The sequence below is a fragment of the Acinetobacter sp. SFB genome, from assembly GCF_001647545.1.
GTDB lineage: Bacteria > Pseudomonadota > Gammaproteobacteria > Pseudomonadales > Moraxellaceae > Acinetobacter.
The window spans coordinates 288,357-346,027 of record NZ_LSZH01000011.1; the positions used below are offsets into that span (position 1 = coordinate 288,357).

Annotated in this window: 45 protein-coding genes and 4 tRNA genes (2 of these 49 cut by a window edge); 21 read left to right on the plus strand and 28 right to left on the minus strand. The window is 42.3% G+C overall.

Annotated features, from left to right (window positions below; genetic code table 11):
* From tpiA to AY606_RS05925, 10 genes are all read left to right on the plus strand, one after another.
* Positions 1–107 carry the 3' portion of a triose-phosphate isomerase gene (gene tpiA / locus AY606_RS05880; RefSeq protein WP_067866611.1) on the plus strand. It extends 685 nt beyond the left edge of the window, so only the last 107 of its 792 coding nucleotides appear in the window; the start codon falls outside the window, past its left edge; its stop codon occupies positions 105–107.
* Between the two features lie 13 nt (positions 108–120).
* Positions 121–450 carry a preprotein translocase subunit SecG gene (gene secG / locus AY606_RS05885; RefSeq protein ID WP_067866121.1) on the plus strand — a complete coding sequence of 110 codons (330 nt, stop codon included), beginning with the start codon at positions 121–123 and terminating at the stop codon, positions 448–450.
* Positions 451–503: 53 nt separating this feature from the next.
* Positions 504–588 (plus strand) — tRNA-Leu (locus AY606_RS05890).
* Between the two features lie 46 nt (positions 589–634).
* A tRNA-Met gene (locus AY606_RS05895) sits at positions 635–711 on the plus strand.
* A gap of 71 nt (positions 712–782) precedes the next feature.
* Positions 783–859, plus strand: a tRNA-Met gene (locus AY606_RS05900).
* Between the two features lie 92 nt (positions 860–951).
* Positions 952–1,028, plus strand: a tRNA-Met gene (locus AY606_RS05905).
* Positions 1,029–1,239: 211 nt separating this feature from the next.
* Positions 1,240–1,764, plus strand: coding sequence for a ribosome maturation factor RimP (rimP, locus tag AY606_RS05910; RefSeq protein ID WP_067866123.1), 525 nt, complete (start codon positions 1,240–1,242; stop codon positions 1,762–1,764).
* 39 nt (positions 1,765–1,803) lie between these two features.
* Complete coding sequence (gene nusA, locus AY606_RS05915) at positions 1,804–3,288, plus strand: transcription termination factor NusA (protein ID WP_067866125.1); 1,485 nt, start codon at positions 1,804–1,806, stop codon at positions 3,286–3,288.
* Between the two features lie 10 nt (positions 3,289–3,298).
* A complete protein-coding gene (gene infB, locus AY606_RS05920) occupies positions 3,299–5,998 on the plus strand; it encodes a translation initiation factor IF-2 (RefSeq protein WP_067866126.1) in 2,700 nt (899 codons plus the stop codon).
* The gene (locus AY606_RS05925; RefSeq protein WP_067866128.1) at positions 5,998–6,402 is read left to right on the plus strand and encodes a ribosome-binding factor A; all 405 of its coding nucleotides are present in this window, start codon (positions 5,998–6,000) and stop codon (positions 6,400–6,402) included. The genes infB and AY606_RS05925 overlap by 1 nt, the downstream gene beginning before the upstream one ends.
* Before the next feature lie 141 nt (positions 6,403–6,543).
* Here the strand turns inward: AY606_RS05925 and AY606_RS05930 are convergent, their stop codons facing one another.
* The 16 genes from AY606_RS05930 to AY606_RS06005 all read right to left on the minus strand — a co-directional run bounded on the left by AY606_RS05930 (position 6,544) and on the right by AY606_RS06005 (position 25,841).
* A complete protein-coding gene (locus AY606_RS05930; protein WP_067866130.1) occupies positions 6,544–6,945 on the minus strand; it encodes a Na+/H+ antiporter subunit G in 402 nt (133 codons plus the stop codon).
* 11 nt (positions 6,946–6,956) lie between these two features.
* Entirely contained in the window at positions 6,957–7,232 is a 276-nt protein-coding gene (locus AY606_RS05935; RefSeq protein WP_067866133.1) for a monovalent cation/H+ antiporter subunit F, read from the minus strand.
* Positions 7,229–7,750, minus strand: coding sequence for a Na+/H+ antiporter subunit E (locus tag AY606_RS05940; RefSeq protein WP_067866135.1), 522 nt, complete (start codon positions 7,748–7,750; stop codon positions 7,229–7,231). The genes AY606_RS05935 and AY606_RS05940 overlap by 4 nt, the downstream gene beginning before the upstream one ends.
* A gap of 2 nt (positions 7,751–7,752) precedes the next feature.
* Positions 7,753–9,561, minus strand: a complete 1,809-nt coding sequence (locus tag AY606_RS05945; protein ID WP_067866136.1) for a monovalent cation/H+ antiporter subunit D — start codon at positions 9,559–9,561, stop codon at positions 7,753–7,755.
* Positions 9,561–9,926, minus strand: coding sequence for a Na+/H+ antiporter subunit C (locus tag AY606_RS05950; RefSeq protein ID WP_067866138.1), 366 nt, complete (start codon positions 9,924–9,926; stop codon positions 9,561–9,563). The genes AY606_RS05945 and AY606_RS05950 overlap by 1 nt, the downstream gene beginning before the upstream one ends.
* Entirely contained in the window at positions 9,919–12,768 is a 2,850-nt protein-coding gene (locus tag AY606_RS05955) for a monovalent cation/H+ antiporter subunit A (RefSeq protein WP_067866139.1), read from the minus strand. The genes AY606_RS05950 and AY606_RS05955 overlap by 8 nt, the downstream gene beginning before the upstream one ends.
* A gap of 370 nt (positions 12,769–13,138) precedes the next feature.
* A complete protein-coding gene (locus AY606_RS05960) occupies positions 13,139–14,506 on the minus strand; it encodes an ATP-binding protein (protein ID WP_067866141.1) in 1,368 nt (455 codons plus the stop codon).
* 30 nt (positions 14,507–14,536) lie between these two features.
* Positions 14,537–16,048 carry a UvrD-helicase domain-containing protein gene (locus tag AY606_RS05965; RefSeq protein WP_067866143.1) on the minus strand — a complete coding sequence of 504 codons (1,512 nt, stop codon included), beginning with the start codon at positions 16,046–16,048 and terminating at the stop codon, positions 14,537–14,539.
* Between the two features lie 4 nt (positions 16,049–16,052).
* Positions 16,053–16,844, minus strand: coding sequence for a bifunctional phosphoribosyl-AMP cyclohydrolase/phosphoribosyl-ATP diphosphatase HisIE (hisIE, locus tag AY606_RS05970; RefSeq protein ID WP_067866144.1), 792 nt, complete (start codon positions 16,842–16,844; stop codon positions 16,053–16,055).
* A gap of 256 nt (positions 16,845–17,100) precedes the next feature.
* Positions 17,101–18,180, minus strand: coding sequence for a patatin-like phospholipase family protein (locus tag AY606_RS05975; protein WP_067866146.1), 1,080 nt, complete (start codon positions 18,178–18,180; stop codon positions 17,101–17,103).
* A 137-nt stretch (positions 18,181–18,317) separates the two neighbouring features.
* Positions 18,318–19,418, minus strand: a complete 1,101-nt coding sequence (locus AY606_RS05980) for a hypothetical protein (protein WP_067866148.1) — start codon at positions 19,416–19,418, stop codon at positions 18,318–18,320.
* A 67-nt stretch (positions 19,419–19,485) separates the two neighbouring features.
* On the minus strand, positions 19,486–20,946 hold the full coding sequence (locus tag AY606_RS05985) for a hypothetical protein (RefSeq protein ID WP_067866150.1): 1,461 nt from the start codon (positions 20,944–20,946) through the stop codon (positions 19,486–19,488).
* Between the two features lie 774 nt (positions 20,947–21,720).
* Positions 21,721–23,340, minus strand: coding sequence for an ABC1 kinase family protein (locus tag AY606_RS05990; protein WP_067866152.1), 1,620 nt, complete (start codon positions 23,338–23,340; stop codon positions 21,721–21,723).
* A 12-nt stretch (positions 23,341–23,352) separates the two neighbouring features.
* Positions 23,353–24,015, minus strand: coding sequence for a ubiquinone biosynthesis accessory factor UbiJ (locus AY606_RS05995; protein WP_067866154.1), 663 nt, complete (start codon positions 24,013–24,015; stop codon positions 23,353–23,355).
* An 11-nt stretch (positions 24,016–24,026) separates the two neighbouring features.
* Complete coding sequence (gene ubiE, locus AY606_RS06000; protein WP_067866156.1) at positions 24,027–24,971, minus strand: bifunctional demethylmenaquinone methyltransferase/2-methoxy-6-polyprenyl-1,4-benzoquinol methylase UbiE; 945 nt, start codon at positions 24,969–24,971, stop codon at positions 24,027–24,029.
* Positions 24,972–25,136: 165 nt separating this feature from the next.
* A complete protein-coding gene (locus tag AY606_RS06005; RefSeq protein WP_067866158.1) occupies positions 25,137–25,841 on the minus strand; it encodes a DUF8198 family protein in 705 nt (234 codons plus the stop codon).
* Positions 25,842–26,048: 207 nt separating this feature from the next.
* Between AY606_RS06005 and pap the strand changes: the two genes are divergently transcribed.
* The gene (gene pap, locus AY606_RS06010; protein WP_067866160.1) at positions 26,049–27,467 is read left to right on the plus strand and encodes a polyphosphate:AMP phosphotransferase; all 1,419 of its coding nucleotides are present in this window, start codon (positions 26,049–26,051) and stop codon (positions 27,465–27,467) included.
* A 66-nt stretch (positions 27,468–27,533) separates the two neighbouring features.
* On the opposite strand, the gene AY606_RS06015 is transcribed toward pap, so the two are convergent.
* Complete coding sequence (locus tag AY606_RS06015) at positions 27,534–28,040, minus strand: hypothetical protein (protein WP_067866612.1); 507 nt, start codon at positions 28,038–28,040, stop codon at positions 27,534–27,536.
* Positions 28,041–28,224: 184 nt separating this feature from the next.
* Between AY606_RS06015 and AY606_RS06020 the strand changes: the two genes are divergently transcribed.
* The 6 genes from AY606_RS06020 to AY606_RS06045 all read left to right on the plus strand — a co-directional run bounded on the left by AY606_RS06020 (position 28,225) and on the right by AY606_RS06045 (position 42,565).
* Positions 28,225–31,917 (plus strand): exodeoxyribonuclease V subunit gamma, encoded by a 3,693-nt coding sequence (locus AY606_RS06020; RefSeq protein WP_067866162.1) that lies wholly within the window; start codon positions 28,225–28,227, stop codon positions 31,915–31,917.
* 6 nt (positions 31,918–31,923) lie between these two features.
* On the plus strand, positions 31,924–35,634 hold the full coding sequence (locus AY606_RS06025; protein WP_067866163.1) for a UvrD-helicase domain-containing protein: 3,711 nt from the start codon (positions 31,924–31,926) through the stop codon (positions 35,632–35,634).
* Positions 35,635–35,697: 63 nt separating this feature from the next.
* Complete coding sequence (gene recD, locus AY606_RS06030; protein WP_067866165.1) at positions 35,698–37,473, plus strand: exodeoxyribonuclease V subunit alpha; 1,776 nt, start codon at positions 35,698–35,700, stop codon at positions 37,471–37,473.
* 978 nt (positions 37,474–38,451) lie between these two features.
* The gene (rpsO, locus tag AY606_RS06035) at positions 38,452–38,721 is read left to right on the plus strand and encodes a 30S ribosomal protein S15 (RefSeq protein ID WP_067722305.1); all 270 of its coding nucleotides are present in this window, start codon (positions 38,452–38,454) and stop codon (positions 38,719–38,721) included.
* A 263-nt stretch (positions 38,722–38,984) separates the two neighbouring features.
* Entirely contained in the window at positions 38,985–41,072 is a 2,088-nt protein-coding gene (gene pnp / locus AY606_RS06040) for a polyribonucleotide nucleotidyltransferase (RefSeq protein WP_171255369.1), read from the plus strand.
* A gap of 257 nt (positions 41,073–41,329) precedes the next feature.
* A complete protein-coding gene (locus tag AY606_RS06045) occupies positions 41,330–42,565 on the plus strand; it encodes a magnesium transporter CorA family protein (RefSeq protein ID WP_067866168.1) in 1,236 nt (411 codons plus the stop codon).
* A 127-nt stretch (positions 42,566–42,692) separates the two neighbouring features.
* Here the strand turns inward: AY606_RS06045 and AY606_RS06050 are convergent, their stop codons facing one another.
* The 7 genes from AY606_RS06050 to AY606_RS06080 form a co-directional block, all read right to left on the minus strand.
* On the minus strand, positions 42,693–42,959 hold the full coding sequence (locus AY606_RS06050; protein ID WP_067866170.1) for an HP1242/YdcH family protein: 267 nt from the start codon (positions 42,957–42,959) through the stop codon (positions 42,693–42,695).
* A gap of 100 nt (positions 42,960–43,059) precedes the next feature.
* A complete protein-coding gene (locus AY606_RS06055; protein ID WP_067866172.1) occupies positions 43,060–43,398 on the minus strand; it encodes a chaperone modulator CbpM in 339 nt (112 codons plus the stop codon).
* Between the two features lie 10 nt (positions 43,399–43,408).
* Positions 43,409–44,377 (minus strand): DnaJ C-terminal domain-containing protein, encoded by a 969-nt coding sequence (locus AY606_RS06060; RefSeq protein ID WP_067866174.1) that lies wholly within the window; start codon positions 44,375–44,377, stop codon positions 43,409–43,411.
* A 143-nt stretch (positions 44,378–44,520) separates the two neighbouring features.
* Complete coding sequence (locus AY606_RS06065) at positions 44,521–44,988, minus strand: DUF2147 domain-containing protein (RefSeq protein WP_067866175.1); 468 nt, start codon at positions 44,986–44,988, stop codon at positions 44,521–44,523.
* A gap of 493 nt (positions 44,989–45,481) precedes the next feature.
* Positions 45,482–46,357: an Hsp33 family molecular chaperone HslO gene (gene hslO / locus AY606_RS06070; RefSeq protein WP_067866177.1), complete on the minus strand. Its 876-nt coding sequence runs from the start codon at positions 46,355–46,357 to the stop codon at positions 45,482–45,484.
* A gap of 50 nt (positions 46,358–46,407) precedes the next feature.
* Complete coding sequence (locus AY606_RS06075; protein WP_067866179.1) at positions 46,408–48,249, minus strand: monovalent cation:proton antiporter-2 (CPA2) family protein; 1,842 nt, start codon at positions 48,247–48,249, stop codon at positions 46,408–46,410.
* A gap of 59 nt (positions 48,250–48,308) precedes the next feature.
* Complete coding sequence (locus tag AY606_RS06080) at positions 48,309–50,531, minus strand: primosomal protein N' (RefSeq protein WP_067866181.1); 2,223 nt, start codon at positions 50,529–50,531, stop codon at positions 48,309–48,311.
* A gap of 152 nt (positions 50,532–50,683) precedes the next feature.
* Here AY606_RS06080 and gspF point away from each other — a divergent pair, with 152 nt between their 5' ends.
* From gspF to AY606_RS06095, 3 genes are all read left to right on the plus strand, one after another.
* A complete protein-coding gene (gene gspF / locus AY606_RS06085) occupies positions 50,684–51,889 on the plus strand; it encodes a type II secretion system inner membrane protein GspF (RefSeq protein WP_067866183.1) in 1,206 nt (401 codons plus the stop codon).
* Positions 51,890–51,927: 38 nt separating this feature from the next.
* Positions 51,928–52,365 (plus strand): type II secretion system major pseudopilin GspG, encoded by a 438-nt coding sequence (gene gspG / locus AY606_RS06090; protein ID WP_067866614.1) that lies wholly within the window; start codon positions 51,928–51,930, stop codon positions 52,363–52,365.
* 284 nt (positions 52,366–52,649) lie between these two features.
* Positions 52,650–52,985, plus strand: a complete 336-nt coding sequence (locus AY606_RS06095; protein WP_067866185.1) for a hypothetical protein — start codon at positions 52,650–52,652, stop codon at positions 52,983–52,985.
* A gap of 232 nt (positions 52,986–53,217) precedes the next feature.
* On the opposite strand, the gene lnt is transcribed toward AY606_RS06095, so the two are convergent.
* Together lnt and AY606_RS06105 are read right to left on the minus strand one after the other, a co-directional pair.
* Positions 53,218–54,777, minus strand: coding sequence for an apolipoprotein N-acyltransferase (lnt, locus tag AY606_RS06100; RefSeq protein ID WP_067866187.1), 1,560 nt, complete (start codon positions 54,775–54,777; stop codon positions 53,218–53,220).
* On the minus strand, positions 54,774–55,613 hold the full coding sequence (locus tag AY606_RS06105; protein WP_067866189.1) for a CorC family transporter: 840 nt from the start codon (positions 55,611–55,613) through the stop codon (positions 54,774–54,776). The genes lnt and AY606_RS06105 overlap by 4 nt, the downstream gene beginning before the upstream one ends.
* Before the next feature lie 202 nt (positions 55,614–55,815).
* Here AY606_RS06105 and tusA point away from each other — a divergent pair, with 202 nt between their 5' ends.
* On the plus strand, positions 55,816–56,073 hold the full coding sequence (gene tusA / locus AY606_RS06110) for a sulfurtransferase TusA (RefSeq protein ID WP_067866191.1): 258 nt from the start codon (positions 55,816–55,818) through the stop codon (positions 56,071–56,073).
* 55 nt (positions 56,074–56,128) lie between these two features.
* On the opposite strand, the gene AY606_RS16580 is transcribed toward tusA, so the two are convergent.
* Both AY606_RS16580 and AY606_RS16585 read right to left on the minus strand, forming a co-directional pair.
* Positions 56,129–57,199, minus strand: coding sequence for an AAA family ATPase (locus AY606_RS16580; protein ID WP_249409223.1), 1,071 nt, complete (start codon positions 57,197–57,199; stop codon positions 56,129–56,131).
* A 60-nt stretch (positions 57,200–57,259) separates the two neighbouring features.
* On the minus strand, positions 57,260–57,671 hold the 3' portion of the coding sequence (locus AY606_RS16585; RefSeq protein ID WP_249409224.1) for a hypothetical protein. The gene runs 317 nt beyond the window's last position; only the last 412 of its 729 coding nucleotides appear in the window; the start codon falls outside the window, past its right edge; it ends in the stop codon at positions 57,260–57,262.

A 57,671-nucleotide genomic window follows, 5' to 3' on the forward strand; every position in this document is an offset into this window, starting at 1 on the left:
TAGAGTTGGCCGCCTGTCCAGATATTAATGGTGCGCTGGTTGGCGGTGCATCTTTAAATGCAGAGTCTTTCTATAAAATAGCTCAGGCTTTTGCAAATACAAAATAATTAGGAGTTCAGCATGCAAACTTTTGTGCTGGTGGTACATATTATCTTAGCCATTTTAATGATTGTATTGATTCTGGTACAACATGGTAAAGGTGCAGATGCAGGCGCATCATTTGGTGGCGGCGGTGCTGCAACTGTATTTGGTGCTTCAGGTTCAGCGAATTTCATGACTCGCTTAACTGGCGTTTTGACGGCTTTATTCTTTGTGACCAGTTTAACTTTAGCGGTGTTTGCCAAAAAACAAACTACAGATGCTTATAGCTTGAAATCAGTACAAACCACGACGACTGCGCCGGCGAATTCGAATGAAACTTCGCCAGTCGCACCGAAAACTGGCCAATAACGCAATTTAGTCCTTTCTTTTTGGACCTGATGCTACTAGAATGCGACACAGCTGCGGTGGTGGTGGAATTGGTAGACACGCTACCTTGAGGTGGTAGTGCCTTCGGGCGTGGGGGTTCAAGTCCCCCCTTCCGCACCAACTTGTAATCCAGAACATAAGTTGGTGTGTGCAGCAAATCTGTTGATGCGGGATGGAGCAGTCTGGTAGCTCGTCGGGCTCATAACCCGAAGGTCGTTGGTTCAAATCCAGCTCCCGCTACCAATACTATTTAGAAGCAAACTAAATAGGCGATTTAAATAGTATTTAAATAGTGATTGATTTTTGCATGTTGTTGCGGGATGGAGCAGTCTGGTAGCTCGTCGGGCTCATAACCCGAAGGTCGTTGGTTCAAATCCAGCTCCCGCTACCACTTTTTGATTAGGGTGCAACCTAATCAAGCAACCATTGAACATTTTTTGATTGAAAATGCTCAGTGAATTGTATATAATTTTTGCACGTTGTTGCGGGATGGAGCAGTCTGGTAGCTCGTCGGGCTCATAACCCGAAGGTCGTTGGTTCAAATCCAGCTCCCGCTACCAAGTTTCTAAAAGGCTCACAAACATGGTGGGCCTTTTTGCACAGTGGACTTTGGTTTTTCTGTGTACACAGGGGCGATTACGCCCTTTTTTATTGGCTATCGTGTAGTGTCGACATCCATTGGTCAAATTGTCATGTTTCACTACTAATATAGTTGAGTTAGTCTGAACTGGTCATATTGACCATTGAATCGCACAACAATGACGAGAGTAAATGAAGCTATCAAATAAAACTCAAGCACTCCAAGACCTTATAACTCCTGCAGTGCAAGCTTGTAATGTAGATCTTTGGGGAATTGAATTTGTTCCTCAGGGTAAGCGTTCTTTATTGCGTATCTATATTGATAAAACCAACGAAAATAACACGCAACCTGTTATGAATGAAGATGGTGAGCCTGAACAAGGTCAGGGCATTGGCGTACAAGACTGTGTTCGCGTAACCCAGCAAGTAGGTGCAATGCTTGACGTGCATGATCCAATTTCTGGCGAATACTCACTTGAAGTGTCTTCTCCAGGTTGGGATCGTCCTTTCTTTCAACTTGCGCAAATGCCTGCCTATATTGGGCAGCAAATTGCTTTACGTCTGATCAGTGCTGTAGAGAACCGTCGTAAATTCCAAGCGAAACTGATTGCTGTTGATCTTGAGAATGAAATTATTCAAGTCGAAGTTGAAAATCAGCACGTACTTGAAATCGACAGTCACAATATCGACAAATCAAATTTGATCTTTCAAGATTAATTCATTCAATCAATAAGAATCTGAACGAATAGGTGACTTATGGCTCGTGAAATTCTTACCGTAGTAGAAACGGTTAGTAACGAAAAAGGTGTAAGTCGTGATGCAATTTTTGAAGCGCTTGAACAAGCTTTAGTTGCTGCGACTAAAAAGAAATTTTACGAAGGCACTCATGCAGAAGAAGCACGTTTACGTGTGGAAATCGATCGTAAGACCGGTGATTACCGTACTTTCCGTCAATGGGAAGTGGTAGCTGACGAAGATCATGAAATGCCTGCTTGTCAGGATGCGATTTCGGATCTTGACCCGGAACAATGGGCAATCGGTGATATTCGTGAGCTTGAAGTGGAGTCGATTGACTTCGGTCGAATTGCTGCACAAATTGCGAAACAAGTGATTGTGCAAAAAATTCGTGAAGCTGAGCGTGCTTTGGTTGCTGATGCATACGAATCTAAAGTGGGTGAACTCATCTACGGTGAAGTGAAAAAACAAACCAAAGATGGCTTTATTATCGACTTGGGTGACAATGCTGAAGCATATCTTGCTCGTGAAGAAATGATTCCTAAAGAAATTCTTCGCCCGAAACAACGTATGAACGCCATTTTATATAGCGTGAATCGTGAAGGTCGTGGTGCACAATTATTATTGTCACGTGCACGTCCTGAAATGCTGATTGCTTTGATGACGAAAGAGATTCCTGAAATTTCTGAAGAAATCATCGAAATTAAAGCAGCTGCACGCCAACCGGGTGTTCGTGCTAAAATTGCTGTGAAAACGAACGATCATCGTATTGATCCTGTAGGTGCTTGTATTGGTATGCGTGGTACACGTATCCAGGCAGTGCAATCAGAATTGAACGGTGAGCGTATTGATGTAGTGGTATGGTCTGATGATCCAGCACAATACATTGCAAGTGCTTTAGAGCCTGCAGATGTATCCAGTATTGTGATTGATGAAGATGCACATAGCGCAGATATCATTTTCGCTGCAACGGATCAGTTGGCACGTGCCATTGGTTCGCAAGGGCAAAATGTTCGTTTAGCATCTGAATTGACTGGCTACAAATTGGATATGATGCTCGAAGAAGAATTCTACGCGCGTCAACAAAATGAAGCTCAACAATACCTCGACCTGTTTGTAACACGTCTTGATATTGAAGAAGATTTGGCAATGGCTTTGGTTGAAATGGGCTTTACTTCTCTTGAAGAGATTGCTTATGTTCCAGCTGAAACATTCGATGAAATTGAACTTGATGCTGAAACTGTTGAATTATTGCAAAGCCGTGCGAAAGAAATTACATTGGCAGATGCATTAAAACAACAAGAAAACATCCAAGAACCAAGTGCAGAACTCGTTGCAATGGTTGGGATGACACAGGAAATCGCGTATGCACTTGCAGCTCGCGGTGTGGTAACAGTAGATGATTTGGCTGACCAAGCAACTGACGATATTGAAGATATTGAAGGTTTAGGTGCTGAAAAAGCAGGTCAACTTATTATGAAAGCGCGCGAATCATGGTTTAACTAGGAGGAAATATATGACGGACAAGTCGATTAAAGAGTTAGCTCTCAGCGTAGAACGTCCAGTTGAGAAGCTCCTAGAGCAGGTTCGTGACGCAGGTTTGCCGCAACGTAAAGCTGAAGATATTATTTCCACTGAACAACAAAATACCCTCGTTAGCCATTTAAAGAAAGTTCATGGTCAAGACGATGGGCATGCAGGAAAAATCACGTTGAAACGTAAAACAACCAGTACTGCTAAAGTAGCCAGTACATCAGGTAAGGCGAAAACAATTAATGTAGAAGTTCGTAAGAAGCATACATTTGTTAAGCCCGATCCTGAACAGATCAAAGCAGAAGCATTGGCTAAAGCCGAGCAAGCTAAAGCTGCACCTGAGCAAACTACAGTAGCGAAAACTGCTGATGCTCCAAAAATTGGTGTAAATAACGCTAGTAAAGCCTTAGAAGCTATGCGCGCCGCTGCGAAGCAAACCAGCGACAAGCAAGAAGTATCTAAAGCTGCTGTTGTCGTGACACGCAAGTCAAACAACAAGCCGATTGTAAAACAAACGGTTAAGCAAGTTGAAACAGCTGAACAGAAAAAAGTACGTGAAGCTCAATCAGCGCAATTAAAAGCAGTTGAAGAAGCAGCACGTCGTAAGTCAGCTGAAGAAGCGCAACAGCGTACGCTTGAACAAATGCGTCAAATGGCGACTAAGTACTCAGCAGAAGACACTACAGCAACCATCCGTGTTGTTGATGATGCGCCTTTGGCCGCTGGTCTTGTTGGTCAGGCTTATGAAGATTCATTTGCGAAAGAAGACCGCGAAATCAAACGTGGTACCAATACGCCAACTGCACGTGCACCGAAAAAAGGTGGACGTCGTGGTCAAGAAGAGCAAAGCTTCAGTAAACAGCCTAAACGTGGTTTGAAAACCAGCCAAGGCAACAAGCATGGCTTTGAAAAACCAGTTAAGAAACAAATTTATGATGTTGAAATTGGTGAAACCATTGTTGTCGCTGACTTAGCTGCAAAAATGGCGATCAAGGTTCGTGAAGTAATCAAATCACTCATGAAAATGGGTGAGCTTGTGACTCAGAACCAAGCGATTGAGCAAGAAGTTGCGGCACTTGTGGTTGAAGAAATGGGTCATAACCCTGTTCTAGTTTCTGATACTCAAGCTGAAGATAACTTACTTGAAGCAGCTGAAGAAGCGCGTGGCGTTCAAACCACTCGTGCACCAGTTGTAACCATCATGGGTCACGTTGACCATGGTAAAACATCGCTTCTTGACCGTATTCGTCGTACCAAAGTGGCTGCAGGCGAAGCGGGCGGTATCACACAGCATATCGGTGCATATCACGTTAAAACCGATAAAGGCATTATCACTTTCTTAGATACACCGGGACATGCAGCGTTTACTGCTATGCGTTCACGTGGTGCGAAAGCGACTGATATCGTGGTTCTGGTTGTTGCTGCTGATGATGGTGTAATGCCACAAACTGCAGAAGCAATTGATCATGCTCGTGCTGCAGGTACGCCAATCATTGTTGCAATCAACAAGATGGATAAAGAATCTGCCGATCCAGATCGCGTATTGAATGAATTGACTGCTAAACAGATCGTACCTGAACAATGGGGCGGTGACGTACCTGTAGCCATGGTTTCTGCACATTCTGGTCAAGGTATTGATGAACTGCTTGATCTTATTTCGATTCAATCAGAAATGCTTGAATTGAAAGCATCTGAAGAAGGTGCTGCACAAGGCGTGGTCATTGAAGCACGTGTAGATAAAGATCGTGGTGCGGTTGCTTCTATTCTTGTACAAAACGGTACATTGAATGTGGGCGATTTAGTCCTTGCTGGTTCATCTTATGGTCGTGTTCGTGCGATGGTGGATGAAAACGGTAAACGAATTAAATCAGCAGGACCTTCGATTCCAGTTGAAATCTTGGGTCTTCCTGAAGCGCCAATGGCGGGTGACGAAGTTCTTGTTGTAAACGACGAGAAGAAAGCACGCGAAGTGGCTGATGCACGTATGGCACGTGAACGTGAAAAACGTCTTGAGCGTCAAAGTGCAATGCGTCTTGAAAACATCATGGCATCTATGGGCAAAAAAGATGTGCCTTATGTGAACGTGGTGCTTAAGACTGATGTACGCGGTACTTTGGAAGCATTGACCGTAGCATTGCAAGCATTGGCAACAGATGAAGTACGCGTTCGTGTGATCGGTTCTGGCGTTGGTGCAATCACTGAATCAGACGTAACTCTTGCTGAATCTTCTGAAGCAGTTCTGCTTGGCTTTAACGTACGTGCTGATACGACTGCACGTCAAAAAGCGGATGCAGACGGCATTGATATTCGTTACTACAGCATCATTTATGAATTAATTGATGACGTGAAAGCAGCGATGAGCGGTAAGTTGGCTCCTGAGCATCGTGAAACGATTCTTGGTGTAGCTCAAGTACGTGAAGTATTCCACTCAAGCAAATTCGGTGCGGCTGCGGGCTGTATGGTTCTTGAAGGTATGCTGCACCGTAATAAACCAATCCGTGTCCTTCGTGATGACGTGGTGGTGTTCCAGGGTGAGCTTGAATCTCTTCGTCGCTATAAAGAAGTGGTTGAAGAAGTTCGTGCCGGTATGGAATGTGGTCTTGCGGTGAAAGGCTATAAAGACATCAAAGCACTCGATAAGATCGAAGTGTACGATGTTCAATTGATTAAACGGAGTCTTTAATGGCGGGTAGTCAACGTCTTAAGCGTATGGGGGATTCAGTTCAGCGCGAGTTGTCTGAACTGATTCGTCAAGAGCTTAAAGATCCACGCTTAGGTGGTCTGGTGACCATCTCTGCGGTGAAAGTTAGCGCAGACTTGGGATATGCCGAAGTTTATGTGACTGTAATGGGTCGTGAACTTGGTGATGAGCAAAGCGAAGCCGCAAATAAAGAAACTTTGGATGTACTCAACAAAGCATCTGGTTTCTTGCGTCACGAATTGAGTCGTAGTATCAAGACACGTATTACGCCACGTTTGCGTTTCCATTATGACAAAACCAATGCGTACGGCAATTATATGTTCGGTCTGATTGCAGAAGCAGTGAAGGATTTACCACCTGCTGAAGCAAAGCAAGATGATGAATAATTGATCTAATAAAAAAGCCACCTTCGGGTGGCTTTTTTATGTGCTGAAACATTGTTTAGAGCAAGCTTGATATTAGGACATTGCATTATGCTGAATTGAATATAGCTAAATAACTGAAACAATAAAGGAACTAACCTCCGTTTAGGTTGGATCATCATGTGAGTTATTTTTGTCTTGAGTTGGAGCACGACGACGGCTGCGTTGCCAAGGTAAAGGGCGCTCAATCGCTTCCGGGACTTCACCACCGGTTGAGCGTAAACGTAGATGCAGTGCGGCTTGCGCCATTAAATTTGCAGATACAGGTGCGGTAATGAACGCCAGTAAAGTCAATAAAATTTCGGCAAAACCAAAACGGCCCTGAAATGCTGAAAAAATCATGGCAGCGATTAAGAAGCTACCCAGTCCCAAAGTGCTGGATTTTGTCGGAGCATGCAGACGCATAAATAAATCGGGAAGGCGAACCATACCAATGCCCCCGACCAACATAAAGAATGAGCCAATCAATAAAAAAATTGAGACCAGGATTTCCATCGCAAGTTGCATAGCTGTTTCTCCTAATCGACCACATGGCCAGTAGTAAAGTAGCGGGCTAACGCTGCGGTAGATACGAAGCCCAGCATGGCAACCAGTAAAGCCTCTTCAAATACTGAGCTATTTGCCCAATAAATGCCAAGGAACACCATCAGGCAGGTGGCATTTAGAAATAGTGTATCCAAGGCTAGAAGACGATCCACAATGGATGGACCCATAACTAAACGAACCAGACAAAGAAACATCGAGATGGTAATGGCTACCATACCTATACCTAGTGCATAAGGCAAAATGCTCATGAATCTTCTCCTGAGTCCACTGCAAAAATAGCCATGAGTGCCTTTTCATAACGATTTTTAATTTCTAGAATGTCTGTTTCAGCATTATCAGTACTTAAGGCATGTACTAAAATATCACCGCGCTCATCATCAATTCCTGCGGTCACTGTACCCGGAGTAGTAGTGATAATCAGCGCCAGCAAGACATTGACTTGTTCATGCTGCGTTTCTAAGGGTACCCGGAACCATTTGGGATGCAAGTTACGTGTTGGTCCAAGAACCAGTTTAGCGACTTTAATATTACAAAGGATAATATCCCACAGCACCACAAAAAAGAGTTTTAAAGCTAGCCCCCAGTTGATGTTGGGGGTGCGGGTAATAAAGGGACTTACCAAGCGCGGAATCAGAATCCCGAGCAGCAATGCCATAAGCAGTGTTGCTGCATCAAGACTATGTGCCAGCATGATCCAGCTTAAAGCCACAATCACCGATACAAATGGATGCGGTAACCAATTTGCCCAGAACGATGTTTTTTGCATAATTAAGGCTCCATAGGTTTGAGCTTGGCATCATCCGGATGGACAGGTTGCTGCATTTGCTGTTGCTTGATTTGGCGTTGTTTATACTCGGATATATGTTCACCTTGTAGCGTCTTTTTAGCAATAATGTATGGAATCAAATGCGCATTAGGATCAACCGTTTCACCGCCATATTTGGTTTCAGGCAGGATTTCAGGATCATAAGGTTGAACGCTAATCACCTGATCAAGATTGTCTTTATGCAGAATTATTGATTCATACAATGCATTATTTTGCATTTGTTCAGCCGTATTAAACATATATTGCTGAATAGGGCCGGCACAGATCATATATACGATTAAACCTGAAAGCAGTAAATAGATGGTTTTATCATTCCGTGTAGGCGATTGTTCAGGCAAGGCTTGATAGGTTTTAAACTCTTCCTTATTTGGATTGTCTTCAGGCACGGTGGCACGCCAAAACAGCACAAAGCCAATTCGGGTAAAGGCAATAATACTGAGTAAACTGACTATCAGCACCACAATAATAATCACCAGTTGATAAGGTGAATGTGAAGTGGCTTGCAAGATAAAAACTTTGCCCAAAAAACCGCTGAATGGCGGTAAACCGGCCATCATCAAGGCAATTAAAAAGAACACCAATGACACCACTTTGTGTTGTCTCATTTGCGGTGCAATATTGAAATGGTCCTTGAATACGCCACGTTGGGAAGTAATCCAGCCCGAGAGTAAATAAAATGCCGCCCCGATCAGGGTGCTATGCACTAAATAATAAAGTGCCGCAGCCCATGCCAAAGTATTAAACAATGAAATCGCAATTAAGATGGTTCCGATCGAGGACAGAATCATGAAACCGACGAAGCGACGTAAGCGTTCTGCCCCAATCGCCCCGATTACCCCATAAATAGAGGTGAGGAGACCAATCGGCAGTAACCAGTTTGCCAAAATGCTGTGGCTTAAATCATCTTCAAAAACGGTGCCGTTAATTCTGAGAATCGCATAAATGCCGACCTTGGTCATAATGGTAAAAATTGCTGCAACAGGCGTTGTTGCCACGGCATAGGTTTTCGGTAACCAGAAACCAACCGGCAACATGGCGGCTTTAATCCCAAATACCACAAATAACAATAAGCCGCCCGCGACGGCAAGTTTATGCTGATCCGGTTCTAGCAGAGGGATTAAGCGCGCGACATCTGCCATATTCAAACTGCCGACACTACCGTAAATCATCCCGAGTCCAATCAGGAACAGGGCAGAGGCCAGTAAGTTAATGGTGACGTAATGAATGCCCAGTTGAAAACGTGCTTTGCCTTGCCCGTGTACCAGCAGCACATAGGAGGCCATCAACAAGATTTCAAAGAAAACGAACAAGTTAAACAAGTCGCCTGTCAGGAATGCACCGCACAAACCCATCAGCAAGAAATGGAACATGGCATGGAAATAACGGCCACGTATATCCCATTCATGACTGGCATACCATAAAATTGGGGTCGCCAAGGCATAGGTCAGCACGATCATTAATGCAGAGAGTTGGTCTAATACCAACACAATCCCGAAGGGTGCAGACCATTCCCCTAAATTATAGGTGCTGATTTGTCCGCTGCTGGCCAAAATCAAATAGAAAATGGCGGTGGCTAAACCTAGAATCGAAGAAACGTAACTAATTCCACGACGCCATGGTTGACGCCAGTCTTCTGATAATGCTCCTGCGCCTGGATTCCCTAGAAGCACCAATAAAAAAGCAGTAAAAGCTGGAATTAAAATAATAAAAATAGGGGTGTGTTCAGTGCAAAACTGGATGACAGCATTCATTAAGGCTGATCCTCACGCGAGTCAATCGGCACAATATCTTCTTTGGAGTCCACGTGATCTGTACCTGTTTCATAACGACTGCGCAAAGCCAGTTGCACAATAAAGGCTGTGGTCGCAAAACCGATGACAATGGCGGTTAATACCAGAGCTTGGGGTAGGGGGTCGGTGGCTTTAGTGGTTTCGGTCAGAACCGCCGGAGCATTGATCTGAACGCGTCCCATCGCGAACAGGAATAAATTGACCGCATACCCAATCATGGCGAGACCTAGAACCACAGGGAAAGTACGGGCACGTAAAATCAGATAAATTCCCGTTGCAGCCAGTAATCCAATAGCCGAGGCGAGTAAAAATTCGATACTAATCATTTTCTTCTCCCTTGAGTACCGGGCCAGCCATACTGGAGTGACGTGAGTCACCTAAGACTGAAATCATCAGCATGGTTGCACCAACAACAGTGACATAGACCCCGACATCAAATAAAGCAGCAGAAGCCAGGTGCATTTCACCTAAAACCGGTGGTGAGATATAAATGTGTGCACTGGTGAGGAATGGACGTCCCCACAACCACGCGCCTAATCCGGTCAATCCTGCAATTATTAAGCCAGCACCAATCCAGATTTCATATAAACGTCCAGCCTGTGCTTTCAGCATTTGTTCTGCCTGATCTTGACCCAAGGCAATATATTGGATGATTAAAGCTAAAGCGGTAATCAAGCCGGCAATAAATCCGCCACCCGGTAAGTTATGACCGCGAAGGAAAATATATAAACTCACCACCAGGGCCAAAGGTAAAACCCATGATGCAGTAATACGGAACATCAATGGAGAGGGATTAAAACGGTAGGTTAATCCTTGTGTGATGGTTGTACCGTGGGTACGCATGCCATCCATTAAACATAAGGCACCAATGGCAGCAATACCGAGTACGGTAATCTCACCAAAAGTATCGAAGCCACGGAAGTCGACCAGAATTACATTGACCACATTGGTGCCGCCACCCAGTGGAATCGATTGTTGCATGAAGAACCATGAAATCGAGTTGTGGTCCCGGGTCAGAATTAACCAGCTAATCCAGCCAATGCCGAGACCGCCGCCAATAGCAATTAGTGCATCACGCCAGCGACGTGAAATACTGGATTCATAAGGAGTAAGCTGTGGCAGCAATGACAAGCTCATCAACAACAGTACGGTGGTAACCACATCGACGGTAATCTGGGTTAAGGCCAGATCCGGTGCAGACAAGGTCACAAAAACCATGGTCACCACTAAACCGACAGCACCGCTAATCAGCACCGCTTTAATCCGTTCATGATGGAACCACAACATCATCCAGCAGGCAGAGAACAAGAGCAGCCAAAGCACAATCGCAATTGCAGGCGCATGCGTTAATTCACGTGTACCTGTGGTGAGTCCCTGATTGATCAGGGGCATGGCCAGTAAGGCAGCACTAAATAGTACAATCCAGGTTAAATAGCTTTGCAGCGAACCATTTTCAGTTTTACGTTTTAACTTACGTGAATTGATTAACAGGTGCTTTAAAAATAAATCAAACAGGATTCTGCCCTGGAACTTACCGAGCATAGGATCAAGATCAATTTCACGGATTCTGCCATTTTTGGCAAAAGCGAAATAGAAAATGATTCCTCCGAGCAGGGCAATGATACTCATCACCAAAGGCATGTTAAAGCCATGCCAGATGGCTAGATGTGTGCCGGCGAAGTCAGGCATCTGGGTGCTGGCACGCGCAGTTGAATTGACAATTTTTTCAACCAAAAGGGCAGGAGCCAGACCGACTAAAATACATAAAACTGCAAGCAGAAGCGCAGGTGCACGCATGCCAAAAGGCGGTTCATGTGCATTTTGATTGGGAACTTGTCGACTTAGCGGACCATCAAAAAAGACCCCATGAACCAAACGTACCGAATAAGCCACTGCAAAGATTCCCGCGAGGGTTGCTATAACCGCCGAGAAAATCATCACTGGCCCAGAAAGATTGGCGAGTAGTTCAGTAAAGAACATCTCTTTAGACAAGAAACCGTTGGTCAGCGGTACGCCAGCCATAGAGGCCGCAGTAATCATGGTCAGGGTTGCAGTGAACGGTAATAGTTGCCAGATCCCATTTAACTTGCGTAAATCACGGGTTCCAGTTTCATGGTCAATAATCCCGGCAATCATGAACAATGCTGCTTTAAAGGTCGCATGGTTAATGATATGGAAAATGGCTGCGGCAATCGCCAGCGGTGATCCAATCCCTAACAGGCAAACAATCAAACCTAAATGACTGATGGTGGAATAGGCGAGTAAGCCTTTTAAATCTTCCTTAAAAATGGCAAAAAAGGCGGCCATACACAGGGTAAATAATCCCACAAAAGTCACAATATTATGATAAAGCGCTGCACCGACAAAAATGGGGGTAAAACGTGCCAGCAGGAAAATTCCGGCTTTGACCATGGTGGCCGAATGTAGATATGCCGATACAGGTGTCGGTGCCGCCATGGCATTGGGCAGCCAAAAATGAAAGGGAAACTGGGCACTTTTAGTAAATGCACCTATTAAAATCAGCAATAGCGTGGGAACAAACAGTGAATGACTTTGAATTTTCTCTGTCATCATTAAAATTTGGTCTATCTGATAGGTTCCAGTAATTTGACCGAGCAGAATAAAGCCACCGAGCATCGACAGACCGCCCATCCCGGTGATGGTCAGTGCCATACGCGAACCGCGTTGCGCAGCCTCGTAATTGCTCCAGTAACCGACCAGAAGGAAGGATGAAATACTGGTCAGTTCCCAAAAGGTAAGCAATAACATCAAGTTATTAGAAAGTGATATCCCGAGCATTGCGGCCATGAACAGCATGAGCAAGAGATATAATTTACTTAGGGAGTTTTTGGGACTTAAATAATAATAGGCATAAATATAAATCAGGGTACCGATACCGCTAATCAGCAAAGAAAATAACAGGCCTAAGGCATCCAGACGAAAGCTTAAATCGATGCCTAACTGTGGTAACCATGACCAGCTCTGGGTGATGGTTCCACCATTAAAAACATATTTTGCTTGCGTCAATAACAAGATGAGACTGCTTAGACTGACACCAATTGCCGCTAAAGCGGTTACCCCGCGTGAAAAATTTTTCAGCCACGAGACAAGGGTTGTGCCTAGTACTAACGGTAACAATATAATAATCGGTAGCACACTGATATCCATTGTCGTGATTAGGTTGGTAAAACCTAAGGGTGAATCTTATCTTTCAAGGACTACAGAACCACAAGGAGCGATCCAAAACTTCTCAATCTTGAAAGCCAAATTGAATTCAAAAAACTGAAAAACAAGCTGTGTTGCGCAACTTGTAAAAAGCGATAGTAAAATCGGATTTTACTATAAAACTTTAAAGATATTTGATTTTATTACATGAGTAAAACAACATCAATTCTTTTTGCGCACACCTAAGCTATTATACGCTCATCGATTGTTTCGGGCTGTTGAGTGTTTAAACAGATAAATCCTTAAAAATAATTCTTGAAAAGAGCGCTTTGAAATATCCAATCTGTTTTGTGATTAAATTCGTTTTTTTGCTTTAGGGCAGAGGATGGGGCGAAGACGTATCATCTTGCTGACTCAATAAATGAAGCAATTCAGTTTGTTGTTCGGGGCTTAAATATTGTTGAATCTGTCGCAAGATGCTTTGTGGCGTGAGGCTTTCTAATTCCGGTTCAGGCAAGGGATCTGTTTCAATCACTTCTTCATTAAAAACCAGATTCTCATAAATGGTATCAAACTTGTCTTGCAACGGTTGTAACTGCATCTCAAAGATCTGTTTATTTTCCAGTTTTAAACATTGATAGTCAGCAGCATGTTCCAGTAATTCGCTACGGTTGCCGGTAGCAATAATTTGTAGCCGCGGAAAAGCCTGATGCAAGCGCTGTAAAATCACTTGCGTGGTATTTTGGTCCAGCTGATGATCAATCGCATCAATCAGTAAAATTCCATCCCCTTCAAGGCATGGATATAGACTGTTCGGATTGAGCAAGCATAAGCGGCGCACGATATCACCGACCAAGGCAATCCAGTTTTTAATGCTATTGGAGAGTTGTTGATAAAGCATGGTTTTGCCTTGATAACTCACCATCAACTGCAATTTGGGCTGGTACTGGATATAAATATCTTCTAAGGCAGGAATAACTGTATTTAAAGCCTGTTTTAATGCATCCAGACTGGGTGCGTTCATTTGCTTTTGAGCATTGACCAATTGCTGCAGGAAGTCATTATCTTTATTTTTCTGGATGGATGGACTGGACAGCAATTGTTGAAACAGCTGTGCAATCTGGGCATTTTCAATATCACTAATTTCACGTAACCATTCAAAAAAACGGCTAAAGGTCGTATAAGAAACAGTTGAAATTTCATAAGCAGATGAAGTCTGGAAAACGGCCGGATTATTCTTGCTTTGAAGATTCATTTCATTGACAAAGCGTTCTGCAGGGTAATAGGCAATGAGCGGCAAGCCTTGCAGCGGGTCATGCTTGATTGCATTTTGATAAAGTTCGACCAGGTTTTCCAATTGTTGGGTTTCGGCTTTGCTGGTGCCCATGCCATGACTATTTAAAGTCTTATATAACTGCCAGTCGCAGTCAGAAATCGCCTTGTCTTGTGGCTCACTGGCTTCGGTTAGCGTGCCAATATCATTGGGAATTCGAACCCGAATATCAATTTTGGATTGCAGCCGGGTAAACATGATGTCCTGATCAAGCATCACCACACCCGCAGCACGAAAGTCTTTATAGCGTGCGGCAAACCAGGTCAGGGCTTGATAAGTGAGTTTTAAAATTGCGGTTTTGCCAGAACCTTGATCGCCCATAATCAGGGTGATGGGTTTGTCGTTAAATTTCAGCTTGAGATCAGCAAAATGCAGTGCGTGTTTGAGTTGAACAGATTCGATTTTCATAAAACACCTGCATGGCGAAATGAGCTGAAATTATTCTTCCACAGCTTTACGCAGCGATAATGGCATTTGCTTTTTCAGTTGTTGAACCAGATCGTAAATGTGGTGAATATTTAAACTTACTTTAGCACGTGTGCAGGCCACGTAAAGTAATCTTAACTCTTCGTCACTAATTTTATGGTCTTTTTCATTGACCTTAAATTGATAGTCATCTTCGATATGTACACGATCCCACTCCAAACCTTTGGCTTTGTGTGCTGTAGAGATAATATAGTCAGCTTGTCCAATCGGGGTGATTTTTGCCAAGGCTCTTTTAAGTGGATCTGTCCCGTGATCATCGACCAGTTTAACTAATGGTTTAATATCGCTGCCATCATTGGTTTCGCAATATTCATGCACATCATGCCAGGAATTAAACCACGCCAGTTCAGGCACATCGGTGACCCGGCGACCTTGTTTCAGCATGCTGGCAGCATCGACAAAACGATTCAGTTTGACATGATCGGCTTGCAAACTGACTTTTTCACCATGCAGCAAACCGGCAAGCAGCAATTCCATCGCCCGTGCATTGGTACGGCACAAAATCGCATCACGTTGTTTGGTATGCGGTTTATTGACCACTTTAGAATGCAGATGCGGATTGCCGAGTAAAGGAACAGTTTCGTTTAAAGCACCTAAAATGGCATTGGCATTCAAGGCAATTTCTTCACCGAAACGGAATGAAGTGGTTAAGCGGGACTCAGGCAAGGGCAGTTGCTTCATGGCATTGACTGCGCCGCGCCATGCATAAATCTGTTGATGGGCATCACCGACATAAATCACTTGGGTGTTTTTTTGGCGCAGCAAAATCCCCAACATCAGGGGGTCGGCATCTTGTGCCTCATCAAACAGCACATAATCTGTGGGGATATTCGGTTCAGACAAGGCCCAAAGTTTAAGGTAAATGTCGTGACCAATCCCGGCCTGATGATTTTGGTCAATCGACTCTAACCAGCGCCGTTCAATCGCGGGATAAAGATGTTTTTGCAATTCATCAATATCATCTGGATGTAACCAGCTGGGCGCCTGAAGATGACGAGGCGCAGGGTATTGCGAACTGGTCGAACAGAAATAACTGACTGCATTGGCAACCAGACTGGCCAGACGACTGGGCATCATCACATATTTTTCATAACGTCCGCCCATCATCCGGCGCAGGGTAATCGGTTGCAATCGATACTCTTTGGCAATGAAACTTGGACTTAAACGCGGTAAACGCAGTTTGTCGGTCACGCCACGCGGCACACTGCGAAAAGCCAGCGAGTGAAAGGTGCGACAGTCGACCCCACGATGAAATTTATTTTGCGCCTCTGAGGCAATGGCTTTGTTAAAAGCCAGATACATGCCACGCCGCTCGGGCATGGCATCACTGATCATTTGTAAAGTGGTGGTTTTACCTGTGCCTGCATAAGCAATTACTTTAAAGGATTTGCCCAAACGCGCATTATCTATGGCAATGGCTTGCTCATAGGTTGCACTGGGTTTTTGCGAATTAGGTACAGTCATCGGCTTAGTGCTGACGATTGGCTTTTTCAACCAATCCCGATAAGCCTTGACGACGTGCAAGTTCGTTTAAAACCAGTTGCGGTTCAAGATCGAAATAGCCCAACATCACAATGGTATGAAACCATAAATCAGCCACTTCATAAATCAGGTCATTTTTATTATCGGCAGTCGCTTCAGCTTTAAAATCTTTGGCTGCGATAACAGTCTCAATGCTTTCTTCACCGACTTTTTCTAAAATTTTGTTTAAGCCTTTGTGATAAAGCTTGGCCACATAAGATGAATCTGGATCTGCTGCTTTACGCTCGGTCATCATTTGACCCAAGTAATCTAAAACTTCTACTTGTTCGGATTGGGCTGTTGATGCATTCATGGCCAGCGTATGTGGATTATGTGAATGAACAGATTTGTCAGCATAAATCTGGCTTGGATCTTTCAATTGTGCATCGACAATTTCCCAGCCGTTTGCCGTCAATTTACGGTAGAAACATGATTCACGACCGGTATGACAGGCAATGCCGCCGTGTTGTTCAATCTGTAACACAATCACGTCCGCATCACAGTCTAAACGGATTTCATGTACGGTTTGGAAATGACCGGATTCTTCACCTTTATGCCACAATTTCTGGCGTGAACGGGAGAAGTAAACCGCTTGATTTTTTTCTGCTGTTAAGGTCAAAGATTCACGGTTCATCCACGCGACCATAAGCACACGGCCGGTTTGATGATGCTGTGCAATGGCAGGAATCAGACCTTGTTCGTTAAATTTTACTTCATCGAGCCATTGCACGTTGTTCATGAGAATTTCACCAAAAATATATTCAAAATGGAAAAGAGCGAATAAAAATCGCAGCTATATAGTGTACGTGATTAGCAAGTGTTTGAGAAAAAAATATACCCATGATCATTTACTTGACTCATCACAACGGTGCATATTTTTTCGTGCAAAAGTGTTTGTTTATTTTTATATGCAAAAAAAATTATCAAAAACCAACTGATTGAGAAATATTATTTAAAATTAAGCCCATCCATGCATAGGCTTAACTCAAAGTGATTTATAAATCCTGCATAAACTGCGGCAAGTTTTGTTTTTCTACCATTTCTAGAAACTCATCCCCCAAGCGCTGACTTTCCGCTACGCACTGGTTCCACATTTGAATGCGCTGTTTTTGATCTAAACCTTTTAGAGTGAAGTCTTTACGATCGGGCAGGCGTCCCAGTGGTAGCGATTGCAAATATTCTGCGGAAGGGGAAAGCAGTAAAGTGCGCGCCTGATTTTCAGGATTGGCTTTACGGTTTTTAAACATTTTGTCGAACCAACCGGGAGTAATGCTGTCACTAAAATGTGGATACAGTACAATCCCTTGGCTTTCAAATGGCAGGTCAATGTGATAGTCAATTAACCCACCATCGCGGTAGCTGCCTTTAGGCGCATCGGGAATATCCCGAATCGCGGCCATAACTCCTGGAATAGATGCAGAAGCCATGAGCCAAGGGGTGACATTTTCCTGAGTTAAAGCCTGATAATGGGTAACAAAGTCATCGTCTACTTTAAATTGCTGACCGGATGAGGGTTGGCTAATGACACGTTGCATAAACAGACGGTTATGTTTACGACCTATCGCATTACTGCCAATAATGCCGGCCACTGAGGCCAGTAAGGGCAGGGAGTGATCACTCTGGAAAATATGTTGGGCTTTAATTGAAATCACTGCAAGATGATAGTCAGGATGGTCCACCAGCTGTTGTTCTTTGCCTTGAATCATATCGATCAACATGCCTCGGCAAATATTACCGACGTCGTGACGCGACATCTTTTTATGGAAATACAGGTTGGTATAGAGGTCGGAAAGACGTTCAGTCCCTTCCTTAGCACCCCAAGCCAGCATGCTGGCAAAACGCCAGCTACCAATTGATGACCCAACCAAAGTTCTGCGCTGCGGTGCTTGCGGCAAAAAATTGCCAAAAATGGCCTGATCCAACCCCTGAATACCAATGCCTTTAGGCCCACCTGCGGCGCCGGGAATAATGTCGACAAAGCTTGCTTGTAAACCTTCTTGTTCAATTAATTGGCGTGCGAGATGACCTGCACGTAAGTTCAATGCAGGCGGACGTTTCTGCAGGATTTGCGTCATAATTTATAATTAAATATAGAAGTGTGCTGTTATTTTAAGCTGTCATGGGGCAGCAACAATGGTGAGAAGTGACCAAAGGTGACTCTACAGTCATATAGATAATGAAAAAGCCTGAAGGACTCAGGCTTTTTCGAAGCTTAAAAACCGTGATATTGAACGCCAATAGAAGCTAATCCATAACGTTTATCTAAACGCGAAGCAGTGACCCCATTATATAAGAAGGGTACATAGCCAATTAAGTTATTTTGGAAAATCTGACCTTGTAGGTAACCTGTCAGTTTAGGGCTAAAGTCATAACTGAACTTGGCACCAATCGTATGGTTGTCTTTAATCGCTTGATTACCAAAATTAGCAACACGATCATCAATATTATTGCGCCACAAGCGTTGGTACTGGTAGGCAAGCTGGCTTTCAAAGTTTTGATAACGCCAGTTCCAAGAACCGCCTAGAGAAGCATAGTAGCTGTCATAGTTGAGGTCTTTTTGGACATCAAGATCAAATCGATCAGCATAATTTCCAATATCAATATCTCGTATGATTAGACCATCAATAAGACATCGACCAATAGGTTTTCCAGTTAACTGATTATTCGAATCAATATTGATATTGGCTTTACAGTCCCGTCCATTGCCTGTCAAATGAACCATAAAATCCAATGCATCAACTTTGACTTTGCTATATCCCAAAGAACCAATTAAATTCACTTGATTCATAAAGTCAATTTTATGCGTATAAATAGTATCTAGTTGAATTTGAGTGTCACGTGGATTAGAAACAACTACCTCATTAATTGTACGGCCATTAACATTGGTAGGGGATGTTTTTGAAACCTCATCGGCTTGATTGCCCCAGAAAGAAAGTTTAAAAGCAAGGTTAGATCGATCAGTCGAAAGACTTTCCGGAAAATAAGTAATACCTAAGGCCCCAGAATTCAACTTGTTGGTGTCTTTTCCAAACTCAATTTCTCGACGCCAATAGTCAGCATTGATAGACCATTCAGGATGAAATTGATACTGGGCATTTATATGGGCACCGATATAATCTCCTGAATCTCCTTGAACACCTTCGCTTTCTCGTAAATCTAAAAAGTCGACAGTATCGTTAACTAAATCTAGACTTACATTAGTCGTAAGTTTATTTTTAGCAAGAGTGGCTTGTAAAAACAAATCATCGGGTGCGGCATAGGTATTAGAAATAATAAATGCTACAGAAATAAAAAGTAATGATTGATTTTTCAACTTTAATTACCAAATAGGAAGTGAGAGAAAAAGCCAGTGACGAATCACTGGCTTTTTTGATTTTTGATTATTGAGTTACAAAGTAACCTGTAGTGGTAATACCGCTGAAGGCAGTCTCAGGTTTATTTGGAATAGCAAATGTACCGAGGTTTAATCCCAAAGTTGCAGAAATTGGATATAGAGTCGGAGCTACAAACACTGATATGTCAGCATTAACTTGGTTGCTCGCAGCAATCAAAGTCTTATAGTCATTATAAGGTTGACGTAAAACTGTGAATTTATTTGCTAGATCTGAGAGAGAAATTGAATCACCTGTAAACTCAGTATCCTGTGCAACTTCAAATGAACCCTTCGGTGAATTTGCCAAAGTTGTTTCAATTTCAATCATAGCGCCAGCCGGAACAATAATTTTGCTGATGAAAGTACTATTATCAAATGAAACGTTTACCTTGCTAATATAAGCGGTCAAGGTTTCAGGCTGACCATTCTGACCAATGGTAGCAGTAGCTTGAAAGCCTAATTTAATCGAGTCTGTACCTGCAGCCGATTTGTTTAAATTGAGTTTTACTTTAGCTAATGAATCAATTGAAGTCTTATTAATAACTAGACGTTGAGTACTATTTGGTTTGGAATTGATAATACTTGTAATGTCGTAGCCGGCTATGTCAATGTTGTCATAAAGGGCAGGAGTAAGTTGCTCTTGAATGTTACCAACAATGTCAGGTTTTGTAGCTAAGTAATCTTCTAAATTAGAGTTACCAGTTGAAGTGAGAGCTGTATTGATAATAGTAGTAACAGACTCTACGTTGGTTTGACTTGCGGCTAAAGCTTGTTGAACGCTGTTATCGGATGTGGATGCTATAGCAGCATTGAACACGGCTGTAACTACACTAGAATTCACGCCTGAGTTACTAATAAGTGGTTCTGTCGAAGAAGCGGTCTGAATAGCTCGGGCAGCTTGCTGAAGCGTTAAACCAGAATTTTCAAGTTGAGTTAAAATTTGTTGTAATACAAATACTGCTGCTTTTTCATTATTAGACCCGTCAGCAATTGGATCAAATGTAGTTACATCTTGATTTTCATCCAGATTAAAACCTAGCTTACTAAGCAAATCTTGAAATTCAGCTGCAGGTAATTCAGCCTGCAAAGTCGTTAAAGGACTGGCAACTATTTCATTGCTTGACGCAGTTTGATAATTAATCGGTTTAACTTTTAACTGTCCAGCAAATGGAAGTTTGGTAACCGTATCAACACCGCCGGTAATAATAAAACCGGTTTCTTGACAATTTACTGTCGTTTTAAAAGTAAATTTACCGTTTTCATCTGTTTTAAGATCTGGATAGACTTCTTTACAAGCTGAGTTAGTAAAGTCAACATCTGCACCAGCTAAATAAAAATCCACAGCTGTACCAGAAATAGTTTTAGGGGTAAAAGGGGGCTGAGAATCACCGTCACTTCCACCACCACCACAAGCAGTTAATAGAATTGCAGATGCCAAGGTTGACCATTTTAATGCCTGATTTTTCATAGTATATATTTCCTGGTTTTTGTAACGGTTTTTTTAAAGTTATTTCTTAGTATGTTTTTTAACTTATTTTTTAAGAAAAGTCTTTTAAATTAAATTTTAATAATAGCTAAATTGTATCTTTTTTTTATTTTTTTAAGAGGGTTTTGTTTTTTTTAGTATATTTTTCATATTGTTATTTTTTGTATTGAAATAATAGTCATTTTTTACTTATTTGAAATAAATCTTAAGAATAAATCTTGTATTGTGGACAAATATAATAACTTTTAATATTTTATCTGAGTTCTCTTTAATTCCTATAAGGCAGTTCAGCTCACTCTCATCTTATTTTTAATAAATGACCTATTCTTTTAATAGATTCCATAACTACATAATGATCTGAAAAATAATTTTAAATATTTCAGTGGTGACTTTTAAAATGAACCTTTAATTTTTTCAAGGCTCGGCTAAAGAAGTAGTCTTCATGGAGATAAGTTTCCGGATTAATTCTTTCCCTGATTGTTCTTGTATTTGTGTGTTGGCAAGAGCTTTGTTAGATAAAATGGTTTCAGAACTTTACTCTGTTTAAAATCGTCTTAACCTATAGTTCCAAATGCCTAAAAGTCTTTAATTGGACAGAATAAATTCGTATCAATTTATATAGCTTAAGACAGGCGGATGATTAAAGGTGTGAGTTTAGTAGAATCATTTAACTGATGATGCTAAAAATCGCTTTTTCCAGTTTTGGCTTATTCATGACTCGGATTACTTATATAGTTTAAAAATATAATCAAGTAATTACTTAAATACTCGCCATACAGCAAGCAAGCTTGATAATGCAATCAGCAGAATCGAAATATACCACGGCGCGATAATCGCAATCGATAATAAGATCGCCATCAAACTACCAAAAATCCAGCTGCGTTTTTGTTGATGTTCCATCTGCAAGCGCATGCTTTGCAATTCATTTAACTGTTTGGAGTGCCAAGCGGACTGATTTTTTAGACCATTTAAACTGTCAATCATCAGGCTTGGCAAGTCTTGTGCACCGAGCAGAAGATCAGGGATTTTTTGTCCCAATTCCTTCAGGTTCTTCTGCGGATTCATCTGCGCTTTAATCCAATCGGTGAGGATCGGTTTTGCCAGTTTCCAAATGTCCAGTTCAGGGTAGAGGTCTGTACCCAAACCTTCGACATGAACTAAAGTTTTCAGCAATAGCATTAACTGTGGTGGAATTTCCAGATGGAAACGACGGGCAATATCCATCACCTGAATCAGGATGCCGGCAAAGTCCAGCTCATGCATTGGTTTGGAGACCATTGGCCCTACGGTACGGCGCATTTCACGTGCTAAAGCATCCTGGTCCGTACCCGGTGGAATCCAGCCGGCTTGATGCACCACTAAAATCAGTTGCATGAAGTCGCTGTTCATCACTGCCAGTAACATGCGTGCCACGGTCATTTGATCGTGTTTAGACAGCTCGCCCATAATTGCACAATCCAGTGCAATAAAGCGTGGATTGCTTGGATTAATGGTTTCAACAAAGACATTGCCCGGATGCATGTCAGCATGGAAAAAGTTGTCACGGAACACTTGGGTGAAGAAAATGGTTAACCCTTTCTCTGCCAAGTCCGCCCGATTCATGCCCATGCGATCAAAAGTCGCAATATCAGAAATTGGTACACCGGTGATGCGTTCAGCGACCATCACATCTTTGCTATCCATATAGACTTCAGGCACATACATCATGCTTGAACCAGTGAAGTAATGGCGCATACGACGAGTGTTGTCGGCTTCTAAAGTCAGATCCAGCTCATTTAGAATAATTTGACGGTAGTTTTGAATAATTTCAGAAAGATGCAACGCCCGTGCAGCTTCCAGACGCTTTTCTAAGGCCGCACCTAACCAGTCGAGAATTTCAAAATCTTGTAAGATTTGCTGACGAATATTTGGACGGGTGACTTTTACCACCACTTCACGACCATCATGCAAGGCTGCAGTATGCACTTGAGCAATGGAAGCCGCAGCAAGCGGTTGAGTATCGAAACGGGAAAACAGAGTGTTGATGTCGGCTTTCAATGATTCCTGAATTCGCATTTTGGCAACATCGTTGTCAAAGGGTTTGACCCGGTCTTGCAATAAAACCAGCTGTTGTAAAAGTTCAGGTGGGATCAAATCGCGACGGGTAGATAACAATTGCCCCAGTTTGATCGCCAGCGGCCCCATTTCCTCTACAGCTTCTTTTAGCTTGAGTGGGTTGTTACGTTCACGACTGGACCATGCCGCAGGGTGCATGCGAATCAGGCTTAAAGCATGACGGGCTTTTTCAGGTAATTCTTCCGCAGGAAACAACGTGTCGAGTCTATAGTGCGCGGCGATGCGCCAAAGTTCAAGTAAACGTGAAACGTGCGGAATCATAAATGCGTGTGCCTAATCTTGAGTTGAATCAATCTGTGCCTGAAGTTGTTGAATTTTAGCTTCAGCACGATCTAAATTTTGATTGAAAATTCGAGTGTCTTGATTGAGATCATCCATTTGCCAGCGTGAGGCAAACAGACCGGTGTCTTCTTTTAATGCATCTTCAGCAAAGAATACATAGCTTTCAAGCGTGCGTTTTAAATGTTTCGGTGCAAGCTGAATTTTACCCAGTTCATGTGCCAGACTTGGACCAATCCAAGGACTTAAATGCGCAGCTAAATCTGGTTCCGCCTGTTGCATGATGCGCTGAATATCCTGCAACAGATGATAATCACCTTGTAGCGGAATATTACCGATATCATCCGACAGTAATAGCTTCAAAAGCTCGACCACATTTTTAACCTGCAAGGTGGCAGTCGCTACAGAAATCTGTTCATTTTTATCGAATGGGCGTTGTTCGAAGATGGATGCTGTCTCGCTTTGACCGGTGACGGTCGGTTCTAAGCGAACTTTGTCCTGGTCAAAGAATACATCGACAGACAGGTGCGGTGACTCAATCACCACCCGCAACATTTTGCCTTGCAGTTCATTTAATTGGATGCGGCTAATCGCATCCAGATCAATGACATGATGAATTAATCGTTCAACTACACCCAGTGCCAGAATCGACCACATAGCATAAACCCTTAAAGTTTAAAGCCGCGGTGAACCGCCACAATACCACCGGTTAAGTTGTGGTAATCACAGTTCTGGAAGCCCGCATTTTCCATCATACCTTTAAGGGTACGTTGGTCAGGGTGCATACGAATGGATTCGGCCAGGTATTTATAACTTTCCGAGTCATTGGCAATAATTTTACCCATGAGGGGTAAAGCGGTGAATGAATACAGGTCATACAGCTTAGAGAATGGCTCAAACACTGGTTTAGAGAATTCAAGCACCAACAAACGACCGCCAGGTTTAAGCACGCGGTACATCGAAGCGAGTGCAGCATCTTTATCGGTTACGTTACGTAAACCGAAGCTGATGGTGAGCAAGTCAAAACTGTTGTCTGCAAATGGTTCTAAGGTTTCAGCATTGGCTAAAACGAAATCTACATTGGTACAGCCGGCATCAATCAAACGGTCACGACCGACATTGAGCATCGATTCGTTAATGTCCGATAAAACCACATGACCAGTAGGCCCCACTTCACGACTGAAGACTTTAGCCAGATCGCCGGTACCGCCTGCAATATCCAGTACATGCTGGCCACGACGTACGCCAGACATGTTAATGGCAAAGCGTTTCCATAAACGGTGAATACCAAATGACATCAAGTCATTCATGATGTCGTATTTACTCGCGACAGAGTGGAACACTTCAGCGACTTTTTGTGCTTTATCTTCGCTGCTTACCGTTTTAAAACCAAAGTGAGTGGTTTCACCGACATTACCGGTGTTTGCACCACGTGGCAGATTGTATTTAGGTACTGAACCTGTGACAGGCGTATCGGTCAACTGTTGTTGTAAGCTGTGTTGCTGACCTTGTGCTGTCCCTTGCGGTAAGGGTTCAGTTAAGAATGGACTCACTTTGTCTGTATTTTGTGCCGACTCGGCTGTAGAGGCAGGCGTTTGATTTTCGTTAGACATAGAGTCACTCCTAACATAAAAATAGGGTTAATGTTGCAGTGCTTGCATGATGACAGATTCTAAGACGTTGTGCAGTAATCAGCATGCAATTGTTATGAATAATATACAGAAATCTGTCCTGTATTTTTATTCGCGGCTCATTATTATTTCCATCACAGCATGAAGTTATTGAAAGGGATGGGGATCACCGGCATGAACTTTATGAATGATTTGACGTTCAACCGCAGTAAAATCTTTGACGAACTTCTCTGCCGACTTTAACGGTTTCATCGCTAAAAAGCCATCCTGCATAAATTCATACATCACCTGAAAATTGTATTTATGGGCTGCGCCTTTACACATTTTAAATGCCGTGTAGACCATAAATGAGCGCATATATTTATCTAAACTGAAGCCGAGTTGATCGAGCAAATCGAGCTGTTTTACGCGTCGTTGCACTTGATCCAGTTTAAGGTACGTCAGACGCATCATCTCATCGTTTAAAGTTTCATAGGGATGATAGTCTTCGAGTAGTTGCATGGCGACTTGTTCATCCAGTTGCACCGCCAAAATTGCCAGTTCCACCCCAGAGGTACCGGTTTTAATGGCATTTTCCGGAATCAGCTTTTCTGCTTTGTGGGCATATTTGCTTAAACGGGCAATTTGCCCTGCTAAAGCGTCAAAATCCGGACCGCCATAGAGACGATTCAGAAAATATTCAGACATTAAAATATTCTGTTTTTCTGCAAACTGTTGCACATGGGTGTTTTGCATGCGCTGTTTTTGCCAGGCTTGCACATCTTGCAGACGCTGGAAAACGTCAGGATTTTGATGATAATTCAATTGATAGTACAACTCTAACAACTCATCCAGTGCAGCCAGTTTAGACATCATGCGTCTCTATTATTTTTTAGATGGCTAAATCTTAGAGGGAGATTGGCAAAGCTGCTATGACAAAGTGATAGAAAAATGATTTTAAATAGGTCAGTTTGATGTCGTAATAAGCAATTCTGTGCAACATAAACTGAACATCTTGCTCTGTTGGGTGGTTTTGAGCTTCGCTATACTGCAATGAAGAACAATAGACTAGAGAATAATATGCCTGCAGAAAAAATAGAAAGTCAGTTGATGGATGAAGATGAGCTCTCGTTGAAGCTGATAGAAGCGCAGTATCTTTTAAAAAATACTCGTGACCAAAAAAATGCCAAAAGTGTGCTGGTTTTAGTCAATGGAATTGAACTGGCTGGTAAAGGGGAGTCGGTGAAGCAACTGCGTGAATGGGTCGATCCTCGTTATTTGCGTGTCAAAGCTGACCCACCGATTATGCTGGATCAGAAGCAAACTTTTTGGCAGCCTTATGCTCCTTCTATTCCTGCTGAAGGTCAAATCATGGTGATGTTTGGCAATTGGTACAGTGATTTGCTGGTCACCGCCTTGCATGTGTCCGAGCCATTAGATGAAACGCTGTTTGATGCCTACATTGAAGATATGCGTGCCTTTGAGCAGGATCTAAAAAACAATCATGTCGATGTGATTAAAGTCTGGTTTGATTTGCCATGGAAGTCCTTGCAGAAGCGACTCGACAATATGGATCCGAGTGAAGTGCACTGGCATAAACTCCATGGTCTGGATTGGCGCAATAAAAAGCAATATGACAATTTGCAGAAGCTGCGCCAGCGCTTCACCGATGACTGGACGGTGATTGAGTGTGAGGATGAGCAATTACGCGATCAGCAGTTTGCACAAATCATTTTAGCTGCCTTGGAGCATTGCCCGGAACATCGGGCCAAAACCAAAACCAAGTGGAAGCAGGCGACTGTTCCAGAGATTTTATTGCATCCAGAAAATCAGCTCGCAAGTAATGAAGACTATAAAAAAGAGTTAAAAAAACTCTCCTTAAAAGTGGCCGAAGCCCTGCGTTTTGATGATCGAAAAGCCATTGTGGTTTTTGAAGGAATGGATGCGGCAGGTAAAGGCGGTGCGATTAAACGCATTGTCAAAAATCTTGATCCACGTGAATATGATATTCACACCATCGCAGCACCTGAAAAATATGAATTGCGTCACCCATATTTATGGCGTTTCTGGAATAAATTACAGACCGATGAGGATATTACCATTTTTGATCGTTCCTGGTATGGGCGGGTATTGGTTGAGCGTGTAGAAGGTTTTGCTAATCCGGTCGAATGGCAACGGGCCTATGATGAAATCAATCGTTTTGAAAAAGATTTAGTCAATAGCCAGACGGTGGTGGTTAAGTTGTGGCTGGCGATTAGTAAGGATGAACAAGCAGCGCGTTTTAAAGCGCGAGAAGAAACCCCGCATAAACGCTTTAAAATTACCCCTGATGATTGGCGCAATCGTGAAAAATGGGATGAATATTTAACTGCAGCAGCAGATATGTTTGAAAGAACCAGTAGTGGCTATGCACCCTGGTATATTATTGCCAACAATGATAAAAACACAGCACGTTTAGAAGTGCTACGTGCCATTTTAAAGCAGCTGAGGGCAGAATAAGCTCTCAGCTTTGTGATTGTTTTTGATTATAAGCAGCCTTGATCATGTAAGATTTTGCAGCGGGGGTTAATTCACGACATGGGCTTTTTGTTTTTGCTGAATGCCACTGGCAATTTTGTAACATTCTTCTACATGCGCTTCGGCCACTTTTTTCATCACAAAATAACCCAAACTTGCCGCAATAAGTTGTCCGCCTAAAGGAATAAATTTAGTGACCTGTTTGGTGATGACCTTGGCTGCCACGTTGTTCAGGGATTTTTTCACCGCAGTACGTGCCACGACCAAACCTGAGAATTCGACTCCACGTTTACGCAGTTCATTCCACTGTACTTGTTTTGTTTCTGGATCATAGACACTGATTTGTTCGGGAGCTAAACCAAAACGTGCATTCACTTCTGGAATGAGTTGTGACAAAATTCCGACGTCGATGACAACATCCAGAAACGGAACAGGCACAACGGCAGCACCTGCAGAAAAATAAGCACGTTTTTTGACAAGTTCTAAGCATTCTGCACGAATGGTTTCCAAATTTAATGTTGGATCTATTGAGTCTGGAATTGTATCTATTTTCATAATGTAAATACCCTGAACTTGGTGTTGGTTTTTATATTCAATCATTATTAAGGCACGAATTTCAAACATATTTTTGATTCGAGCCTAAATCTAAAAGTGACATAGACAGATGCAGATGTATAGTAAATAATTTTTATGGTTTTGTAGGCATTTCATTTTCTAACATTCAAGGGGTAGCTCATTTATGGCAATTCATGTGATTCAAAGTCAGCGTATTGATGTACTGGTACATGCCATGCTGACGACCGTGAATAAGCCTGCGAGTACGCCTTTTCAGGTTCTGCAAACCCAGCATTTTATTGTGCCATCACATGCGATGGAAACGTGGCTGACCCAAAAACTGGCCGAACAAAAAGGCATCAGTGCCAACACCCAGTTTCATCATCGTATTCGCGGTTTTCAATGGTCAGCCTATCAGTGGGTGCTGGTCGATCAAAAAGAACAGGTGCGTAAAGCTAATATTCCACGCATTATTATTAAGTGGCGCGTGTTTCAGGCACTCAAAAGCTTTATTCAATCCGAACAAAATCCTTTGGCATTCGATCATCCTTTACATTCAATTGTGCAGCGCATTTATGACAGTGCCGACCGTCTGGAACAGGGCATCGAAAAACAGCTGAAAAAGCAGGGCATGCTGTATTGGGTGGCGGAACAGGTATCACGCCTGTTTAGCCATTACATGGAATACCGCGGGCATTGCCAGAAAAATTGTCCACCGAATATGTGCAGTTGTCCAACTAACTGGTTACAGGCGTGGGGGCAGAACAAAGAACTTTCCATTGAAGATATGTTCTTTAAAACCAATACTGAAATTTCTGAATTTACCTTAAATCAGGCCCGTGAACTGGAAGCATGGCAGCGTTGGCTGTGGCAGGAAGTGTTTCATCAGGACTTTGAACAAATGCAAAGTATTGATGCCATGTTCTGGGAAATCCTGGACAATCCGGAAACGCGTAAAGCGGCCTTGAAAAAACTGCCACGACAGTTGGTGATTTTTACCTTGCTCGATTTACCCCCGATGCAACTGGAATTTTTACGCCGTTTGGGGCAGTACATTGATATCTATATTTTGCACTATAATCCTTCACAAGAATATTGGGCAGACAGCGTCGATCCGAACTGGAAAGCACGTTACGACGTACGGGTGAAAGAGCGCTTTATTGCCAAAAACCCCAAAGCTAGTGATGCCGATATTGAAAAATTCTTTCAGGAATTTACCTTAAATTTCAATGCAGAACAGCGTGAGTCACGCCATCCATTATTGACCCGTTTTGGAAAACAGGCACGAGATCATTTTTCCTTGTTGTCCAACTTGTCTTCAGGCGAAGATGGGGTCTGGGCAGATGCCTTTATAGATGAATATCAAGATAATCTGCTCGGTAAAATCCAGTCGGATGTGTTGTATTTAGTCGAGCCGGAAAAGCATCAATATATTTTGGAGAAGCAGGATGATTCGATTCAGATTCATGTCTGCCATTCCAGTTTGCGCCAGCTGGAAGTTTTAAAGGAACAGCTGATTCACTGGCTGGCACAAGGCACAAAAGATGTGCCACGCAGGCCCAGTGATATTTTGGTTTTAAGCCCAAGTTTGACTGAACTTGAACCGCTGATTCGTAGTGTATTTGCACCGCCGCCCAGTGAACGCGATCTGATTCAGCAAAAAGCGGGCAGCAATCATCAACTGTCGAAAGACAGTGTATATTTACCGGTTAAAATTGCCGGCGTGACCCAGCTCGATGCCCTGAATGCCTGGAAAGCCGTTCTCGGACGGATTGAGCTGATTCAACGGCGTTTTACTATTGAGGATTTTGCTGACTGGCTTAGCTTAAGTGCCACCCAGCAGCGCTACGCTTTAGAAGTCAATTCGATTGAACGCATGACGCAGTTGCTGATTGATGCCGGCTTTAAACGCGGACTGGATGCTCAGCATTTACAGCGTAGTTTGTGTGAGGGTGATGAGGACTACCGGTTTAGTTTTAAGTTTGCGCTTGATCGTCTGGCTTTGGGCATAGCTATTCCTGAACATACCTTGTTTCAAGGCACGCTCAGTTTTGCCAAAGTGTTGCCAAGTGACTTTGAACTGATTGCCAAGTTGATTCAGATTTATCAGGATTTTGATGCACGCCGTGACTGGATGATTGCCCATGAGCAGAGCCAAAGTGTGCCTGTGGAGCAATGGCTAAAACGCCTGATGCAGGACATTGCCGAGTTTGAAGAAGCAGGTGTGGAATCCTTAACTGCGGTTTATAAAATTATCAAGAAACAGGAACGGATGCTGACACTGGCCAGTTTCTATGATGAGCACGATCATCATGCCTTGCGTAGTTTAAGCTTGCCGTTGCCTTATTTGCTGGCAGAAATTAACACCACTTTGGAAGCACAGCTGGACCATGCTGAACCGACCGGACAGATTACCTTTAGCCAGATTGGGCAGATTCGTCCTGTACCGTATAAATTGATTGTGATGCTCGGACTCGATAGCGGTAAATTTCCGAATCGTACCCAGCATTTACCTTTCGATTTGATGGATTTACTGAAGCCGCAATTGGGTGATCGTTCCCGTCTGGAAGACGACCAAGGAGCATTTTTAGATAATCTTTTATTGGCGCAGGACAACTTGTGGCTATTTTACAATGGTTTCGATATCAATGACGGTGAAGTGCGTGATCCATCGACAGTGTTGCAGGAACTGGTTCAGCATCTGGCCTTTATTGTGCAGACTCAACAGCCAGATACCGAAGCGGATACCACTGTAGAAATTAATGGCGTGGAAGTAGCTGAACAGCTGCAGTCGCTTTATCATGTGCATCCTTTATTGCCTTTCGACCCTGTGGGTTTTGAAACGGCTCGACCGGTGCGTTATCAGGATCAATGGTTCTGCGTGGCCGGGCAGCTTCGACATGCCACCGGACAGCGCACCTCTTGGGTAAATACGCCGTATCAACATCTGCAACAAGAGGTTCAGGTGCTGGACAGTCATCAATGGATTCAGGATGTCACTTTCCCGGCTCGGCTATATTTAAAAACTTTAGGTGTGGAAAACTTGCGTCCTGAAGACTTGCCTGCAGTGCAGGAACCGTTGTTACTGGATGGTTTGGGGCGTTATGCCATACGCCAGTTCTTGCAAAAACAGGAGGGTGCGGCACAGCCTGAATTACTGATGGATCAATTGCCGATTGGCAAGTTACAACACAGTAGCTGGCAGATCAGTATAGTAGAACAAGAACGCTTAAAAGCGCGGCTGTTAAAATATGCCACTGAAGTCACCCCGACCACGCAGCAGGTGTGGAAGGTCAATGATCATGTCTATATGAACATCACTCTGCCCAAAAACAGTGCTGAGAAATGGGTCAGTCTGGAAGCCTCAAGTGCACGTGCCAAGCATCGCGCCAAAGTCTGGCTGGAATATCTGCTCTGGCTGGCTTATCTGAATATGGGTGAGGGCGGTGAAAAGCTGGCACGGATTGTGGTGTTCAGTGACCGAACCATTTTATGTCATGGTGTCAGCTCGAATAAAGCACGCGAGTGGCTGGATCACTGGCTGGCGGCCTGGAAATACGGGCAAAGCCAACCGCTGGTTTTACCGGCAGCCTTGTTGCTGAAAATTGCTGAAAAAGACAAACAGCATGACTGGCAAGCCAATGAACAGAACCAGATGTGCATTGATGATATGGATGTGATCTATAAAGACTGGCATGAGGATGGTAAATTCACGGGCTTTTCGGTTGCGGATAATGAAGCGACCAAAATGCACCGGGACTGGCAGTTTATTTTACAGGAGCAGGATGCGACCGCACTGCTTGAAGATGCCTGCGCACAATTTTCCTATCAGCTTTATCAGCCGGTATTCTGGCATCAACAAGTCATTGAGGAATAAAAACAAATGAATCATCCTCAAAGCTTAAGAAGGATATCCTTTAACCCGATTGCGGATATGCAGTTCACAGGTTTGCACTGGATTGAGGCTTCGGCCGGCACAGGGAAAACTTTCACCTTATCCAGTTTGATGGTGCGGATATTCCTGAATCAGTATTTGCCCAATCAGGTGGTTGCGACGACGTTTACCCGTGCTGCTGCAGCCGAACTGAAAAACCGCATAAGGCTGCGTCTGGTTGAGACTTTACGTTATTTTGAAAGCTGCCAAAAACTTACCGAGGCTGAAATTCAGGCCAAAATTGCGGCTGAAACCGATCCTTTATTTCAAAAAGTGCTGAGCGATTATGCCACGCGGGTAGATTTTGCCCGCGAGCGTTTAAAGCTGGTGATTGACCAGCTGGATGAGCTGTTTGTCGGAACGCTGGACAGTTTTAGCCAGAAATTATTGCGTGAGTTTTCATTTGAAAGCGGCAAGATTGAACGGGCCGATATTACCGATGATGCCAAGAGTTATACTCATCAGCTGATTCATGATGTATTACGTGAATGGATTCAGTTACAACCGCAAAATGTGGTCGATTATCTGCTGCTTAATCAAAAGTTGAAATCGCAGGAGGCTTATGTTCCTGTGGTGGAAAATACTTTGAACTTTGCTTCGGCACAGTTTCAGGAAGTCACTGCGCCAGAATTGGATTTAAACCAGTTTGAACAACTGCTGGATAACTTTATTCAGCTGGATTTAAGCCTGATTCCCACCCTGAGTGAATACTATTCGACTGATGGACAATATCACTCGGTGATTGGTAAAAAATGGCGTACTGATGGCTTGATGCAACGCACCTTGTGTGATGATTTACCGGCTTTTATTCAGGCTTTGGCTGAACAGCGCAGTTATGCTTTATTCGCGCCACATTTTGAAAAAACCTTAAAAAATCTGACCGATCTGGCGACTAAAAAAGTTCTGAATAAATGTGCTGAAGATGTGCTGCATCAGTTTGAGCAGCATGTAGTGATGCAAGCACTGAAAAGTTTCTGTGAGGCTTTGTCGAAACTGAATATAGATCTGGATTTACTGGATGCTTATTTGAAGTTTTATTTAAGCCGCGAAGTCAAAAAACGTTTACCGCAAGTACTGCAACAGAAAAGTGAAACCACTTTTGCCCAGCAAATTCGAACTTTGTCGGAAGCACTGCAAGGCGAGCAAGGACTGCGTTTTGCCAAGTTTGTGCAGGCCCATTATCCCTTAATTTTGGTGGATGAATTTCAGGATACCAATCAGGATCAGGATGATATGCTGGCGCTAATCTGGCGGGATCAGCAGCGCTATATGCAAGGCTGCATGATCATGGTCGGCGACCCGAAACAGGCGATTTATGGCTTTCGTGGCGGCGACATGCTGACCTATAACAAGGCCCGCGCCGATGTGCTGGCCAAGCAAGGTCAGGAATACAGTTTGCGACATAACCATCGTTCAGTTAAAGCGCTGGTGGAAGCGGTCGATGCCTTATTTCAACGCCAGATGGATTTTGGTGAAGAGGTGTTTTACAGTCCGGTGGAGGCAGGTGTGCGTGCGCATCCTCCGCTTATGGATGGACAGGGTGAAAATCATCAACCGCTACGCTGGTTGCAATTGAGCGATAAAAAAGCCGAGCCGATTCAGGTGGCATGGAAAATTCGGGATTTGCTTAATCAGGGCATTGAAGAAAAACTCTATCTGGCAGAAAAAACTGGCCCCAAATATTTGATTGAAAATGACATCGCGATTTTATCGAAAAACCATGATGCTCTGGATAAGGTTCAATATGAATTGGAACGTTTGGGCATTCGGGTCAATCGCCCGTCGAAACGTAGCGTTTTTGATCATCAGGTCGCCAAAGATGTTGGAGCAGTGCTGACAGCCATTCTGCATCCCTATGATGAAGGCAAAATCAAGCGGGCCTTACTCAGCCGATTATTGGGCTTTAATTTGCAGCAACTGATTCAGCTTGAAGCTCAGGCGGATGGCTTGAGCCAGTTTATTTATGACTTCGACTGCATTCGGGAAATGTGGCTGGAAAAGGGTTTTTTAACCGCATGGCAGTATTGTTTAAATCTGTTTCAGGTCTGGAAAAATCTGGTTGCAACGCAAAGCCGGGATAATGAGCGCACAGTGGTAAATTTGCGCCATCTGACTGAATTACTCAGTCAGCATAGTGAGCAATATCAAGGTGCACAAAAACTTTATCACTGGTATTTGAAACAACTGCAATCACCGGCGGAACGCGAGTGGGAACTGGAGCGCAAACTGTCGAATGAGGCAGGTGTGCAACTGATGACCATTCATCAGTCCAAAGGACTGGAATTTAAAATTGTTTTTTTACTCGGTGCTGATAAAGACTTTAGGGAAATGAACAAAACCCTGAATTTTTCGACTGTAGATCATGTGCACCCGGTGACAGGAAAAGTTGAAGTGCAGCGTGTGGTTGCGGTGAGTGACAAGAACTTGCTGCAACAAGACGCAATTGATCAGCATAATGCCCGTGCTGTGGCAGAGCAACATCGGCTTTGGTATGTGGCACTCACTCGAGCCAGTCATCGTGTCTATGCCATGTTGCAGGATCAGGACGGTAAATCCAATCATGGTTTGGCGTTCTGGCGCGGACAAGCAGCGCAAGTTTTTGCTCATCCGGGTAGTACAGAAGAAGCTTTGCTGAATGACAAGCCGATCAGGTTACAGGTCAAGCAGCAACAACAAGCTTTACCTTTACAGGCGCTAGAATTTCCCAAGCAGCGTTTTTATCCACGCTCCAAAACCAGTTTCAGTGCCTTGGCTCAACATTTAACCCGTAAACAAGCCATGGATGCCTTAGCGGTGAATACCGAGCAAATGCTCAGCGCGGCAGATGAAATCCACGTGATTGCATCGGTTGCGACGGTAGCGACTCAACCGCTGTCATGGATCAAGCGTAATTTTCCGATGGGAACCGTAGCGGGAACCTTTTTGCACGAAATTTTTGAACATATTGATTTCAAAGATCAGCAGGACTGGCCTTTGGAGATTCGCCGCCGTTTCAAAAATGACTATCCCGGTTTATGGTTAGAACTCTCAAATAAATACGAGCAAGAGTTTCAGCAGCAGGATGAAGAGCAGCTGATTGGCTGGATGAGTGAATGGTTGCAACAGGTTTTAGCCACACCCTTGCATCAGGATTTCCAGTTGAATCAGCTGGTTGAACATGAATTTCTGGCTGAATTTCCATTCTATTTGTCATTGTCAGATCATGTCTTGGCAATTCAACGTATTCATCAACTGTACGCAGAACATGGCATTGACATGCTGGATTTCAATCAGGCCAATTCCGCGCGGTATTTAACCGGTTCAATCGATCTGGTTTATTTTGATGGACAGCAATATCATATTGCCGATTATAAAAGTAACTTTTTAGGCACTGATCAATCGCATTATGTTGATGGCGAAATTAGACAGAGTATGTCTCAAGCCAGCTACTGGCTGCAGGCAGGCCTTTATCTGGTGGCCTTGCATCGTTATTTAACCGTACACATGCAGGACTATGCCATTGAACAGCATTTGGGCGGTGCAAGTTATCTGTTTTTGCGTGGCATGAATGGGCAGGCTGAACAGGGCTTTTATCACTGGAAGCCGAATGCCGAGTTTGTACTGCGGCTTGATGCTATTTTGGGCTATTTCGCTGAAGATAAAAGCAGCAAAATTGCCTGATTTGTCAAAATTAATAGATTTTAAACAATAGATTAAGTTGTGGATAACTTTGAGGATAACTGTGTGGAAAATAAACAATACAAAGATGACCAAAGCGCTGAATGGATCAGCACTTGGAGTCAGTTTATTCGCCAGAAACCCTTTAGTCATGCATCATCGGACGCAAATCCAAGCGACATTATTGAGCAGGTTCTTGCAGCGATTCAACAGGGCGATAGTTGTATTTCTGCAACTCAAGCACAAACCGACTCACTGCATGATTTGGTGGTTGAGGTGTCCAATATACAGCAGCAGATTGCGCCTTTTGTTTATGAAGACAATCGTTTGTATTTATATCGCTATTGGGCGCTAGAACAGTCTTTGGCGGAGCAAGTGGCACGTTTAAAACAACAAAGTATTGAAGCTGTTGATATTTCATCTTATCCCGATTTATTGACTGATCCACATCAAATTCAAGCCTTGAGTATGGTGGCGAAGCAAGGGTTAAATATTATTACTGGTGGACCGGGGACGGGGAAAACCTACACGCTGGCACGTATTATTGCCGTGCTGAATCAGGCGATGCCAAATATTCGTATTGCCATGGCAGCACCGACCGGTAAAGCTGCACAGCGTATGAAAGAGGCGCTGCAAAACTCGCTGAATGATGAAAAGTTGCAGGATTTGGTTACTGATGATTTAAAACAACTCAATCCGATTACCATTCACCGATTATTGGGTTTGGGAACGACTTATCAGCCACGTTTTCATGCCAAACAACCCTTGCCCTATGACGTGATTGTAGTCGATGAGGCTTCCATGCTGGATCTCAGTCTAGCCAATATGTTGCTGTCTGCGGTGCCAGATCATGCGCGGTTAATTTTATTGGGCGATGCAGATCAGTTGGCCGCAGTTGATGTCGGTTCGGTGCTGGCAGATTTACAACAAGTCCCGGCTTTAGCCGAAAATCGAGTGAATCTGCTCACCAGTCGCCGTTTTAAAGCGGGTGCATTGATTGGTCAAATGGCGAAATTTATTCAAGCGCAACAACCTACTCAAAATGGCGCAGCATTGCTCGAAAAGTTTGCCGAGCAAGTGGTTCGTCCGGGTGAAATTAAATCAGTGTCTCTGCAAGCTGAAATGGATGATCAAATTCAATTGGAATATCTGCCACAGAATATGTCCAAGCAATTTGATCGAACACCGTATTACGACAAACTCATGCTGGGTTATCAGCATTATGTTGAGGCCCTGAAAAGCTATTTAACTGCCGATGAGCCTGAACTTTGGGTGCAACACGTGGTCAATGTTTTTGATGATTATCGAATTTTGGCCGCCATTCGACATGGGGCTTTGGGCTTGACCCAGCTGAATCTAAAAATCGAACAACGCTTACTCGATGCTTTATCGCTACAGATGAGCAAGCAAGGCGATTGGTATGTCGGTCGTCCGGTGATGATGACTTATAACGATTACCAGCTGGGCTTGTCAAATGGTGATATCGGGATCTGTTTTAAACGCAGTCGAGATGGTCGATCGCAATTTGAAGTTTATTTCCCCAGTCTGGAAAAATGGGTACCGGCTACCCGCTTGCCGAAAAGTATTGAAACAGCCTTTGTACTGACCATTCATAAGTCGCAAGGTTCGGAATTTACCCATACCGCAGTGGTTATAGATGAAACAGCAAAGGATTTATTAAGTAAAGAGTTACTGTATACCGCCATTACCCGGGCTAAAAAGGTGGTGAGTCTTTTGGCAGACCCAGAGGCTTTAGTACAAGCTTTAACCGTTAAAACCATGAGGAAAAGTGGAGTATTAGAGAAGGTTAATAATTTACTCAATTATTCCTTCGATTATTAATAATAAATAAATAATCTTTATTCTTGTACGAAATTGCTTACATCAATTCGAGAAATTGACGCATAGAGCTTTAAGACCGTTTTTGAGATGATGGCTGCACATAAAAAGCTCAACACGGAAAGTTGGGTAAAATCGCTATAAAATATAATAATAATGTCGAAAGACAGCGAACTTACAGTGAAGTAAGTAAAAAGAGGAAACTTACAGCCGCTAAGCCTTGTAGTTTTGGGAGAGACTACAGGGCTTTTTTATATGCAAAAAATAGAGTTTTTTTATAACATGATTTGCTTAATCTATTATCTATACTAAAAATACGAGTAAATTTATTTTCAAGTGGATTTGAAAATTACGTTTTGTATTAAATAAATCTTAACTTGCTACTTAGTTATTGTATTTGCATAAAAATGTTAAGTTAATCGCATTACAAAAATAATAAAAGAACAATTAATGTACGTAAAGGCTTACAAATAGATACGCAAAAGGCGACTTCTTTACACAAAGCTTTATGGCAAAATCAATCTCACAGGGAAGTATCAGTTATACAAGGATTGTTTATAATAATAACCGCGAAAAGCGAACATTATTACTATAAATAAAATAATAATTATTAAAAAATAAGAAACTACAGCGCAAAAAAGCCCAAGCCTAGCTTGGGCTTTTTTTTATCTTGTATCGGTATGATGTGTGGAACGGATGGACAAGCTTCAAGATTATGTTTTTTAAATAGAAAAAAATCCAAACGGATATCTAGGACATGAGTTTTATTGCTGGATGAGTAAGTTAAACTTAAAGATAGAAGAATAAAAACTGTAGCTAATCAAGGAATTGAAATAAAAAGATAAAAACACGTTTCTATTTTTGCAATCAACCGACTTTTCCCTTAAAATAGCGCACTTGCTGTAGTGATGCACGGCAGTCAATTGAGTAATCAATTGATCCCTATCATATGTAATTTTTTAAGCATCTCGGAGAAATCGAATGGCTTTAACAAACGCAGATCGCGCAGAGATCGTTGCTAAATATGCTCGCGCTGAAAACGACACTGGTTCACCTGAAGTACAAGTAGCTTTGTTGACTGCACAAATCAATGATTTGCAAGGTCACTTTAAAGAACACAAACACGACCACCATAGCCGTCGCGGTCTTATCCGTATGGTTAACCAACGTCGTAAGCTTCTTGACTACCTTAAAGGTAAAGACACTACTCGTTACAGCGCTTTGATCGCTGCTTTAGGTTTACGTCGTTAATTCGATTAAACTTATTTTTCGGACTATTGCATTTTGAATGCTGTCAGACTGAAAAAGAAAGTCCACCTGGCTCCAACCAGGTAAAGGGAAGGGGCGATTGTTTCGCTCCTTCTTTGTGTCTTAAATTAGTGTTTTGAAAATCTGGTGAGGTCGGCTTCTAAGCTTTGTCATTTATACTTACAGTTGAGTAATGTGAATGCCAAACCTTAGGGGTCTCCACTAGAATAGTTGTTCACAAGAACTAGGAAAAATAAAACATGTCGATGTTTAATATTATTCGTAAAGAATTCCAATACGGTCAGCACCAGGTTGTTTTAGAAACAGGCCGTGTTGCGCGTCAAGCAAACACTGTTGTCATCACTATGGGCGGCGTAACGGTATTGGTTGCAATCGTAGCTCAGCCTAAAGCAAAAGCAGGTCAGGACTTTTTCCCGCTGACTGTTAATTATCAAGAAAAACAATATGCTGCTGGTCGTATTCCAGGTGGTTATGGTAAACGTGAAGGCCGTCAGTCTGAAGCTGAAACTTTAATTTCACGTTTGATTGACCGTCCAATTCGTCCGTTGTTCCCAGAAGGTTTCTATAACGAAATCCAAGTAACAGCTACTGTAATTTCGTCTGACAAAACCATGGATGCTGACATTGCTGCAATGCTCGGTACTTCAGCTGCAATGTCAATTGCAGGTGTTCCATTCCGTGGTCCAATCGCGGGCGCGCGCGTTGGTCTAATCAACGGCGAATACATCCTTAACCCGAACCATGAACAATTGAAAGAATCTGATCTTGATCTTGTTGTGGCAGGTACTGAAGCTGCAGTGCTTATGGTTGAATCTGAAGCGAAAGAGCTTTCAGAAGACCAAATGCTGGGTGCTGTACTTTTCGGTCATGACGAAATGCAAATCGCGATTCAAGCGATTAAAGAGTTTGCCGCCGCAGCAGGCGCGGTTGAATCTACTTGGGTTGCTCCAACCAAGAACGAAGAACTTCTTGGTAAACTGAAAGAAGCATTCGAAGCGAAAATCTCTGAAGCATACACAATTGCAGTTAAACAAGACCGTTATGCGGCGCTTGATGCACTTTATGCTGAAGCAGTTGCACAGTTCGTTCCAGAAAATGACGAAACGGGTATTGCTGACGAAGTTAACGAATTATTCGAAGACCTTAAATACCGTACCGTTCGTGACAACATCTTGTCTGGTAAACCGCGTATTGATGGTCGTGACACGAAAACTGTTCGTGGGCTAGATGTACAGGTGGGTGTTCTTGACCGTGCACACGGTTCAGCATTATTCACACGTGGCGAAACTCAGGCGTTGGTAACAACGACTTTGGGTAACACGCGTGATGCGTTGATGGTTGATACTTTGTCAGGGACTAAAACTGACAACTTCATGTTGCATTACAATTTCCCTGCATACTCGGTAGGTGAAACAGGTCGTGAATCTGGTCCTAAACGTCGTGAAATCGGCCATGGCCGTTTGGCGCGTCGTGGTGTTCAAGCCGTGCTTCCACCAGCTGACCGCTTCCCGTACGTGATCCGTATTGTATCGGACATCACTGAATCGAATGGCTCATCTTCAATGGCTTCTGTATGTGGTGCTTCATTATCACTTATGGATGCAGGTGTTCCATTGAAAGCGCCAGTTGCGGGTATCGCAATGGGTCTAGTGAAAGAAGGCGAGCGTTTCGCAGTTCTTTCTGACATCTTGGGTGATGAAGATCACTTGGGTGACATGGACTTTAAAGTAGCCGGTTCTGCAAACGGTATTACTGCGCTTCAAATGGATATCAAGATTGAAGGTATCACTGAAGAAATCATGGAAGCTGCATTAAACCAGGCTTATGCGGGTCGTATGCATATCCTGAACGCCATGAACCAAGTGATTTCACGCGCTCGTCCTGAAATTTCTATGCATGCGCCTACATTCCAGGTGATCAACATCAATCCGGACAAAATCCGTGATGTAATTGGTAAAGGCGGCGCGACTATTCGTGCAATCACTGAAGAAACTAAAGCAGCGATTGATATCGAAGATAACGGTACAGTTCGCGTATTTGGTGAAACTAAAGCGGCTGCAGCTGCTGCGGTTGCTAAAATCCAGGCGCTTACTGCTGAAATCGAACCAGGTACAATTTACATGGGTAAAGTGATTCGTATCGTTGAATTCGGTGCGTTTGTAAACATTATGCCAGGTACTGACGGTTTACTTCATATTTCTCAAATTTCTAACGAACGTATTGCCAATGTTGCAGACGTATTGACAGAAGGTCAGGAAATTAAAGTACAAGTTGCTGATGTTGATAACCGTGGTCGTATCAAGTTAACAATGAAAGACATCGAACAAGTTTAATGTCTTGAATATTCACATGGGTTAGCTCATGTGAATGAAAATACATGAAAAGCCTTGAGCTGGGTTAAAGTGATTACTTTGGCTGGCTCGGGGCTTTTTTTTGGTGATTTAACTTGGATTGAGATGTAGAAATAAACTGTTATTTGATTGCTTAAGTCTTCGGCTCAGCTCATAATTTTAAGGCCAATAGATTGAATTGCCCAAGTTTCTAGCGAGTAACAACAAAAAAGCAGAATACTGAATAGAGAATTGTTTTAATGCAGGTTTATTACTTCTACCAACATCCGACAGAACATCATATTTTTGTACAAAAACAGCTAAACACTGAAGCTGAAATTGAATTTATCTGGATTGATTGTACTCGAGCTGATGTGGTCAATCGTGCGGAGACGTGGCAAAAAGAAATAGATCAGCATACACCTGTGTGCTTAAACGAATTTCATGTCAGGGATATTCTCAATTTAGAACATCCTTGCGCATTTGATACCATGGATGAATATGATTTACTTATTTTTCGTAAACTGATTACCCCAGATGATGACATAGAAACGGGTGAGCAGGCGCTTGAACAGCATGAAAACACCTTTGGTTTAGCCACCACACCAATTAGTTTTATCATGACACCTCAAGTGCTGATTACAGTGCGTGAGCAAGGTAATAAAGCAATAGAAAATTATATTTCCCGTATTGAAACCAATTTTATCCGTTCTACTCAAGAACAAAGTAAGTCACGAAAACTTCCGATTACACCGCTCGATTTATCTTTACGCTTAATAAACAGTATGGTGGATGGTTATCTAGACTTACGTGTGCCTCTGACCCGGCGGGTTGAGTTTTGGCAGCAGGAATTACTGCAAGGTCATCGCCGGTTCGCGAAGTGGAATCAGTTGTTACAAGAAAGTATGTCTTTTCAGCAAGTAGAAAATCTTTGTGAAGAACAAATTGATGCTTTACAAGAATTAAGAGATGAAATTGTCGATAATTACCCTCACTTAAAAGGCAAGAAAAAGACCGAACGACAAGATATTATGTTGGTACGTATGAATGATCTGGTCAGCCATGTGGAAAGAATTCAAAAACATACGGTGCGCCTTCGTGCTTCCATTCAAGCAGCAATTGATTTGCATTTTTCGGCCATTGCCAATCAAACCAATGAAAATATGCGCATTTTGGCCATTATTACCGCCATTTTTGCACCGCTGACTTTATTGACCGGGGTTTATGGAATGAACTTTGAGTTTATTCCAGGTTTAAAATCTCCAACCGGGTTTTGGAGTATGTTGATCGTCATGTTCATCACCACTGTGTTGCTGGTTTATTATTTTTATCGCAGACACTTGGTGGGGCGAGGGGAAAAGAGCGTGATTGATTTATTGGCACAACAACATAAAGATCAACACGTGAATCTATTCTGGTTTCTGGACTATGGGCCGATTAAGCAATCTGTTCAGGAAACCATAAAAGAAGTTGAAAAGCTGACCAAGTTAAAATAGGGATTTGCTTTTTTATAAATCGCTGTTGATAAAAAGAAATCCTGTTTTTAAGTACAACCCGATAAGGTGCTTTAAACTTAAAATCAGCTAAGTGGAATGATCTGTCTTTTCTTATTAATATTAAAAATTAATAAGGATCAGCCACTTGAGCAGTTCGCGTCAGTATTTTATAGATCTCGTCTTTTATTTTAAGTTTTTTGCGCTTCATTGACTCAATATCATCATTGATCAAATGAACCGGATTGAGTTCAAGTTGAGCAATTTCTTTATCCAGTTCCTGATGATTCTCAAATATTTTTGCAAAATGAGGATCATCATGACGCAGTTTATGGATGAGTTCCTGATGTTCTGGAAACATCTTTTTCACTTTTTTATTGCATTCTTTGGTTTTCATAAGCCTAGATTATTCTCACAAAAAAAGTTGGTTTAAGGATAAAAATAACAACCATGTACTTGCCCCTATACAGCAGTACGCTTCAGTTTCAAAAACTCCATCAAGAGTCTTTTACATTCATGTGTCTAACTTGCTTGCGTAATTGTTGAACTTCATCAATTAAATCCAGCATCATCGCCACCGCGGAAAGACTCGCATCAAAGTCGCGTTGTAAACGGTAAGCCCGGCGTGCACGAGACACATCATCCCCAAAGAACTGGTGAATCCGTTCTTCTGGGCGAGTATCTAAAATATCGTATTCAAGCAGTTGTAAAACCCATTCCGGACTTTGTCCACACGCATCAGCAAAATGCTTTAAATCAAAACTATGGTGTTCATCAATGATTTCGGCATGATTAAACCCATCACATACAACTTCACGATAATGAATAGTGGTCATGATTGTCTCCTTAAGCATTACGAGGCTTAAATGCTGAAAAAGCTTCTGCAAAAGCTTGATAAGCCTGCTGTTCATGTTCAGTTTGCGCAGCTGGATACACGATATTTAAAACCAGGAATAAATGACCGGGTACTTTGCTGGGTATCCCTTTGTCTTTTAGCCGAAGTTGCTGACCTGTCTTGGCATTTTTAGGCAGATTTACTTGCACCTTTGTTCCTTCAGGTGTTGAAATTTCAATACTTTGGCCTAGGGCTGCTTCCCATGGCGCAACATTGATGGTGTAGTAAATATCTGCACCTTCAACTCTAATTTTTTCAGTATCTTTATAATGAATTTCAATATAAAGATCACCATTTTTCCCGCCATTGATTCCCGTTTGACCTTGTCCGGAAAGACGGATGCTTTGGCCTTCTTTCATCCCTTTAGGAATTTTGACCTGTAATATTTTGCGCTGAACTTCAGCTTCACCAAAAGCATTTAAAGTCGGAATTTGCAAGCTAAGCTGTTGAGTTGAGCCGTGGTATGCAATCGCCACATCAACTTCGATGCTGGCGTGTTGGTCTTCACCGTGATAACTACGCTGCTGTTGTCTTTGTTGATTTTGATATTGATAGTTTCCTCCACCAAAGCCCGAACCGAAACGTCCAAAAAGATCTTCAAAGCCACTAAAGTCTGAATGGTCTTGCTGGTTAAATCCTTGGCGGTAGAAGTGTGCATTATCAAAACCACCGGTTCCTGTCTGTGCCCCCGATTGTTGAAAAGCTTCCGGATGATCAAGCTGAAAATCATATTCAGCTTTTTTCTCTTCATTGCTTAAAGTGTCATAGGCAACATTAATGCCTTGCATCTTCTCTTCCGCATCCGCTTCTTTACTGACATCGGGATGGAATTTTCGAGCCAATTTTCGATAGGCTTTCTTTATTTGATCTGGTGTGGCATTACGTGTAATGCCAAGAACTTCATAATGATTTTTAGGCATAAAAATAAGAAGCTAAAATTGGTTAGGTTTTAATCATTATTGAACCTTTCATGAAATTGAAATAGTGTAGATCTGTACCTTATTGTTTCAAATCATGACAAAAAAGGCTCCTTGTTAGGAGCCTAGAAAAATATTTAATAAAATCAGTATTTAACCCAAGTTACACTGCGACCAATCACTGAAACGCCCACATAGCCACGAAGATTTAAATGCTTGCCATTTGCACTTATACGTGCCTTACCTTTGTAAATTTTACCACCAATAGGATCAAGCACTCGACCATGATTAAATTCACGTGGGTTATCCGGATTTTGTTTAAAACCCCAGATAAAAGGTAAGCCGAGAAAGGGTTTATCTTTTAAGTTGCCCGGACAATTGGAGCAGATCCCCATTTTTTCTGACCCTGGAACATTGCGGGTCGCGACAATAATGCCTTCATAAGTACCATCCGGCTTTTTACTGATTTCAACATCGGCACGCGAATAACCAGTGCGATCATCAATGGTTTTCCATTTGCCGATCAAAGGATCATTTGTGCTATCAGCAAAACTAAATGAGGAAAGTGTGGCAAGTATTACCCCTGCAAATAGACCTTTATATAAATTCTTCATTAATATATCCCCCTTGAAATGTTTTTTAACTTTAGAGTAAAGCGCCTAATTTATAGCGATAATTTATTGAAAAATCAAACAAATAAAAAGCCAAAAACCTCACATAAACAATGAATTATGGTTATTAATTTATTCTTTTTAATATGTGGATATTAAAAAAGCCAAAAACCAGACTTTTAAAAGGATTAATTTTTGACTCAAATGATATTTCGACCGACAGCTGAGCCATCTTAGATCCATGAAAATTAACTATTTCACATGATTGTCCAGTTGTGCCCGCGCAGCGTATTGCTATCTTGCTACACCTAATCTGAAAATCAGGTCTATAACATGAGCATTAATAAATTTTTCTTTATTTTAGGATTTTGCTTATAGCCTGAAAGGATAGGGGAGACCAATCATTTAAATAAGCAAACACACAGGAGGAAAGTTAAATTTCGGATTAAAAAAGAGCAGCTAAATTGCCACTCTTGTTTTAGCGTTTGAAGCCAATTTAGCTCAGATGTTGGCCAAATAAGCCCAGAGCTTCTTCTGCAGTAAAGGTGTAGCGTGTACTACAGAATTGGCAGTCCATGGTAATTGGGTTTTGAAAATCCAAGGTTTCCTGTACTGCTTCCACTCCAATTTGAATGAGTGCATTGGCACAGCGCTCTTTGGAACAGGTACAACCAAAGCTTAACTTTTCCACTTCTGGTAAGCGCACATCCTCTTCGTTATATAAACGATAAAGAATTTCTTTAGCTTCGAGATCAGTCAGTTCTTCTGGTTTTAATGTGTCAGTCAAAATGGTCAGGCGTGGCCAGAGATCGTCATCAACAAGTTGCTGTTCTTCCTCACTAATTCGCGGTAACAGCTGAATCAGTAAACCGCCAGAATGCTGTGCAGTACTGGCCAAGCGAATTTTTGTCGGAATTTGTGCAGATAAATCATAATACTGCATCAAACAACCGGCTAAAGTGTCATGTTCGATAGGCACAATACCCTGATAGCGTTCACCAAATTCAGGTTCAATATTAATAAACAGCACCGGGCTGACCAACGCTTTGAAAACCGTACTACTGTCTTGTGCCTGAAAAAAGCGCGGATCTTCTTCGTAGTCAGCGGAAGCCCGTAATTCACCTAAATGGTTGCATTCCGCCATCGCCCATTTAAATGTGCCCGCTGCCTGAATTTGCAGGCTAATACGCCCTTTAATTTTAAGGGTGCTGGCCAGTAGGGCAGTAGCACTGAGCATTTCACCCAAAAGGATTTGAAGCGCTTGCGGATAGTCGCGTTGGGCCAGAATGGTTTGCAAAACTTTTTCGAGATGCACCACTTCACCCCGAATCGGGCAATTTTCAATATAAAAGCGTTGACGTAATTCAGACATAAATTTCTCCAATAGCCGGTGTTAATGGTGTCTACATTGTAAAACACAAGCTAGTTACGATCATCTCTTGTGACATCAATACGCTGATGTGCTAAGCCACGTTGCAAATTGACGCCAGTCGGTTCTTGACGAATCTGGGCATCACTTTCAAATAAGTGTTCAAGCTCTGCTAAAGCATTACGATGTGTTTCATAAATTTTTTGTTCATCGGTATAGATCCGTTGTTGCTGAAGCAATAGTTTTTCATCGTAATCACGGAACAATTCAATACTTTTATTCGCATCTTCTTCACTGATATCCAGTTCGCGCAAGGCACGGTAGGCCATCCCCAATGAAGATAAATAAGTTTCACGCCAGATATTAACTACCCCTAAATCACGCAGTAAATGCACATGATGACGATCACGTGCCCGTACTAAAAGTTTAAGGTGAGGATAGTTTAAACGAATATGACGCGCGACATTCATCGAGTCTTCAATATCATCAATCGCCAGCACAAAAACTTTGGCCTGTTCAATTCCTGCCGAACGCAAGATATCGGGTTGGGTGGCATCGCCATAGTATACCTTACCGCCATACTTTCGCACGAAATCCACTTTTTCTAAATTGCTGTCAATTGCGGTAAAGGATTGATGCTGTAAATGGGCAATACGGGCAATGATCTGTCCAAAACGTCCAAAACCGGCAATAATCATTGAGTTATGCGTATCTGGAATTTCATCATAGACAGGAACTTTTTCTTTATCAATTAAAGGAATAATCCAGCTGCTGATCAGCCAGTACAGCATCGGGGTGAGCACCATGGAAAGTGTAACAATCAAGGTTATAGGCTCAAGAATCGCTTGGGTGATGACTTTTTCACTCCCCGCCACTTTGAGCACCACAAAAGCAAATTCACCCCCTTGAGATAAACAGGTCGCAAGCAGCAAGCTGTTACGCCATGAATATTTTAAATAACGGGCAATTGCGGTCAGCGTAACGCTTTTGACCAACATTAAAATGAAGGCACCGCCAATAATCATCCAGGGCATATCGACGAGCAGGGATAGTTGGGTGGTCATGCCGACCGTCATAAAGAACAGGCCCAGTAATAGTCCCTTAAAGGGCGCAATACTGGCTTCAAGTTCATGGCGGAATTCAGAGTCAGCGAGTAACACTCCGGTTAAGAAAGCCCCTAATGTTGTACTAATACCCAGTACATCCATCAGTACAACTACGCCCAAGACAATAAACAGACCCACTGCAGTAATTAGTTCATGTGCGCCACTTTTTGCCACAAAACGAAAAAACGGACGCATCAGATAGCGGCTAAATAAAAACAAACCGCTAAAGGTGGCAATAATGGCGGCAAAATAAGCAACCCCATGATGGGTCGATTCAGTACCTGCAAGTAGCGGAATAATCGCCAATAGAGGAATCGCGGCAATATCCTGAAACAGTAGAATAGAAAAGGATTGTTGTCCGAAGGTGGTATTCAGTTGTTGTTTTTCCGCAAGCAATTGCAGAACAAAGGCGGTAGAGGAAAGTGCCAGTGCCATGCCAATCACAAAACTGGCAGAAAGGCTTTGGTTTAAGGCAAAAAAGATAAGGCTGGCAAGAATAACGCCAGTAATGCCGACTTGTAGACTCCCCATCAAAAAAATGGATTTACGCATCTCCCACAGTCGTTGCGGACGCAGCTCCAGCCCAATAATAAACATCAAAAAAATGACGCCAAATTCTGCCAGTTCCTGAATCGCTTCCGGGTCACTGGCAATATTAAAGACGCTGGGACCAAGTAAAATACCGGTAAACAAATAGCCGAGCACAGTGGCAATTCCAAAGCGCTTGGCCAAGGGAACCAAGAGTAGGGAAGCACCAAGGAAAATCGTAATTTGTAACAGTAGCGACATCGGTCTGTCCTAGAATTTATTCTAATTTCAAAAAATTTAAGCAAAGGCCGAACTTTGGCTTAGCTTAATTCCTGAGGGTCTATATCCAGTGTAAGTTTCATGGTTGAGGGCTTTTGATGCAACATATTTTGCCACCAGGCACGAATATAAAAGTGTAATCGGGCACGATCTTGTGATAACAGCACCATATGTGCCTGATAGCGTCCGGCTTTACGTTCCATTGGGGCAGGAATCGGTCCCCAGATATCAATCAGGTTTTCAGAAATCTGTCTGAGTGCTAGGGCATGTTGCTGTAAAAATTCCTGATTTTGTTCCTGACTTTTCGATTCACAGCGAATCAGTGCTGCATACCGGAAAGGGGGTAATAGTGCTGCTTGACGCTCTTTTAAGGTCTGCTGGGCAAAATGTCGGTAGTCTTTGTCAATTAAAGTGTTGAGTAGAGGATGGTCGGGTCTCAGAGTTTGTAAATATACTTCACCTTTGCGTTCGCCCCGTCCGGCACGCCCTGCGACCTGGATAATCAGTTGTGCGGTACGTTCGGTGGCACGAAAATCGACACTGAGCAAGCCTGAGTCAATATCCAAAATGGCCACTAAGGTGACATAAGGAAAGTGATGTCCTTTGGCCAGCATTTGTGTGCCAAGTAAAATAATCGGTTCACTTTTCTGAATCTTGTCATAAATTTTTTGCCAGCTACCGACTCGGCTGGTGGAATCCCGGTCTACGCGAATCACATCGAAATTGGGAAAAAGCTGTTGCAAGTGTTCTTCAACTTTGGCTGTGCCCAGGCCAATGGATTTCAGTTCCGTATGCTGGCACTGCGGACAATGCTCAGGCATGCGATGAATGGTGCCACAGTGGTGACAATGCAAATGCTGATAAGGCTGGCGATGTACGGTAAAGTTGGCGTCGCAATGCGGACATTTGGCTTGCCAGGCACAACTTTCACAAATCAGCACCGGTGCATAACCACGGCGGTTTAAAAAGATCAAAACCTGTTCTTTTTTATCCAGCCGTTTTTGAATTTCATCAATCAGGTTTTGGCTAATGCCATTTTGCTTTTGCGCAATTTTCAGATCAATTAGATGAATCTTTGGCATCAGCGCGATCCCCGCACGCTGATTCAGCTCTAAACGTGTCATTTTCCCCGAGTCAGCCAGTGCATAACTTTCAATGCTCGGTGTGGCTGAACCCAAAATAATCGGACAGTTCTCTAAATGTGCCCGATACATTGCGACATCACGGGCGTGATATCTGAAACCTTCTTGCTGCTTAAACGAAAGGTCGTGTTCTTCATCTAAAATAATTAAACCCAAATTTGGCAATGGAGTGTAAATCGCAGAACGTGTGCCTAAAATAATCGAGGCTTTACCGGTTTGTGCAGCCTGCCAGGCTTGTAAGCGTTTGGAATCATTGAGTCCTGAATGTAGCAGCACAATATTGCCATGAAAACGCGACTGGAAACGGCTAATGGTTTGCGGAGTAAGCCCAATTTCAGGCACTAAAACCAAGACTTGTTTGCCTTGTTTTAGTACCTCTTGCATGATTTGCAAATAAACTTCAGTTTTACCGCTACCAGTTAAACCATCCAGTAAAAAAGCCTGATATTTTCTCTGTGCTTTAAGCACCTGTTGTACTGCTTTCTTTTGGTCTTCATTCGCTGTTAACGGCATTTGCGCCAGTGTCACCGGCTGTGGACTAAAATCCTGATTTTCTAACACACATTCAATGATGTCTTTTTTTTCTAAAGCTTTCAGCGTCGCTGTTTCAATCCCGGCCAAATTTAAAATATTTTCGGTAGTTCCCTGAGGATGCAATTTCAGTATTTTATAGGCCTCTTGCTGTTTTTCAGAGCGCTTCACTTTAGTCTCAGCCGCTAAATCCAAAACTTTCCACATGCGTGCCAATAAATTATAGGGTTTTCCCTGACGTAAGAAGGTCGGCAAGGCACTCTGAAAAACTTCACCCATGGGAAACTGATAATATTGCGCTGACCAAGTAAGTAAATTTAAGCTTTTCGAATCTAAAATTGCCTCATCATCGAGTAACTCGGTAATGGCTTTAAGTTTAAAACAGGGATCAATCGGGGTATCGGCTGTTAATTTTTCAACAATAATGCCCACCAGATTCTGACGTCCAAACGACACGGCAACACGTGCCCCAACTTCAGCTTTTTGGTATTGTTCAGCACTGAGTAAGTAATCGAAGCAGTCATAGAGATGTACAGGCACTGCAACACGAATGCGATAAATGTCGGATGAAGTCGAGGGTGTATTTGGCATAAATTAGGGTCAAAGCGTCCTGATCAAATTTCGTCGTACTCAAGATAGAGTTATGGTAGAGTGAGCAAATCATGAATATCTAAGAATATGAATGATTTTGGTGGTCAGACGCAACAGCGCTGAAGCAAATTTTGGAAAATTAGAGCATCACAATGCCTGCATATCAATTTACTGCCATTGATGCTTCAGGGAAGCAGCAAAAAGGCGTGTTAGAAGGCGATTCAGCACGTCAGATTCGTCAACAGTTAAGAGACAAAGAGCTCATTCCTGTGACTGTCGATCCTGTTGAGCAAAAAGATAAGCATAATTCTACCCGCTGGTTTCAGAAAAAACTCACTGCTTATGATTTGGCCTTGTTTACCCGTCAACTTTCAGTTTTGGTTGCAGCAGGGATTCCTTTAGAAGAAGCGCTGCGTGCAGTGGGCAAGCAAAGTGAAAAAGCTCATGTACAAAATTTGTTGATGTCGGTGCGCTCAAAGGTCATGGAAGGGCATTCACTGGCCAATGCCTTGCAGCAAGCAGGGCGTTTACCGGATTTATATATCGCCACCATCGCAGCAGGTGAGCGCTCGGGTCATCTCGATTTAATTCTGGACCAGTTGTCAGATTACACCGAAAACCGTTTTGCCATGCAAAAGAAAGTGCAGGGCGCGATGATTTATCCAATTATCTTAATGCTGATGTCCTTTTCAATTGTGATGGGCCTGATGACTTATGTGGTGCCCGATATTGTAAAAACCTTTGATCAAAATAAAGATGCATTGCCCTGGATTACGGTCGCGCTGATGAAAACTAGCGATTTTATTCGTGTGGCTTGGCCATTTTTGCTGATCGCCAGTGTAGTGGGTTTTTCTGCTTTATTTCGCTTTTTAAGAACTTCTGCCGGACATTATGCATTTGATCGTTTAACACTCAAGTTGCCATTATTGGGTAAATTATCCCGTGGTATAAATGCAGCACGCTTTGCCAGTACCTTGTCGATTTTAACGCAGTCCGGCGTGCCTTTAGTAGATGCACTGAAAATTGGTGCAGCGGTGAGCAATAACTGGGTGATTCGGGATTCAGTCAATTTGGCTGCCGAAAAAGTCACCGAAGGAGGCAACCTTGCAACCCAACTGGAGCGCAGTGGTTATTTTCCACCGATGATGGTACAAATGATCAGAAGTGGTGAAGCCTCGGGCGAGCTGGATCGTATGCTGGAGCGTGCTTCAATTATGCAGGATCGAGAGGTCACTACCCTCATTTCAACACTCCTGGCTTTACTTGAACCGTTAATGTTGGTGTTAATGGCCAGTATTGTCTTGGTGATTGTGATTGCGGTGATGCTGCCAATTGTAAATATGAATAATATGATTTAACCCATTTTATAAAGATAATGATTTTGCGAGAGAGTGATATGCAAGGAAAAATATATCAAGCCAAGCAATCAGGTTTTACCTTGATTGAAGTGATGGTGGTCATTGTAATTTTAGGCGTTTTGGCTGCGCTGATCGTTCCGAATGTAATGGGTCGTGGTGAAAAAGCCAAAGTCGATACTTCTGCCATTACCTTAAAAGGTGTTGCTGGAGCTTTGGATCAATACAAGCTGGATAATGGTAAATATCCTTCTATGCAAGATGGCGGTTTAGATGCACTGGTGAATCAGCCTGCTTCTGCAAAAAACTGGATGCAGGGCGGTTATGTCAAAGGTGGCTATCCGAAAGACAGTTGGGAAAATGATATCCAGTATGTGATTCCAGGTGCTGAAGGCCGTGCATTCGATTTATATTCCTTTGGCGCAGATGGCAAAGAAGGCGGTGAAGGGACAAATGCCGATATTTATTACCAGCCTTAACTGAAATCTATTATTTATTTTGAATGAATAGAATATATCACTTCACTTAATTTGACTGTTCAATACTAAGTGAAGTGATAATAAATCTTAATTATAGAATAGATAATAAGATATTGATTTTTAACACATTTTAATAATAATCCCGGTTTGATATTTATAATAAGAATTATTACCATATTTGATGGTTACAATAATGCGGGTAGGTGAATAAAAATAGACTTTTCATTTATTCAAAAGCTTGCATAATGTTCTGAATGGCAAGGATTTTGCATCGGGAGGATAGAATGAAAGCATTAATCATATCGGATGAAATTAACCAATTTCATGCAGCAATGCTCAAATCTGTTCTTTTAATTTTGAGCTTACTTCCGATGAGTCAGAGCAGTTTAACTTTATGGAATGCTACGGAAGGAAGTAGCCAGATTATGGTAGGCTTCTTTGCAATCAGTTTTTTCAGCGCATTATGTGTACTGTGCTTTTGGTCTGCATTAAAAGCGACTGTATTAAGCGTAAAACAACAACAAATTTCAGCCTTAGAACAAAGGGTAGTGAATGTTTACCGTTATATCCCCATGCTATTTTTAACCGTAATGATGTCTTATTTAGTCACCCAGTTATAAATTCAGTTAAAACAAAAAACCGAGGCATTGACCTCAGTTTTTTGTTTTATTAAGTAGATGCATGATTTAATCTTTCCCCACCTCCCGTTTTTAAAGGGAGGCGCTTCCTCTGCCAAAGGTAGAGGATTGAGGAGAGAGGGATATTTCAAGAAACTCTCTCTAATCGTTTGCTTGAAACTTCGCTTTAACAGCCATGCTTTTAAGCTCGTTCAGGAGAGAGAATCTATAAAATTTAACGCCGTGACTTAAACGACACATCAACCTTACGTGGACGATAAATCCAGCCCAGAATCAACAACAATAACGAGAAACCAAGAATCGGCCAGTCACTGAGACGCATATATAAGGTTTCACCTTGCATTGCTGGAACATCACCCCGAAGGATTGTTGTTTGATTAATAGGTGCCTGTTTCACAATATGACCATTATGATCAATAAATGCAGTCACACCGGTATTGGTAGCACGAATAAACCAGCGGCCATTTTCTTTGGCACGCATTTGTACCATTTGTAAATGTTGCCAAGGTCCGGCAGTTCCGGTAAACCAAGCGTCATTAGATACGGTCACCAAATAATCGCTTTGACTGGCATTACGACGGGTCAAATTGGGATAAGCCACTTCATAACAAATAGCAGCACCCAGTGCATGATTTTTCACATTCAATGGTTTTTGATCACTTGCACCACGAGAAAAACCACTCATCGACGGGTCATTTTGTAATGCAGGCAACACCCAGCTGAGCCAGCCAGATAAAGGGATATATTCACCAAACGGAACTAGACGCTGCTTTTTATATAGACCATCCGTCTCATCACCTGTCGCCATGATACTGTTGTAGTACATTGGCATGCCTTCAGATTTAGATTCTTTCAAATCCCAATAAGGAAGACCTGTGACCCATGCCGTTCCAGATTTTTCTGCCTGAACTTTCATGGCATCCAAGAAAGGTTCAATATCGGTTTGGAACATTGGAATGGAGGATTCCGGCCAGACAATCAGGTCACGGCCCCATTCAGTACGACTTAAATTGGCATAGATCATCAATGTTTTGAATTGGTATTCTGTCAGCCATTTCAGGTCTTGTGGAATATTGCCTTGAATCAGGGAAACTGAAAGTGGCTTCTCATCTTTCTTTTCAACAAAGTTGAGATATGAAGCTCCCCAAGCCCCGAGCAGTAAGATCGCGGAAGGGATGATCCAAAATACACGTCTATTCAGAATTTCAACCAGCGCACAGGCCAGCATGATCACCACAAACGATACACCAAAGATCCCAAATAAGGGTGCATAGCCATCTAGAAAGCGTTCCGTGAAGGCATAACCGACAAATAACCAGGGAAAACCGGTAAATACCCAAGTTTTTGTCCACTCAAACAACACCCAAAGTGGTGCAAAGGTGAGGGGGGTTTCCGGGAAGAATCGACGGTAAATCCAAGTTTGCAGGGCGGTAAATAAACCCATCACCAAGGCCATAAAAGCAATCATCAGTACACTTAAAAAGGCACTGGTATCACCATAGACATGGATGGAAGTATATAGCCAAAATGCGCCGACAAACCATAAACCAAAGCCATATGCCCAACCAATGCCAAAAGCTTGTCGGGCAGAGCGTTTACGCAAGGAAGCATAAAGTAAGGCCGGGGACAGCAGTGCAAGCCACCAGTAATAATAAGGTGCCAGTGCAAAACTGAACATGGCACCTGAAAATAACGAAATTAAAAAGGGATAAATAAACGGGAGCTGATTTTTTTGTTGGGATGAATTTAGCAGCTTATCAAAGTATGTTCTCATTTACGGACAGCTCGAATCAGATGAATAGTACGTGCATCTGCTTCTACAATGGTGAATTCCCAATTTTCAAGCTCAATAATTTGACCTTGTAAATCGCTGACTAAACCAATTTCTTGAAGCAATAAACCGCCGACAGTTTCTACTTCATCATCAGAAAATTCAGCATCTAAAACATTGTTAAAATGTTCAATTGGTGTAAGTGCTTGAACGAGCCAGGTATTTGCGGTTTGAGGGCCATTATCCGGAATGATGTATTGAGCCTCTTCATCGACCGTATCATGTTCGTCTTCAATTTCACCGACAATTTCTTCTAAAATGTCTTCTAAAGTCACCACTCCAGAAGTTGTGCCATATTCATCAATGACCACGGCGATATGGGTCTGGGTATTTTTTAACATACGCAAGACTTGATCAGAGCGGGCACTTTCAGGGACAAAGATCGGCTGGCGCATTAATGCACGAATATCAACTTTAGTGTTCTGTTCAGTCAAAAAGGGCAGTAAATCCTTGGCCAATAAAATGCCAACCACGTTATCGGGTTGATCGGACGAAAATACCGGGAAGCGAGAATGCGCAGACTCTACAAGGGTATGCAAGATGTCGAGTAGCTGATCATCTTCTTGCAGGCTAATCATCGATGTACGTGGGGTCATGACCTCACGGACTTTTGTTGCAGGAAGGTCAAGTACGCCTTCAAGCATTGCAACAGTATCGGGTTCTAAAAAACGACGTGAATCTTGTACTAATTTTAGCAGTTCGTCGCGAGTTTCGGGTGCAGTGCTTAACCATTTACGTAAGCCACGCATGCCCCACGACGGGCCTGATTCCTCGTGCATGATCTTTCCTAAAGACTCTTAATATCTAAAAAAACAAATTTTATCATACTCGAGAAAATATAGATGTCTATCTATAAAATTGCTGTATTTTATGAATGCATGAGTCATCATTTTTTATCATTTGGATCTGGGCTTTGAAAGCAAAAGACAGCATTTAAGTTTATGTTAAAATGGCGATGATTTTTTAATACCGAGTTTAAGAATGTCTGAACCGCTTGTTACTCCCACTATTCAGCTGAATACACGAGGACTACGTTGTCCTGAACCTGTAATGATGTTGCATCAAGCGATTCGTAAATCAAAATCCGGTGATGTGGTAGAAGTGTTTGCCACGGATAATTCGACGTCTTGGGATATTCCAAAATTCTGCATCCATTTAGGCCATGAATTATTATTACAAGAAGAAGTGTTGGATGAAGCCGGTAATAAAGAATTTCATTATTTGGTCAAGAAAGGCTAATTGCTGTATTGGACGCATAAAAAAAATCCCTGCATTATGCAGGGATTTCTGTTTTTTATGAGGTTTGGATTTTGGAAAACGCGTCTTTAAAATAGATAGGTACTAATAATGGAAAATCATCAAAAATCTTATTAATAATCTCCAATTTTAATTTTTCCTCTTTGTTTTGTCTTACTTTATTTAGCTCGGAAATTTGGTTTAGAATTTTTGATTCAAGTTCATGTCCTTGGTGATGTGTAAACCATTCCGGAGTATCTATTGTTACTCCATTTATTAATTGAATAGATATTTTATTTTGATTCTGAATTTGAAATTGACTCTCAATTTTATTGAGAATCCAATCATGAATTTCTTGTAAGCACTCGGCAGAATTGTAGTTTAAAGAAATATAACGATGACTTATTTCATCTTGTGAGCCCGTTTTTAAGGCTAATATCAATAATCCAATAAACAAAGGGTTCAGTAAGCAGTTCTCTATACTGTACTGTTGGCTGAAAGCATTTACCAAAATTCCTTCTTCTGTTTCTTGGTTAGTTAAATCCCAATCAATAATTCCGAAGCAACTCTTATTGCCATGGTTACGCATAGTCTGAGTAATATGTTTTACCTGAGAGCAATTAGCAACAGGATCACCATTTTGATCTGTTCTTGAGTCCCCTGAAGAAATAAAATTTAGTGAAACCTCCTTATTTAAATAAGGACTTAAAATTTTATAAATTGCATCGTAATATTTGACATCATAAGGACTCTCTACGAAAACTTGTTTTCGATTCTCATAATTGATACTTAAAGATGGAACACCAGCTGTCAAAACTGATAAGGCTTCGTCTTTGCTACATTTTCTAATTCGCTGTTCTGAATTTTCAACTACAAAAATATCTTGTTCTTCTGCTAAGGCAACAGTGCTAGGTGAATGAGTTGTAACAATTACTTTAATACCTAATTCACTGACAAAGACATTTTTGAGAATGCTTAAGTATTGTTTTGACATAGAAGGATGAAGTGAGGCATCCGTTTCATCAAGTAAAAGCACTTTGGGTAATTGGCTAGCATGTTCTTTGTTATAAAGAGCAAATGCTAAAGAGATAAGAATTTTTTCGCCTGAAGATAAATCAGAAATTTTCACTGAAGCTTTATTACTGATTTTTATGAATCTTGGTTCATAGTTTGTTTCAGGATCATGGGTTTATGGTACTTCAAATCGATAAGGCATTTGTGCTTGTATTAAAATTTTATTGATGTTTTCCCAAGGTGGATTACCATTTTTCAACAGAAATTCTTCAGAGCTTAAATATGAAATTTTTTCACCTTTAGTTATGTTTAAGTATTCATGAAAAAAATTTCTTTCTTGGCGACTATGATAGTTTTTAAATATTAGAGAAAAATTATGAGTGAAAAGATCATTAACTTCAGGATGGTAGTTTTTGTGAAAGTGATCCTTAAAAAACTCAAATGTATTAGGTCGATTATTAGGATCTTCCTCAATAAAAGAAATAATCTCTCTATATTTTTTAGTACTAATTGGCATATGACCATAATTTTGGTTCATATATTCAATAAATATTTCATATGTTTTAGGAAGATGCTTAAAGTTGTTT

Excerpts from the sequence above, each read along its gene's own strand:
- AY606_RS05930 (WP_067866130.1), bottom strand. The coding sequence starts at position 6,945 with ATGCAACTTGCGATGGAAATCCTGGTCTCAATTTTTTTATTGATTGGC.
- AY606_RS06060 (WP_067866174.1), bottom strand. The coding sequence starts at position 44,377 with ATGCCTAAAAATCATTATGAAGTTCTTGGCATTACACGTAATGCCACA.
- gspG (WP_067866614.1), top strand. The coding sequence starts at position 51,928 with ATGCAAGGAAAAATATATCAAGCCAAGCAATCAGGTTTTACCTTGATT.
- secG (WP_067866121.1), top strand. The coding sequence starts at position 121 with ATGCAAACTTTTGTGCTGGTGGTACATATTATCTTAGCCATTTTAATG.
- AY606_RS05985 (WP_067866150.1), bottom strand. The coding sequence starts at position 20,946 with ATGAAAAATCAGGCATTAAAATGGTCAACCTTGGCATCTGCAATTCTA.
- AY606_RS06065 (WP_067866175.1), bottom strand. The coding sequence starts at position 44,988 with ATGAAGAATTTATATAAAGGTCTATTTGCAGGGGTAATACTTGCCACA.
- AY606_RS06025 (WP_067866163.1), top strand. The coding sequence starts at position 31,924 with ATGAATCATCCTCAAAGCTTAAGAAGGATATCCTTTAACCCGATTGCG.
- AY606_RS05935 (WP_067866133.1), bottom strand. The coding sequence starts at position 7,232 with ATGAGCATTTTGCCTTATGCACTAGGTATAGGTATGGTAGCCATTACC.
- tusA (WP_067866191.1), top strand. The coding sequence starts at position 55,816 with ATGTCTGAACCGCTTGTTACTCCCACTATTCAGCTGAATACACGAGGA.
- rimP (WP_067866123.1), top strand. The coding sequence starts at position 1,240 with ATGAAGCTATCAAATAAAACTCAAGCACTCCAAGACCTTATAACTCCT.
- AY606_RS05995 (WP_067866154.1), bottom strand. The coding sequence starts at position 24,015 with ATGTGGTCGATTCTGGCACTGGGTGTAGTTGAACGATTAATTCATCAT.
- AY606_RS05960 (WP_067866141.1), bottom strand. The coding sequence starts at position 14,506 with ATGAAAATCGAATCTGTTCAACTCAAACACGCACTGCATTTTGCTGAT.
- AY606_RS06005 (WP_067866158.1), bottom strand. The coding sequence starts at position 25,841 with ATGTCTAAACTGGCTGCACTGGATGAGTTGTTAGAGTTGTACTATCAA.
- AY606_RS05940 (WP_067866135.1), bottom strand. The coding sequence starts at position 7,750 with ATGCAAAAAACATCGTTCTGGGCAAATTGGTTACCGCATCCATTTGTA.
- AY606_RS05955 (WP_067866139.1), bottom strand. The coding sequence starts at position 12,768 with ATGGATATCAGTGTGCTACCGATTATTATATTGTTACCGTTAGTACTA.
- AY606_RS06020 (WP_067866162.1), top strand. The coding sequence starts at position 28,225 with ATGGCAATTCATGTGATTCAAAGTCAGCGTATTGATGTACTGGTACAT.
- AY606_RS06045 (WP_067866168.1), top strand. The coding sequence starts at position 41,330 with ATGCAGGTTTATTACTTCTACCAACATCCGACAGAACATCATATTTTT.
- pap (WP_067866160.1), top strand. The coding sequence starts at position 26,049 with ATGCCTGCAGAAAAAATAGAAAGTCAGTTGATGGATGAAGATGAGCTC.
- AY606_RS05975 (WP_067866146.1), bottom strand. The coding sequence starts at position 18,180 with ATGACGCAAATCCTGCAGAAACGTCCGCCTGCATTGAACTTACGTGCA.
- AY606_RS05950 (WP_067866138.1), bottom strand. The coding sequence starts at position 9,926 with ATGATTAGTATCGAATTTTTACTCGCCTCGGCTATTGGATTACTGGCT.
- AY606_RS06050 (WP_067866170.1), bottom strand. The coding sequence starts at position 42,959 with ATGAAAACCAAAGAATGCAATAAAAAAGTGAAAAAGATGTTTCCAGAA.
- AY606_RS06105 (WP_067866189.1), bottom strand. The coding sequence starts at position 55,613 with ATGCACGAGGAATCAGGCCCGTCGTGGGGCATGCGTGGCTTACGTAAA.
- ubiE (WP_067866156.1), bottom strand. The coding sequence starts at position 24,971 with ATGTCTAACGAAAATCAAACGCCTGCCTCTACAGCCGAGTCGGCACAA.
- nusA (WP_067866125.1), top strand. The coding sequence starts at position 1,804 with ATGGCTCGTGAAATTCTTACCGTAGTAGAAACGGTTAGTAACGAAAAA.
- AY606_RS05990 (WP_067866152.1), bottom strand. The coding sequence starts at position 23,340 with ATGATTCCGCACGTTTCACGTTTACTTGAACTTTGGCGCATCGCCGCG.
- hisIE (WP_067866144.1), bottom strand. The coding sequence starts at position 16,844 with ATGAACAACGTGCAATGGCTCGATGAAGTAAAATTTAACGAACAAGGT.
- AY606_RS05945 (WP_067866136.1), bottom strand. The coding sequence starts at position 9,561 with ATGAATGCTGTCATCCAGTTTTGCACTGAACACACCCCTATTTTTATT.
- AY606_RS06055 (WP_067866172.1), bottom strand. The coding sequence starts at position 43,398 with ATGACCACTATTCATTATCGTGAAGTTGTATGTGATGGGTTTAATCAT.
- gspF (WP_067866183.1), top strand. The coding sequence starts at position 50,684 with ATGCCTGCATATCAATTTACTGCCATTGATGCTTCAGGGAAGCAGCAA.
- AY606_RS06075 (WP_067866179.1), bottom strand. The coding sequence starts at position 48,249 with ATGTCGCTACTGTTACAAATTACGATTTTCCTTGGTGCTTCCCTACTC.
- lnt (WP_067866187.1), bottom strand. The coding sequence starts at position 54,777 with ATGAGAACATACTTTGATAAGCTGCTAAATTCATCCCAACAAAAAAAT.
- pnp (WP_171255369.1), top strand. The coding sequence starts at position 38,985 with ATGTTTAATATTATTCGTAAAGAATTCCAATACGGTCAGCACCAGGTT.
- AY606_RS06095 (WP_067866185.1), top strand. The coding sequence starts at position 52,650 with ATGAAAGCATTAATCATATCGGATGAAATTAACCAATTTCATGCAGCA.
- rpsO (WP_067722305.1), top strand. The coding sequence starts at position 38,452 with ATGGCTTTAACAAACGCAGATCGCGCAGAGATCGTTGCTAAATATGCT.
- AY606_RS05925 (WP_067866128.1), top strand. The coding sequence starts at position 5,998 with ATGGCGGGTAGTCAACGTCTTAAGCGTATGGGGGATTCAGTTCAGCGC.
- AY606_RS06080 (WP_067866181.1), bottom strand. The coding sequence starts at position 50,531 with ATGCCAAATACACCCTCGACTTCATCCGACATTTATCGCATTCGTGTT.
- hslO (WP_067866177.1), bottom strand. The coding sequence starts at position 46,357 with ATGTCTGAATTACGTCAACGCTTTTATATTGAAAATTGCCCGATTCGG.
- AY606_RS06015 (WP_067866612.1), bottom strand. The coding sequence starts at position 28,040 with ATGAAAATAGATACAATTCCAGACTCAATAGATCCAACATTAAATTTG.
- infB (WP_067866126.1), top strand. The coding sequence starts at position 3,299 with ATGACGGACAAGTCGATTAAAGAGTTAGCTCTCAGCGTAGAACGTCCA.
- AY606_RS05965 (WP_067866143.1), bottom strand. The coding sequence starts at position 16,048 with ATGACTGTACCTAATTCGCAAAAACCCAGTGCAACCTATGAGCAAGCC.